Origin of the sequence: Celeribacter halophilus (assembly GCF_900114135.1) — a bacterium.
In the GTDB taxonomy this organism is placed as follows: Bacteria; Pseudomonadota; Alphaproteobacteria; order Rhodobacterales; family Rhodobacteraceae; genus Celeribacter; species Celeribacter halophilus.
This window is the reverse complement of sequence record NZ_FORY01000012.1, coordinates 55,200-99,402: the sequence shown is the minus strand read 5'-3', so window position 1 is coordinate 99,402 and position 44,203 is coordinate 55,200. Positions and strand designations below refer to the sequence as shown.

The window sequence follows — 44,203 nt, the reverse complement described above, 5'->3', positions numbered from 1 at the left end:
ACGAGGTGCCTTGGCATTACATTGACCCAGGCAAGCCACAGCAGAATGCCTTTATCGAAAGCTTCAATGGCAGTCTGCGCGACGAGTTGTTGAATGAGGAGATATTCGACACTCTGGACGAAGCGCGGCGGAAGCTGGCCCTTTGGCGATACGACTACAATGCCGTCAGGCCGCACTCATCACTTGGAAACCAAACGCCACTGCAGGCGCGCCGAGCGCTTGAGCAATTTGAGGGCTCCGCGCACGGCGCGCTTGCCCAAACCGAAATCCATGATTATCAAAATCAAACCCGCAGACTCTCATTATGAACGAGGGGCCGATGGGGGGCAGGTCACATCTTCGAACATTTCCCTCGCTCTTTGACTTGAAGCGACGATAGCTTCAGCGGATGCAAGAGACGGTTTTTTACCGCTCTTTTCCTCATTGAGCGCGAAACCTCCATCTTTCATTACATTTGCAAAATTGGACATGCTCGGTGAATTCGCCTCAACGAGGCTCTCCCAATCCTCTGCAAGCAAGGCGAAGGTTTCCCGCTCAGCATCAATGGGGTTGCTTTTTAAAAGCTCTGCCGCTTTCTCAATATCGTTTAGATAAAAATATGCTTTCGCTGCAATTTCCCGCGACTCTTCATGATCAACGTCTAGCGCATATTTCAACGCGTTTTGCATATCTCCAATGCCATAGAACGCTTCAGCTAATAATATTTTGGCATCATCACTCATCAGGCCATCAGCTTCAGGCATAAACTCCAAGGATTGTTGGAAAAACCCAAGATCCAGCAAGCGCCTTGAGACCGCAAGGCGCGCGCTATTTGAGAAGTCCGCTTGAGATATGCCATCCTTGTGCTGCCAAATAGTCTTTAAAAACAAAGTATCATCTGGGGCCTGAGCCAGCGTTTCAAGAGCGCGGGAGGTAAGATTCGTAAGGTCTAGATTATCTGACCCTTCCTCCTGCTTTAGGGCAAAAACCTTCTCAACCGCGACATCCGGTTTTCCCGAATAGATTTGAGCTAAGATCGCTGCCTCTTGTAGCTTTCCTTCGAAGGGGTCACCACGGAACTCAACCGCAAACGCTTCAACTGTTTCTGCAATACTTTCATCAATTTCCTCGCCATCCTTAGCTTTCAATTGAATTAGTTTAACAAGCGCTTCCGGAGCATATGCGCCATTTTCTGCAATAATATATTTAAGTTTATCCTCACCGGACTTTAAGTCCCCCTCCGCAAGAGCCAACTTTGCGTTCAGTAAGACAGACGCATCGCTCTGACGTTCGATTCCGCGCAGCATCGCATTTTGAATGTATTGCACGCTCTCCGTATCTCCAATTGCAAGGAAACGATCCGATAATATCGGGCCAAGATGTCGTCGCAGATGGAATGGCAATGCTGAAAATGTCGATAGAATACTATTCATGTTATAGTCTTCATCCGGATCAAGTGCCTTTTTAGACAAAACTGACCAAAGAGCCACAGATGTATCGCACTGGAACTGATGAGATAACGGACTGGAAACCTCTGTAAAGCTTTGGTCCATGATGTCCGCCATGGCCCAAAGAATGTCGTGCCCCTCCACTTTGACACCGAAATCACGCAACACAGATTTGGCTTCCGCTCCGAAAGTCAAATAAAGGTAATATCGCGCAAGATCTCTAATGCCTTTGGGATCCGGTCGATCAAACTCACCGAGAATTTTTGCTCGCAAATGAGATAAGCTTTGGCCATCTTCCACAGCCCTCCCCCACTGTGAAATTTGAACTTGGCGGTCATCCAAACAAATAGACCGACTTCCTTCAATAATCTTCAGCTCCGAGGCACCACCCCGTTCGCGGTCCATCGAAGACTGAATATGTATGTGGGATAGTTCTACAGTGTCCTCCTCCGATATTATAGTTTCGCGGTTGCCACTATCCGCTGACACTGCCTCCTCTTGAGGCTCGATTGTCCCATTTTCAGCTCGATCAGCTTGCGACACCTCCGGCTCTAACAATCCTTGCGAGACAGCGCGCCCGATCTGCTCAAGCAACCTACGCTCCAAGTCGCTTACATCATCAAGGTTCTCACTGAACGCATCCTCCGCATCCAAAAGAGCATTTGATGCTTTATTTTTCTGAAAGCGGCCTCCGTCTAAAGGAAAATTTCTATCGGCCTCCCCAATCAGTTCTTCATCGGATACCCACTCATCTGCGGCAGAAACAAAACCGTCGTCTCCTTCCCCCGAAATTATAATATCAGGAGCAACAGGCACCGACACAGCGTCCTTCCCCTCACCCCCCTCTAAGGGAGAGAGAACTGTTTCATCGCCATTTACATGGTCAATCAAAGGCTGCTCAAATTCCGACGATGCATCGGGCGCACCGTCTTTTATATCAATAACCACACGTCCCTCGCGCAGCTCGAATACATCTGCATGAACATTTTCCGGAATGACCACCTGAAGATAAGCATTGCCACCCTTTACGTTTGCAATACGTTGACGTGGAATCCTTTGAAAAACAGCACTTGTGTCGAAATATATATCTTCATCCGGCACATGAAACTCATAGCCCTGCTCTGACCGACCGAATGCCCAGTCTGTCTTTGCCGAAAACTGCATCACAAGACGCGAAAACCCTGCATGCTCGCCGGAACGCACAGTTATGACTTCCGCAAACAGAACCTGTGGCATCAGAGCAAGACCAAGAATATAACCCAGAATCCGGATCATGCCGCCTCCGATTTAACTTCTTTAAGCGCTTCTTCTAAATCCGAGAAACTTGGACGATATCGACCGGGCGTATTCTGCCGTCCGACCTCAATACAAATATTCGTTGCGTGATTGTGCAGGTTAGCCACAAGAACTTCGCGAACCAGATTGTAGAAATGCCCGTCCTCTTCAATCACATCCTTCATTTTGCGCGCAAACGGACCTACGATACCATAAGCAAGAAATACACCAAGAAAGGTGCCGACGAGAGCGCCGCCGATCATTTTTCCCAATATTTCTGGTGGTTGATCAATAGAAGCCATTGTTTTGATGACCCCCAAAACCGCAGCCACAATGCCAAGAGCCGGCAAAGCGTCACTAATTGCGGTCATCGCATGTGAGGAGTGCAGTGCATGGTGAAGGTTCGCTTCAAGCCGCTTTTCCAGCACCTCCTCAACCTGATGCGGATCATCGTAGCTCATAGAGGCCGACCGCAAAGTATCACAAATCAAAGCAATTGCCTCTTTATCTGCGAGAATTTTAGGATATTTCGAGAATATGAGCGAATTCTCAGGGGCTTCGATATGTTCCTCAAGAGCAACCGGATTCTGACGCGCCAGACGAATTAGCTCAAAAAGCAAACACAAAAGGTCTTTATAGTCTTCGGGCTTCCATTTAGGCCCCTTGAAAACTTTCCCGATATCTTTGAGCGTATGCTTGATCCCCGACAGATCATTGGAAATAACAAATGCCCCCGTGGCCGCGCCTCCGATCATCATGAATTCGAAGGGCAAAGATTTCATAATGATAGCGATTTTACCACCAGCGGCGGCATATCCACCAAACACCATGATAAAGATCAGCAAAATTCCAACGATACCGATCATTCTCTTTCCTCACGTCTGCGTAGCAACAGGGTCAACCTGTCACAAACCTCTTAAGAAAGTTTATCCACCAGATTATTCGCGCGGCGCATTTGCATTTCGTCCTGCCAAAATAACAGAAATTGTATAGGCAGTTTCCGGATCAAGTCCGGCTAGAATTGCACCAGCCGCATCAGAACGCATCCGACCCAAAAATCCCGCCGCAAACTCCGGAGACATTGCCTCAAAGAGTTCAGCAGCTTCTTTCGGTTTCATCGCCTCATAAACGGCTGTCAGTTTGGCCAGATCATCCTCTGCCGCAGTCTGAGAACGCGCCATAGTGGCCTGCAGGCGCGCCTCCGCTTCCTCAAGCGCAGACAGGTTCTCCAGAGCTTTCTCGCGGGCCAATTCAATGGTTTTCATCTTTTGGGCGAGAAAGAACTCCTGTTCTTCAACTTTTTGTTCACGCTCCAGCAAAGCAGCAATCAAATCAGCCGTTTCTTCATCAGAATAACAAGCTTCGACCTCTTGCCCCTCCGCCATATCGTCACGAGACAATTCCGACATTTCACGTGCGATTGCGGCTCCCGTTCCCGAAGCAACCCGAAGCATCGCAGAAACACCAAAGATCATTGCAATAATCCAAAGTGCACCGCGTCCGGATCGAACGTTCCGAAACATTTTCTTGCTCGGTTTTGTAACTTGCTTCATTCCGCAGCCTCAACTCGTCCTCTTTGGCTCAGAAAAAATGTCTCCTGCTCGGATTGCTCCTCTGCCTCAGGCTGGCGAGACGTCTCGACTGGCGCCGGGCCTTCAGGCAAATCGTGCATGGATGCAATAAGAAGCTCCATACGACGGGAGACATCCTCAGCCCGCTCTGTAAGGCTTCCCAACCTTCCCGCAGACCCCGCCGCAGTTTTTTGCGCCTTGGTCAACGTTTTCGTCATGTCATCCACCTGAGCGGACAAGACAGCGATGGCACCGCCAACCCCTTTTTCAAGGTCCGTGAACCGGCTCAAACGTCGGGCCAAAACCATGCAATATAAAGCAACGGCCAATGTTCCAGAAATCATAAGAATGTCTGCGATAAGCTCCATGACGAAGTCCTCAATTTATAACGAATTCCATAATGAGAACGTCATTGACACGTCCTTCACCGGCGACAATCTGCAAGCGCCTCAATATCTGGGCGCGCAAACGAACGAGTGCAGATGGACTTTCCAATTCGGAAACTTCGACAGCGCGCAAATATCCGTTCAACACATCAACCAGACGCGGAAGCAATGTCTCCACCTCCTGCTTATATTGTGTCGGCACTTCCAATTGCGCCTGAAAGCGCAGATGGCGGTTCTGCCCAGACGTATCCACCAGATTGACGATCAGCGGATCTATCGGAACAAAAGCCACATTGGGCAGAGGCGTCACACTCCCCCCATCAACAGTAGAACTGCCTTTCCCGGAGCGGCCTTCATCAGGTGGAAACAGCGCCCCCGAATACACAAGGAAAAAACCGCCTCCTCCGAGGGCGAGCATCAAAATCACCCCCAAGAGCATAGAGAGTTTCGCTTTTTTATTGGCTCCACTTTTGAGCTGTTCTTCTTCAGCCATAAGTCCATCCAGAATTTTTCTCCGAATCCGTTTTATCCTGAATCTAGCTAACCAATTATTAAGACGGATCAGGCATTTCTATGAACAGACGGGAGCAGAAGCTCACGCATTCAAGGAGTGTCGTCTTGCAACAGATTCTTTCTGTGTGGTCCAATTTAGATATCAATCGCCGCGTCATTGTCGTTGGCGCAACTGTATTGATGTTCGTCGCAATCATCGGCTTGTCTCGACTGGCGGCAAAGCCATCAATGTCTCTTCTGTATTCCGGACTTGAAACAGGAGCAGCCGGTGAGGTTGTGCAATCTCTAGAAGCACAAGGTGTCCCGCATGAGATTCGCGGCGGCGCGATCTTTGTGCCGGCCGATATGCGCGATGAATTGCGTATGACATTGGCATCCGAGGGGCTCCCCGCCAATTCCATAGGGGGATACGAGTTGCTTGATTCCCTGTCGGGGTTCGGAACAACGTCACAAATGTTTGACGCCGCATATTGGCGCGCAAAAGAAGGCGAATTGGCTCGAACGATTCTCTCGTCTCAAAAAATCAAGTTTGCACGCGTTCACATTGCAAACCCTTCGTCGCAGCCCTTTCAACGGGAAATAGCAGCCTCGGCTTCTGTCACGGTCACCGCTGTGAGCGGGTCAATATCAACCGATCAGGCAAACGCATTCCGGTATCTTGTGTCCTCCGCTGTCGCGGGTCTCGCCCCTGAAAATGTCTCAGTCATCGACGGTCGCACTGGCGTTGTGATCACGGGTGAAGACCCGACAACGGGAACTTCTGGCAACACAGATCGCGCCGAAGAAATGCGTCGAAATGTGCAACGGCTTCTTGAAGCACGTGTTGGCGCAGGCAAGGCTGTCGTCGAAGTTTCCATTGAAACGGAAACCGATAGGGAATCCATTATCGAACGTCATTTTGAACCCGAGAGCCGCGTTGCAATCAGTTCGGAAACAGAAGAACGCAGCAATTCCTCGCAAGGGAGCGGTCGCGGCGCCGTGACGGTTGCCTCCAACCTGCCGGATGATACCAGCGCTACAAATGGTGATTCGAGCACAAGCAACAGCGAAACCCGTGAACGCATCAATTACGAGGTTTCGGAGACACGTCGCGAAATTCAACGGGGGCCTGGTGCGATCAAACGCTTGACCGTGGCGGTCTTGGTCGACGGCATCAGAACAATCAACCCCGAAACACAAGAGGTTTCCTGGACGCCGAGAAGCGATGAAGAGATCTCTGCTCTACGCGATTTGGTTGCATCAGCTATTGGCTTCAACGAAGAGCGCGGCGATCAGATCACGCTAAAAACCATGGAGTTCGAGCCCTTGCTTGTTGAAGGGGCCGAAGCACAAAGCTCTCTGCTTCCCCCCATGAATATTGATCCCATGTCGATCATACAATTGGCAGTTCTGGCCATTGTGACACTCATTCTAGGTCTCTTCGTTTTGCGCCCCATTCTGGCTAAACCTGCCCCCGCACTCCCGCCTGTGGATGCCTCGGATGTGAATACGCCTGAAAGCTTGCCTGCCACGATACCAATGCCGGACTTGCCGTCCCCTTCAACACCGGCGTTGGACGGAGAGATCTCGGAAAACGGGTTTGAGTTGCCCACTATGGGTGTCGTCTCGGACTTTGATTTCGAAGACGATGACATCGGCACGCCAAGCGATCCGGTAAAGCGCCTCAAAAAGCTCATTGAAGACCGACAAGAGGAAACCGTCGAAATCTTGCGCGGCTGGATGGAAGACGCTGAGGAGAACGCCTGATGACCACGCAATTCCCCCTCGAAGACTTCAGCGTCACATCACAACCGGCGTCCCAGCTCCCTTTAACACAGCGAGATACAGACGGCGCAGCCACACCGCCAGTTCCGACTGAGGAGGAAATAGAAGCCAAGAGAATGGCCGCCTATGAGCAAGGATACAAAGCGGGGTGGGATGACGCCACGCGCGCCGAAAGCGAGCAACAGACCCGCATTGGCGCCGAGTTTGCGCGGAATTTGCAAGACCTGAGCTTCACATTCCACGAAGCCCGCGCGCATATCATGAAGGCACTTGAACCGCTGCTCAAGGAAATGACCAGCAAGGTGCTACCCCAACTGGTGAGTGAGACCCTTGGACAAAAAATTGTTGAAGAGCTTCTGCCGATGGCTGAGGTCGCATCGGATTCGCCGATAAAAATTGTGGTTTCTCCTGCATCCCGACCCGCAATTCAGCGCCTCATTGACGACTCCTTAACCATTCCATTGGACATCATGGAGGAGCCGAGCCTCGCAGATGGCCAAGTCTATCTACAGATGGGCGGGCTTGAGAAAAAGATCGATATGGATGCGACTGTAGAAAAGATCATGAAAGCCATTGATGCTGTATACGCTCTGAACGAGGAGGCCATAAATTATGGTTGAACAGACTGAAAACAATATAAAAAATACGTTTTCTCAAGTTCCGATCGAAATCACGATATCTGTCGGAAAGGCGCGGCCTCTCGTGAAGGATCTATTGAAACTGCAAAGCGACAGTGTCCTTCCTCTTGACCGGAACATCGAAGACCCTGTCGAACTCTACATCGGCGACAAACTCATCGCCCGCGGGGAGCTACAAGAAATGGAAGGTGGCCAAGCCGGGCAGCTGGCTGTGCGCCTTACCGAAGTGGCCGATCTGAAAAACGGATTGTGAAACTTGATGCGTCCTTCAATCTTTCTGTCCGTTCTGGCCCTCATCCTCTTGTTGGTCAGCGAACCGGCCAACGCGCAATCCATGACTTTGGATCTTGGGGCGGATGGATCGTTGTCGGCGCGGTCCATCCAACTTCTGCTGCTCATCACCATTCTCAGCATCGCCCCCGGCATTGCCATAACACTCACATGTTTCCCGTTCATCGTCACGGTTCTGTCGATTTTGAGACAGGCGATCGGCTTGCAACAGTCCCCGCCAAACATGTTGATGATCAGTCTGGCCCTGTTTCTGACCTATTACGTTATGGAGCCTGTGTTCACCGAGAGCTGGACGACGGGAATACAGCCATATGTGAATGGAGACATCCCTCTCGAACAGGCATTTTCTCTCTCCATTGATCCGTTCCGGGGCTTCATGTCCAACCGCATTGACCCCGACACGTTTCAGCAACTGAAAGAACTTCGTGATGATTTCAGCACCGTCAACGGCGTGTCGCGGGACGCCCCTCTCTCCTTGCTCGTGCCGTCATTTCTGCTTTCCGAAGTCGAGCGCGCGTTTCAAATCGGATTTCTCGTCTTTTTGCCGTTTCTCATCATCGACTTGGTCGTGTCCGCCATTTTGATGTCGATGGGCATGATGATGGTCCCGCCCGCGATCGTCTCTCTTCCGTTCAAACTAGCGTTTTTTGTTGTGTCCGACGGTTGGTCACTTCTGTCCAGCGCCCTTGTCCGAAGTTATTTCTAAATGCTCCGAGAAAGTGCCAAGGACATCAAGTTACCGCACAAGGTGCCTTGCCAGCATAAGACCGCACAAAATTGACATCAGGACTTCGGCGGCAACTCGAAACCGGCCTCTACCATAAGGCGATCAGACGCGGTCTCAACGACCTGCTCCAGTTCCGACATAACGTCTTTCATCTCACGGCCCGCTTTAATCCGCGGCAAGAACTCTACCACCGCCAGACCTGGCTTGCGGTAGATGCCGTGACGCGGCCAGAACACACCCACATTGGTCGCCGCTGGCACAAGGTCCTGGCCGGTTTGCTCATAGAGCACGCCCGTGCCAATTTTATAAGGCAGATGCGCACCCGCCGCGACACGGGTGCCTTGCGGGAAGATGATTAACTGACCAGGAAGCGTTGCGCCGGACTTCACACCTGAAATCATTTTTTTGATCGCCAAACCACGTTTGCCGCGATCAACAGGAACACAACCGATACGTTTGGCGAAATACCCCACGATAGGGGTCCAGACGATTTGCTTTTTCATAATGAACTTCGGACGTGGAACGGCCGAAACGATCAGGATAATGTCGAAAAAGCTCTGATGCTTGGCTCCAATCAACACCTCATCGGTGGGCACCTCGCCTCGGATCTCGGATTTCAGCCCGACCAGCCAACGCGCCGAAAACCGCACCCAATGGCAATAGGTGTGAACCGCCGTAAAGGCCCAATCGCGATTGAGCGCCGACAGCGGTGTAAAGAAAATCGCCATGACGAACATGACCAGATACATCTGGATCACGAAAACCAAAGATAAAAACCACTGGATCGGATAGGGCATCACATCAACCTTCGCAGGGTTTGGGTCGCGGCCACACGGGTCGCAACATAGGCTACAATCGCAGCGAGTAGCGGGATCAAAAGCGGCCAGAGCCATTGTGCGCCGGAGAATCCCAGCCCCGTCAGAAAACCACCCGCTTCGTCTGCCTTCGGCAAAAGCGCGATGGCGATCATACCGCAAAACGTCCCGATTACGGCGCCGGAAAGCCCGCGCAAGGTGAAACGGCGGACAAAGGCGCTGGCAATAAAACGGTCCGTTGCCCCCACAAGACGCAAGGTCCGGATCACTTGCGCCGTCGCCGCCAAGGCCGCATTGGCCGCCAGCGTGATCATACCACCAGTTACCCCCGCAATCAAAAGCAGAGAAATAACCCCCAACAGGCGCAGCCGCTCCGCCGCGCGTACCAAGGGCCGCCGCCAACGGCTATGATCGTCGAGAACGGCACCGGGGGCCTCCCCCGCCAACCTGAGACGCAGCCCTTCTGCATCAAATCCGTCAGGTGTTTCCTGAACGTCAATCAAGACCGGCAAAGACAAGGTGTCGAGCGGCAGGTCAGGGCCGAACCACGGCTCCAGAAGCGCAGTTTCCTCTTCGGCACCCAAGCGCCGCGCCTCCGCCACTCCGGGCGTTGTCTCAAGCACCTTGAGCGCCGCAGCGGTTTGGGCCTCGATCTGATCGGAAGGCGCCGAAATACGCACGGTCGAACCGCGCGCAAGCTCCGTCCCCCAGCGATCCGCCAAACGTCCGGTGGCCATCGACAGCGCCAATGCAAAAACCGCCAGAAAGGCCATCGCCGCCGCCGTTATCACGGTCAGTTGTGCCGTAAAGCCCGAAGGCGGCACAACACGTCCCGATGGGCTTTCGCGAAAACTCAGGAAGGACAAGACAATGGTTCTCACAGATCCGCCCCCGCTTGCTGAATACGCCGGTTGGAGATGCGCAACACCCGCGCCTGCACTTGCGCTTTGGCCTGACGAATCAGATGCAGGTCATGCGTGGCGATCACCACCGTTTTCCCCATCCGGTTCAATTCGATCAAAAGCTGCAAAAGACGCAGCGACATTTCCCAGTCCACGTTGCCTGTCGGCTCATCCGCAAGAATGACTTCCGGCGACATGATCACCGCACGCGCCAAAGCCGCACGCTGACGTTCCCCGCCCGACAGTTCCGGTGGATGGGCTTTGGCCTGTTCCGACAGCCCGACCCAATTCAGCAGGTCTTCCAGATCACGCTCGTCTCGCTCACGACCGGAAACGGACAGCGGCAGGGCAACGTTATCGACGAGACTGAGGTGGTCAAGGAATTGGCAATCCTGATGCACCACACCGATGCGCCGACGCAGGTTCGCCACCTCGTCCCGCTCCATCTGGCGCGTATCTTCACCAAAGATCGATACCCGACCGGCCGTGGCCTGAAGTTCGCGATAACACAGTTTGAGAAATGTTGTTTTGCCTGCCCCTGAAGGCCCCGTCAGAAAATGGAAAGACCCCGGCGCAAGCGTCAGGGACATTTCTGTCAATAGCTCCCGCCCACCGTAGCCGTAGCCTGCCTCATGAAACTCTATCACATGTCACCTCTGCGAACCCCTGTCGCTTCTTCGCGACAGTTTTGCCTCACTGGTCAAAACCTTTCAATGCAACTGTCGCAAAAATATGGACAATCTGCTAATTCACGTTAAGAATTGCAGAAAATCGCGCAGTCAGCATGGGGGAGCGTGCGCAGATAACGTGTGGCAGGGGAAGTTATGCGGCTGATATGTCCGAATTGCGGAGCTCAATACGAAGTTGATTCACGTGTCATTCCTGACACGGGGCGAGATGTTCAATGTTCAAACTGCGGGCACACATGGTTTCAGCAGCCCGCCCATCTGGACAAGGAACTGGCGGAAGAACTGGGATATGAAATTCCGGACGAAGATGCCTCTCTTACAGAAACCCCTCCTGAAACCGCCGTGGTCCAGCCTGCGGCCGAAGAGTTTCACGTAGATGTGCCTACGACCGCTCAAGAGCCGGAACCTGCCATCGAACCAGAGCTTGACCCCGAGCCGGAAATTGTTCCCGAGCCTGTAGATATCCCTGAACCGGCGTTGGAAGCGGAGCAGGACGCAATATCCATATCGGCATCCGAACCGGAATACGAGATCGAAGACAGCGAGGATCTCCCGCCTCCCGCACAAGACACCGCGCCACAGAGCAGCGTCGCGCTCAAGGACAGCGTGCGGGACATCTTGCGTGCCGAGGTCGAATTCGATCACGCGATGCGCCAGACAGAAGGCGAGACGATTGAAACCCAGCCCGACTTGGGACTGGAAGAACCCGCACAGGACTCAGCCAAGAAGAGCCTGCGTGAACGCATGGCGCGGCTGCGTGGGCTTGACCCGGCGGACCCCGGCCTTGTGGCAGGCGGAGTGGCTGCGGCCACCGGCAAACGTCGCGATCTCTTGCCTGATATCGAGGAAATCAACTCCACCCTGAGCGCCGCTTCGGAACGCGATGACGATGGCACAGTGCCCGATGAAGACACCCGCCGCGAGCGCGCGGAGCGCTCCGGTTTCCGCACCGTCTTCCTGACGCTGGTGCTGATCGCGGTCTTCCTCGTGGCGCTCTATATCCTCTCGCCTCTGATCGCGGCAAAAGTGCCCGCTCTGGCCGGAGTGATGGAAACCTACGTCCATATGGCGAACGGTTTCCGTGGCTGGCTCGACCAAACCTTGTCAGCCGCCAGCACGCGGCTGAATGCACTTTTAGGCCAGCTCAGCGGCTCCTAAATCGACAAACCTCTCAGAACTGATCCAGCAGCCGGTTGAGATAATCGCGCTCTTCCGCCGTGCGCTCCCGATCTTCGGTGCGGCGACGGATTTCGTCCAGAAGCTCCTCGGCGCGACGATAGACATCCTCGCCTTCATAAAATTCTTCATCCGTGCCAAGACGCCCCATGCCGCCCGGCGTGCGGCCCAGCGGATCGCGGCCTTGCGTCTCTGATCCGTCATTGGGCTGGCCGTCCTGATCTTGCTGCGATTGTGCTTGTTGTTCACCAAGTTGACGCATCCCGTCACGCAGGGCCTCCATCGCCTCGGCCTGCCCGTCAAGTGCGCCGGAGAGATCCCCCTCGCGCAACGCTCTTTCGGCCTCCTCCATCGCCCGATCCGCGCGATCAAGCGCACTGCCGACACTGTCTTCTCCGCCTCCGCCACCGGGGACATTGCGCCGCTGTTCGCGCAAGGCTTCCCGCAAGGCGCGCTGGCGCTCGGACAGCGATTGCTCCGCGCCTTCTCCACCAGCCTCCGCCCCGCCCTGCGCATCTCCATCCGGCTCATCGCCTTGCTGATCGCCACCTTGCGAGGGCGAATTCTGGCCAAACTGCTCCTGCAAATCAGAGAACGTATCGTCATTCAACTGCTGCTGGTCGCGCAGCGTATCTTGCAGGCCCTGCATCCCCTCGCTGCCTTGGCCCTGCCCCTCGCCTTGTGTGACCCGCATGTTTTCGAGCATTTCAGCCAGCATATCCATAAGCTGCTGTGCTTCGGCCATACGGCCCTGCTCCATCAACTCCTGAATGCGATCCATCAATTGTTGCAGCTGGTCCTGCGTGATCTCCTGCCCCTGATCCTGACCTTGGTCCGGCGTGTCCGTGTCGTCCGCGTCCGGACCTTGCTGTTCGGCCAGTTGCTGCATGTAATCACGGGTCGCCTCGCGCAATTCCTGCATCAAGTTTTCGATCTCTTCAGGCGTGGCCCCGTCACGCATGGCTTGGCTCAGACGCTCCTGCGCCCGATGCAGCCGCGCCAAAGCCTCTTTCAACTCACCATCTTCAAGCTCTAGCGCAATATCCCAAAGCGTGGCGGCAATGGTGTCGACCTGCTCATCCGTCAACCGACCGTCACGCCCCTCAAGCTGGCCGATCACTTCGCGCAAGCGGACATAGCTCGTCATCTCGTCAAACATTTCGCTCGGATTGACAGAGATTGCGCGCAAGACCTGCGCCGTGCGCGGCGCATTCTCTCGGTTCCACAGCAATTCACGCCGCTGATCCACCAAAGCTGCAGCCAGCGGGTCAAAGAACCGGCGCGTCGGCAGGATGCTTTCGCCCAACGCCTCGCTGCTTTCCTGCCCAGCCTCGTCCCAAGCGCTCAAGGACAACCGCACAGGAAGCCCCGCGAACGGATGCTGGGCAAGGTTTTCGGCAATCCGGCCTTCGATTTCGCGCCGATCTCCGGTCTGCGGTAGCATGACGGGCACGGAAATATCCTCACGCGGCTCTGGCGGCAAAACATAGCCGTAGCGTCGCTCCACCGCTTCAACGTCGCGCGAGATCGTCAATATGGCGCGACTGACCCCGAAATCATCGGACAGGCGGAAATCCTGACGCGCCTCGCCGGACGGGGCGCGGGTCATTGGCCCGACCAACTCCGCCACAGGCGGGGCATCCGGCTGAAGCGCAACCTCCCAAAGCCGGCCTGTAGGGCCATCAATCTCGATTTCCCCCGACTGCCGGATCCGGAAATCAGGACGTATCTCCGTGTCGCCCGACACGGTTTCGCGCAGCGTCAAAACACCATCGTCCCCGTAAAACCGCAGCATCACATCCGCCCCTTTGGGCACATCGAAATTCGGATCGAGGTCACCCAGATAAAGCGTGGGCTTGCCGGAATAGGCAGGCGGACGCACCCAGCCCTCCCAGATCGGGCCCGTAGCAATCTCTTCGCCACGCCCTTGGAGACTCGTGAGATATCCCACACGCTCAACCGAACCGAAGAGCAACCCCATACCAAGAGTTGTCAACGCGACAAGACGCAAAGCAAGGGGATCACGAGGAGCCAGACGGATGTTTGGGGCGACGGGGCGGACCGTCGCGAGCCGTGCAATCATACGCTGGCGATGCCGCTCCCAAAGCGTCTCCGAAGCCGCATCCCCAGCCCCGACCAGAACCGTATCGGACAGCGCCTGTAGCGGTCGCCCCGGCAAATGCGCATCAACGCGGGTCACGACCTCGGCTTTGCGTGGTAGATGTATCGCCCGCAGACCAAGAACCAGCGACAGGAGCGCGGCAATCCCGTAAAGCGCAAGCCCCGCCCGAAGGCCCCATATCGGCAGAGCGTCCTGAACGCCCAGCATCAACAGCCCCGCAGCGAAGAAAAACAGCGAGATCAGCGGCCAGAAGGCCAGCGCAATGCGTTCAAGCACCAGCCCCGCTCCGGTCAGCAGCAAAGCCACCTTCACCCTGCGGGCAAGGGGGCGATCAAGGCTGTCGGTGGGTCCGTGCTCAGGGTCCATACATCTCGCTTTACAGCTCGTTAAGCTTCTCGACTCGCCGCCACCCTGCACCACTTGGCGAGCAGGTCAGAGCCACACAGGGATGGTATCGCGGTTTATCATCTCGTCAAAGCTCGGACGTGCGCGGATGACAGCGAATTGATCGTCCTTCACCAAGACCTCGGGCACCAAAGGGCGCGAATTGTATTCAGACGCCATCACGGCCCCATAAGCGCCAGCGGACCGGAATGCGACGAGATCACCCTCTCCCAAAGCGGGCATGTTGCGTCCCTTGGCAAAGGTATCGCCCGTTTCGCAAATCGGCCCGACGACATCCACCGGAGCTTGCTCGGCCCCCGCAACGGGTTCCTCAACCGGCACAATGTCATGATAGGCATCATACATCGACGGGCGCACCAGATCGTTCATCGCAGCATCAACAATCAGGAAGTCACGCCCCTCGCCGTGTTTGAGGTAGATCACGGAAGACACGAGAATCCCCGCGTTTCCCGAAATCAGACGCCCCGGCTCGATCTCGATCTCGCAACCCAGATGGCCCACGGTGCGGCGGATCATATCGCCATATTCGACAGGCAAAGGCGGAGCTTCGTTTGAGCGCTCGTAAGGAATGCCAAGCCCGCCGCCCAGATCGAGACGACGGATATTGTGCCCGTCGGCCCGCAATGCTTCGGTCAGTTCCGCGACTTTGGTGAACGCCAGTTCAAACGGCTCAAGCTGCGTCAGTTGCGACCCGATATGCACGTCGATCCCGACAACATCGATCCCCTCCATTGCTGCGGCGCGCGCATAGACGTCGCGGCAGGTGGCAATCGGAATGCCGAATTTGTTTTCGGATTTTCCCGTTGCGATTTTCGCATGGGTCTTGGCATCCACATCCGGATTGACCCGCAGCGCAATGGGCGCTTTGACGCCGAGAGCGGTCGCAACCTCGTTCAGAGCCTCGAGTTCGGGTTCGCTTTCCACATTGAACTGACGAATCCCGCCCTCAAGCGCCTGACGCATTTCCCAGCGAGTTTTGCCAACCCCCGAAAACACGATGCGATCACCGGGCAATCCGGCAGCTTTGGCCTTGAGATATTCGCCAATGGAGACCACGTCGATCCCCGCGCCCAACTCGCCCATGAGTTTCAAAACCGCGAGGTTCGAATTCGACTTCATGGCGAAACAGACAAGGTGATCCATGCCCTCCAAAGCCTCGTCGAACAGCTTGAAATGCCGTGTCAGCGTGGCTGCGGAATAGACGTAAAACGGTGTCCCGACCTGCGCCGCAATTTCGGACACGGAGACGTCTTCGGCATGAAGCACGCCGTTTTTATAGAGAAAATGGTCCATGTGGATTGCCTTGTCGCGGCTCAGTTGAGCGGAATATGGATGTTGAGTTCGGTGTCTGTGTAGCCGCCGGAACCGGAGTTCACGCCTACAGTTGTTCTGGCGCTGATTTCAGGTTTGGAGGGTTCTCCATCGACGCCACAGGCGCTAAGGCCCAGAACAACGAACAGGGCGGCAATAACGGGTTTCATCCGAGCACCTCTTTCCAACGCTTGATTTGCGCACGCACTTGCGCGGGCGCAGTTCCCCCGTAGCTTGTCCGAGACGCGACCGAGTTTTCAACCGTTAAGACATCATAAACGCCTTCTGTGATCGCTTCGTGAACGGAATTCATGTCCTCAAGCGTCAAATCGGGCAGATCGCAGCCTTTTTTCTCCGCCATCGCCACCAATGCGCCAGTCACATGGTGCGCATCGCGGAAGGGCAGCCCCGCCTCACGCACCAGCCAATCGGCCAGATCCGTCGCCGTCGAAAAGCCGGAGGCCGCAGCCGCACGCAAATTGTCGATATTCGCCGTCATGTCAGACACCATGCCCGTCATCGCCGCGAGCGCCAGCATGAGGTTGTCAGCGGCATCGAAGACCTGTTCCTTGTCTTCCTGCATGTCTTTGGAATAGGCCAGTGGCAACCCCTTCATCACCGTCATCAACGCAACATTGGCACCGAAAATGCGGCCAATTTTGGCGCGGATCAATTCGGCTGCATCAGGGTTTTTCTTTTGCGGCATGATGGACGAACCTGTCGAGAAACGATCCGACAAGGTCACAAAGCGGAATTGCGCGGAGGACCAGATCACAAGTTCCTCTGCGAACCGAGACAGGTGCATGGCGCAGATCGAGGCACAGGACAGAAATTCGAGTGCGAAGTCCCGGTCCGCAACAGCATCCAGAGAGTTCGCGGTCGGACGGTCAAAACCCAAAGCCTCTGCCGTCATATGCCGGTCAATCGGAAAGCCTGTGCCCGCCAGAGCTGCGGAACCGAGCGGGCTTTCATTCATCCGCGCCCTCGCATCTTTGAAGCGCGACAGGTCACGCCCCAACATCTCCACATAGGCCATCATGTGATGGCCCCATGTCACGGGCTGCGCCGTTTGCAGGTGGGTGAAGCCGGGCATAACCCAATCGGCCCCCTCTTCTGCCTGAGCAATCAAAGCACGGATCAACGCCTCGACATCGGAAATCGCCGCATCGAATTGGTCGCGCGTCCAGAGTTTGAAATCCGTCGCCACCTGATCATTGCGCGAACGCGCCGTGTGCAAACGCCCTGCGGCATCACCGATGATTTCCTTGAGGCGGGCCTCGACATTCATGTGGATGTCTTCAAGAGCGGTGGAAAAGGTAAATTCTCCGGCCTCAATCTCTGACAATACCGTGAGAAGGCCTTCCCGAATGGCCTCAGCATCTGTATCGGTAATGATGCCCTGTTTTGAAAGCATCAAGGCATGGGCGCGTGAGCCTGCGATATCTTGGGAGGCCAGCCGCTTGTCGAAATCAATGGAGGCATTGATGGCTTCCATGATGGCGTCAGGTCCGGCAGCGAACCGGCCGCCCCACATCGCGTTTGATTTCTTTTCGGTCATGGACGTGTCCCACATGTTGAAAAAACTGATTGCTGCAATCCTTTATACGGCCCTGAGCCTCGGCGCAATTCCTGCGACCGCGCTTGATCTTGAAGGGGCCGAAGCGTTGCGCGAAGGCAGTATGATGAAGCTGGGTTTTCATAGTGCCCCGAAAGAGGTCAGCACTCTGAGCTTCACCGACATCGACGGCAACGAAGAAACCCTCGCGGATTATCAGGGGCAATTCGTGCTGTTGAACTTTTGGGCGACGTGGTGTGCGCCCTGCCGCAAGGAAATGCCCGCACTCGATGCGCTTTCGGGCGCATTTGGGGACCAAGGGTTGACCGTATTGCCGATTGCAACAGGACATAACCCGCTGCCTGCGATCAAAAGCTTCTTTGAAAAAGCAGGCGTCGAACACTTGCCTGTGCGTTTGGACAGCAAAGGCGCAATGGCGCGCGATATGGGGGTGCTCGGTCTGCCGGTGTCCATCCTGATTTCGCCCGAAGGTAAAGAGATCGCACGTATGACCGGAGATGCCGAATGGTTTTCCCCCTCCGCACAGGCCATCATCACGCATATACTTGAGACAGATTCCTCTCAGCTGCCGGAAGCTTATCAAGAGGGCAATTAAAACTGCGCGCCATTGACGTCTCGATCATAGCTGCAACCTTGTCCGCAAGCGTCAAAATTTGTTCCAAGGTGCTGTCAATTTCGACGTGGAATCGGTCGAGTTGATTAATCACTGGCGTCAGCGCCACAGATTGCGCACTCAGTCGCCCCGCCTCGACGCGACACAAAACGCGAATTGAGTCCAAACCTGTCACCAGTTGACGCAGATCTTTCGCAGATCTCGCCAAAGCCATCGCCTCACTGCAAACGGATTGTAATACGCTACGTGATTCCGCCATATAGCCTTCGGATAACTGGTCCAAAATATCCACTTCACCTTGAAAACCATCTGCTTCAACGCCTGACACAAGACCCTCTGCAGCAACGTTTTTCACCTCACATTGTATGGATGAAGCAGCCATCATAAAAAGTGCCCCATACACTTTCTTCGCCACCGCGGCAGGCAAGCTCTGAGAACCATCGTCTCCCTGAAAACTGCCCAGATGAGTACTGGCTTCATCAGACATCAAACGATAGTTTTGTGAAATCGCAGAAATGGGTCCACCAGCGGGTTCGAGTCGTGAGGCCACAATCCTCATGTTTGAGGGTATACCTCTCGTCTTTGCAAAAGACGCAAAAAGCGATGCGTGCTGTTCGTCGAGAGCCTCAAGAACAGGTAGAATACGTATAAGGCTTTGCAATCGCTCATCCTCAACACGGGCGAGCACATCAGCCCGCGCTATCACCTCCTGAGCAACGGCATAGGAACTGAATGCGCTATATGACGGGAAACCAAGATCACGCAATTTCGCGCGAATATTTCCCGCACTTTCCACTGGCGAAAGACCATCTTCCTGTTCACGATTAAACGACTCTGCATAAAGCGATATCACACTCTCAAAGAGCGACGACGTCGGTTTGAGCCGGACGGACACATAACCACCATCCACCGGAGAAAAGATGGCATAAACCCAATAATGCCGACCATCATTTGCGCGATTTTTAACATAGGCTCCCGTTGCGAGGCCTTTTTTGAGACGCTCCCACAGAATATAAAATACGCCCTTGGGCATATCCGGATGACGGATGATTTTATGTGGCGCGCCAACCAATTCATCCCAAGTATATCCGGAAATACGCCGGAAAACCTCGTTTCCGGATATAATAACGCCACGATCATCCGTGCGCGAAAAAAAGAGTTCATTGATGTCAAAAGGGGCTTCTTCTTTTGAAGTTACCTTACTGGACGTGAAATCTTGTCGCGACATGTCAGTTCCCGTTGTTCAATTGAAAACAGGGAACCAGAATATGCTTTCAATTTCATTAAGCCTAAGTGCGCATTGTGTTTTTTTTCAAAAACACCTTGTAGCGTCGCTGTCCGCAGACTTATCCCGCCAAATTGAAAGAAAAATTTTATATAAATCTAATGTATTTCCTAAAGACCCTTTCAACGTCAAAAAAATTATAATTGAATATCAGTGCGTTAAAAATTCATCATAAAATTACGAAAGTTTCACATCAAATCACGTCATTCACCAATCATTATCACATCCCCGCCAAAATCGACGGTGCAATCTGTAAGCGACACAAGGTGATTGGATGCACGATTCTTTCTATGATAATAACAATTTGGAAAGCCCGCTTTCCGTGGCGATTGCCGCTCGGGATCGCCATACCATGGATATGGTGAAAGAGGCCCTCGACAAAAAGCACGTGATGCTAGCCTATCAACCCATTGTGCACACTTTGCGCCCAGACCGCCCCGCCTTTTACGAAGCGCTCATTCGGGTTCTCGACCAAAACGGACGCGTCATCCCCGCGCGTGAATTTATTGAAGTCGCCGAGACCACAGAAACAGGGCGTATTCTGGACTGCCTCTCTCTGGAACTCGGTTTGCAGGCACTTCATGAACATCCCGACCTTCGCCTCGCGATCAACATGTCCGCCCGCTCCATTGGCTACCCGCGCTGGAAGCAGACCCTTACGGAGGGCCTCGCAAAAGGGCCTACCATTGCAGAGCGTCTCATCCTCGAAATCACTGAAAGCTCGGCCATGGTCATGCCCGATCTGGTTTCTGTTTTCATGTCTGATCTGCAATCAATGGGCATTTCCTTTGCTCTTGATGATTTCGGCGCAGGCTATACAGCCTTTCGCTATCTCAAGGATTTCTATTTCGACATCGTGAAAATCGACGGAGGGTTCATACGAGGGGTCGCATCCAATCCGGATAATCAGGTTCTAACTCAAGCACTTGTCTCGGTCGCGAAGCATTTTGACATGTATACGGTTGCGGAATTTGTCGAGAATACCGCTGATGCCGAATATCTTACGGAAATCGGTGTTGATTGTATGCAGGGACACTATTTTGGCGCCGCAACAATTGATCCTGTTTGGCGACGCCCGGAGACAAAACACAAGGCCGGCTAGGGGCAAGACACTTGATTGCGGTGACAAAGCGCCTCATGATCCCATTGAAGGTTGAAAATGCTGCGCCTGCAACATAGACCTTTCTCGGGGAGTCGCGCAACTTTGTTGCAAATTTTGCATCATTTGGGCAATCTCCCCGCAAACATTACGGGAGAGAGAGTATCATCATGACCAATGTCGTTATCGCATCAGCAGCACGGACAGCTGTCGGCAGCTTTTCCGGCGCCTTCGCCAACACCCCAGCCCACGAGCTCGGGGCACGCGTTCTCGAAGCGCTTGTCGAGCGTGCGGGCATAGACAAAAGCGAAGTGTCCGAAACCATCCTCGGACAAGTTCTCACCGCAGGTCAGGGACAAAACCCCGCTCGTCAGGCGCACATAAACGCAGGCCTGCCGCAAGAATCTGCTGCATGGAGCATCAATCAGGTCTGCGGTTCCGGTCTGCGCACCGTTGCCCTTGCCGCACAACACATCATGCTCGGCGATGCCGATATCGTATGTGCGGGCGGTCAAGAAAACATGTCCATGGCCCCCCATGTCGCCAACCTGCGCACAGGGCACAAAATGGGCGACATGAAATTCATCGATTCGATGATCAAAGACGGGCTCTGGGATGCCTTCAACGGCTACCACATGGGGATCACCGCCGAGAATGTTGCAGAGCAATGGCAAATTTCCCGCGAGATGCAGGACGAATTTGCCCTCGCCTCCCAAAACAAAGCCGAAGCAGCGCAGAAAGCGGGCAAATTCGCCGACGAAATCATTCCGATTACGGTTAAATCCCGCAAGAGTGAAACCATTGTCGATCAGGATGAATATATCCGTCACGGCGCGACGCTTGAAAGCATGCAGAAATTGCGTCCGGCCTTTGATCGGGAAGGCACCGTTACCGCAGGGAACGCATCTGGGATCAACGACGGGGCCGCGGGCGCTTTGTTGATGTCTGCCGAGAACGCCGAAAAACGCGGCATCCAGCCGCTTGCGCGTATCGCGTCCTATGCCACCGCGGGCCTTGACCCGTCGATCATGGGCGTGGGACCGATCTATGCGTCACGCAAAGCGCTGGAGAAAGCGGGTTGGAAGCCCGAAGATCTCGACCTCGTCGAAGCGAACGAAGCCTTTGCGGCTCAGGCCTGTGCCGTAAACAAAGACATGGGCTGGGATCCGGCCATTGTGAACGTCAACGGCGGCGCCATCGCAATCGGTCACCCGATCGGCGCATCTGGCGCACGCATCCTCAACACACTCCTGTTCGAAATGCAGCGTCGCGACGCCAAGAAAGGCCTTGCGACACTTTGCATTGGCGGCGGCATGGGCGTTGCCGTCTGTCTCGAACGCGACTGATCTAGTGAAGGGGCTGTCATGGCCCCTTCATCCGTCCCTGATAGTGGCATGACGGCTGCATAAAATATTCAGAACCCATTAAGCAATATTGTTGCGACGTCAGAATATTTTAGATAACAAGATTGCCAAGTAAAACCTACTAGGAGGAGGAGTATCATGTCCAGAGTCGCTCTTGTGACCGGAGGATCGCGCGGAATTGGCGCTGCCATTTCTATGGCGCTGAAGGACGCAGGCTATAAAGTTGCCGCTACCTATGCGGGCAACGATGAAGCCGCAGCTCACTTCACGAAAGAAACCGGCATCAAAACCTACAAATGGTCTGTGGCCGATTACGAAGCCTGCGCCGATGGCATCGCGCAGGTCGAAGCCGACCTTGGTCCCGTCGATATTCTGGTGAACAACGCAGGAATCACGCGCGACGCACCGTTTCACAAAATGAGCCGCGAACAGTGGCAGGAGGTCATGGATACCAACCTTTCCGGCGTGTTCAACATGACCCATCCGCTCTGGCCCGGCATGCGTGAACGGAAATTCGGTCGTGTGATCAACATCAGTTCGATCAACGGCCAGAAAGGCCAGTTCGGGCAGGTCAACTACTCCGCCGCCAAGGCCGGAGACATCGGCTTCACCAAGGCACTGGCCCAAGAAGGCGCACGCGCAGGCATCACCGTCAACGCAATCTGCCCGGGCTACATCGCGACCGAAATGGTTATGGCCGTGCCGGAAAAAGTCCGGGACTCGATCATTTCCACGATTCCGGTCGGACGTTTGGGCGAACCCGAAGATATTGCGCGCTGCGTGGTCTTTTTGGCCTCGGATGACGCGGGCTTCATAACCGGCTCGACCATCACCGCGAATGGCGGCCAGTATCTGACCTGACCAATCGTTAATCTCTATGACTTTCACACAAATGGGCCGCGTTTTTGCGGCCCATTTGTGATTGCACAACAGCAATGTTTTGGCCTTAGTGCTTTTATGACAAAACGCACCGCCACATTCATCGGCTTTATCGCCGTGCTGCTCTGGGCCCTTCTCGCCCTCTTCACCGTAGGTGCACGGGAAGTCCCCGCCTTACAACTCAATGCTGTGTGCTTTGCGATTGGCGGAACGATCGGGGTGATATGGACCACCGCGAGTAAACGCTGGCATGAGCTGAAAAATGTGCCGCTGTCGATCTACGCATTTGGAACAGTCGGTCTTTTCGGCTACCATTTTCTCTACTTTTCGGCCCTCAAAGCCGCCCCCCCTGCCGAAGCCGGATTGATCGCCTATCTCTGGCCTTTGCTCATCGTCCTGTTTTCTGGCCTGCTTCCAGGAGAGACCTTGCGCCCGCTGCATCTTGTCGGGGCGGGTCTGTCCTTTGTTGGCGCCGCGCTCATCGTCGCCAAAGGCGCATCCTTTTCGGGAGGGCATATGACAGGCTACCTGCTGGCCAGCGCCTGTGCGCTGACATGGTCAAGCTATTCGGTCATCTCCCGTCGGCTCGGATCGGTCTCAAGCATGGTGGTCACAGTCTATTGTCTGGCGACTGCCGTCCTGTCCCTCCTCGCGCATCTCGCGCTGGAAGAGACCGTCTGGCCCTCGTCGCAGGCGGGCTGGCTTAGCATGATCGCCCTCGGCCTCGGACCCGTAGGAGCCGCGTTTTATGTGTGGGATATCGGGGTCAAGCGCGGCAACATCCAACTCTTGGGGACGGCCTCATATGCCGCACCGTTGCTCTCGACGCTGGTTCTCGTCGGCGCGGGCATCGCAGAGCCTCGCGCAACGCTTATCTTGTCAGCAGTTCTGATTACCGCTGGTGCCGGTTTGGCCGCATTCGCCAGCCGCCAAACCGGGTCGTGACAGTTCAAGGGGCAGAGGTCGCGTCAGGTGGTGCTCAGGCGCGCAATCTCTTCTTTGATGCGGAGTTTCTGCTTCTTCAAGTCAGCGATCCGAAGGGCGTCGATACCCGGCGAACGTTGAGCAGTCTCAACGGCCTCCGAGAGGGATTGATGCTTTTTCTTCAGTTCCTCGATGTGGGACGTCAAGCTCATGTCTTCTCCTCTCTGTTTGGATACAGCTTTGTAAAAGCTATACGACAACTGCAGCATAGAATTTGAGTCGTGTCACGGCTTGTTTTTGGAACAATATGACCCATATATGCTTGCACGCGAAAGATTGCCCAAACCTTAACGCGACCACGGCAAATCTGCGCCGCTTCGCAAGATTTTCAACACATTTTCGGCATAACTTTCACCATCACGTTCATGGCGCAGCCCTTGGTGCATGATCAGCGGCGGCTCCAGAGCGAACGCCGCCCGCCCGGACTTGCGCGCCTGCACCAACACAAGCTCGGCCACGCGCCCCACCCGCGGCTGCACCGCACGCACACGCACCGACCCCAAACGCCCCTCCAGAGCACAAAGCAGGTCCGGCAGGCGGTCCGCCTTCTGGATCATGGTTAAATAACCTTTGGGAGCCAGTCTGCGCGCAGCCACATCGACCCAAGTCGACAAGGGGGTCTCGCCAGCCAAAGCAATATCGCGCCCCTCATCCTCAGAAGCCGTTGAACGCGCACGTTCGTAATAGGGTGGATTGGCAATAACATGGTCGAAACTTCGCGCCCGGATATCATGCGGCAAATCCCGCAAATCCGCGATACAGACCGTCATATCCGCGCCGTTCTCCACCGCGTTGCGTTGCGCCAGAGCGGCATAGAACGGCTGCACCTCGATACCGGTCAGGCTCAGACCCGCAACCCGCGCATGCAAGCACAAGGAGGCCACACCGGCCCCGCAGCCCAGTTCCAACACAGTCTGTCCGGAACGCGCAGGCGTCGCCGCTGCCAAAAGCACCGGATCCACCCCCGCACGATAGCCGCGCTTCGGTTGGAACACATGAATCTGCCCGTCCAGAAAAGCATCCCGGCTCAGATCATCCTCTGCGCTCACAATTCCTCCAGATCGAAGTCATTATCTTTGAGAATACGCCGCGCTTGCGGCAGGTCGTCATCGCGCACCATCAGGCGGCGCGGCAATATGCCAATCCCTCCTTCGAGGATGCTCATATGGACGTCCATTTCAAAGCAGTCTATATCCTCTCCAGACAGGAGCGCTTTGGCATAGATGATCTGGGTCGGGTCGGTTGTGCGTAGGAGTTGCTTCATTATTCAAGTTAACGACAGGCCGTGAGGTTTGTCGAGCCGGGAAAACCGCGAGGGCATCACATGGGTTTGGAAAAAGCCGTTGTCAAACCGCACGAAAGACTGGCCACCGCACTGGCGGCAGAGCTGATTGCGGTCAATGCACTGATCCGCAAGCGGATGTCCTCCGAACATGCGCCGCGCATCCCCGAGGTGACAGCGCATCTGATCGAAGCGGGCGGCAAGCGCCTGCGCCCGATGTTGACGCTGGCGGCGGCGAAAGCCTGTGGCTACCAAGGCCCCTATCACATCCACCTTGCCGCAACCGTGGAGTTCATCCACACCGCCACGCTTTTGCATGACGATGTCGTGGACGAAAGCGCGCAACGGCGAGGCCGCCCAACGGCCAACCTCCTGTGGGACAATAAATCTTCAATTCTGGTCGGCGACTATCTCTTTGCCCGCGCGTTCCAGTTGATGACAGATGCCGACAACATGCGCGTCCTGAAAATCCTGTCCAACGCGTCCGCAACGATTGCCGAGGGCGAGGTGCTGCAACTGACCGCAGCGCAGGACCTCAAGACCGACGAAAGCATCTACCTGCAAGTGGTGCGCGGCAAAACCGCCGCCTTGTTTTCCGCTGCGACCGAAGTCGGCGGCGTTCTGGCAGATGCGGATGAAACCGTCATCAAAGCCCTGTTCGATTATGGCGATGCGCTCGGCATTTCCTTCCAAATCGTGGATGATTTGCTGGATTACTGGGGGTCGGATCAAACCGGCAAGAATGTCGGCGACGATTTCCGCGAACGCAAACTCACCCTGCCCGTCATCAAGGCCGTTGCGAAAAGCGACGATGAAGAACGCGCCTTTTGGGTGCGGACGATTGAAAAGGGCAAACAGGAAGACGGCGATCTGGACCACGCCATTGCCTTGCTGAACCGTCACAACGCTTTGGAAGAAACCCGCGACGTGGCCATCGCATGGGCGGACAAGGCGAAAGACGCTTTGAAAGCCCTGCCCGAAAGCGACATCGTCGAAATGCTGTCGGACATCGCCGATTACGTCGTCGCCCGCGTGCGCTGATTCGACGCCGATATTCGCAAGGGCACGCGAGAGGGGCGTGAGGCGGGCTTGGTCCGGCACCTCACCCCGGCAAGGTGCTCGCGGATTTCACCCACCACCACGGATTGCTGTCCGCCAGTTGCAGCGCTGCGGCGTCCGCCGTGTAGCGATTTTCGAACAAAGCAAAACAGGTCGCGCCCGAGCCGGACATGCGCAACATCTGCGCCCCCGGAGCAAGCGCCAAGGCCGCCAAAGCCGCTGCCACTTCCGGCACGCGCTTTACAGCAGGCGCCTCAAGGTCATTGCGCTGGGTGCTCAGCCAGTCGATGAAAGACAAGCTATCGGGCCAGTCCGGCAAGACCTCCGGCATCGCGGCGTTTGTCTTGCTCTCCAAAGATTTGAACACCTCGGGCGTCGAAACCTCGACCCGCGGATTGACCAGAACCATGTGCAAAGCTGGCATGGAAACCGGTGTTAAGGCCTCCCCGATCCCGCTCATACGCACTGGTTTTGCGCCCAGACAGACCGGCACATCGGCGCCGAGGGACAGTGCGCCCTCTGCGATCACAGGCTTTGCCCCAAGGCGAGCGGCTGCGCGCAAAGTCGCTGCTGCGTCGGCAGACCCTCCGCCGATTCCGGAAGCGGGCGGCAGACGTTTGTCGAGAGTCAGGGACATGGGAAAGCCCGCCAGACCGGCCGCCAGCATCACCAGATTGGAACTGTCCGTCGGCACGCCTTGCGCAAACGGACCTGTCACGGAAAGCGCCGATACCGTCGCAGGCGTTGCAGTCACCTGATCGCCCTGATCAACAAAGGCCACCAGACTGTCCAGAAGATGATACCCGTCCTCGCGCTGCCCCGTGACATGAAGCGTCAGGTTGATCTTGGCCGGAGCAAAGACCTTAACCGTCATTGATCGGCCTCGTCGGTTCTTCGCCCTCGTCGATCAGAACCCGATCAAGCCCCACCTCCAGCTTGCGCCGGATGCGGTTGGCCTCGTCCTCTTCGGGATCAAAGGACAGGGCCCGTTTCCATTGGAAACGCGCTTCGCGCACACGCCCGACCGCCCAATAGACATCGCCCAGATGGTCATTGATGATCGGATCGACCGGCATCAACTCGGCGGCGCGTTCCATCGGCTCGACCGCTTCTTCATAGCGCCCCAAGCGATACAGCCCCCATGCCAGACTGTCCGTGATGTAACCGTCCTGCGGACGCATCTCTGCGGCCTTGCGGATCATCTCCATCGCCTCGTCCAGATTGGTTTTCAGCTCCAGAAACGAATACCCCAGATAGTTCAGCACCTGTGGCTGGTCGGGTTCGAGTTCCAGGGCCTGACGTAGATCGGCTTCGGATTTTTCCCATTCCTCAAGACGCTCATAAGAGGTCCCACGAGTAAAGTAGAGCGGCCAAAGCGCCCGTGTCGGGGGCTGATGGCGGTCAATGACTACGGAATAGGCCTCCGCGGCCTCGGCATAACGCTCTTCACGGCGCAAGGCATCGCCCAGCGCGATATGCACATCATCCAGCTCGGGATGGGCTTTCGCCAACTGGCGCAGCACTTCCAACGCCGCCTCACTCTTGCCCGCCGCACGCAGGGTCTCTGCACGTCCGAGGCTGGCAATCGGATAGACCGGATCCTCCGGTGAAATACTGTCAAAAGCTGCCGTCGCCAGATCATAATTGCCCAAACGCTCCAGCAGAGTGGCCACGTTCAACACATAATTGGCCTCATTCGGGCGCAACGTCTCGGCAATCCGCGCGTAGAGCAGGGTATAGCCGTCATCGAGCCCGCCATCGAGGGCCGCAGCCACAGCAAAGAACACATCCGCGATCCCGCCCCGTGCGCTGCGCACAACGGTGAAAGGAACGGTCTCGCCCGCCGCCAAAGACGCACGAAGCCCTTCAAGCACAGGGTCCAACTCCCCCTCGCCAAAATTGTCGTTCAGCACGGTCAAAGCTTCGTCATTGCGCTCAAGCTGGCTGAGAATTTCGATGCGCGCGATCACGGAAGATCGGGTTTCCCGAATGCCGGATTCGGTCAGAACCTCCAAAGCCCCTTCGAAATCACCGACGAGGCCAAGCGCCAGAGCTTTGTTGTAATACCCGAAATCCTCAAACCCTTGGCTCAGGTTCGCGCCATTGTCGAAAAGTTCCAGCGCGCCGGACATATCCCCCTGACCGACATGCGCCCAAGCGAGCATCAGGCCATCCACCACAGTGCTGATGCTTTGCCCGCCTTCGAGAGCGGCAACGAGACCGTCATAGTCCCCCTCTTTCACCAAAAGGGTCAGTTGGGACATGGCGGCGATCTGGTTGCCGGGTTCGATCTGGCTCAAAAGTGCGGCATAACCTTTGGTCGTCTCGAAGTCGCCCATGGAAATATGCGCGGAAATCACGGATTCGAGCAGAACCGGATTTTGCGGATCGGAGGCCAGCGCACGCGTGGCATAGCTCGCGAGTTCCTGAAAGCTACGGTCCATCGTGGCCTGACGTGCCGCCAGATAGGGGCCGGCATCCGCCATAAGGGGCGCAGGCGCCAGCGTTGCGGCACCTCCAAACAAAAGGCCAATGGCCGTAAGGGCAGATATCATGCGGCGCGCGCGTTGTGTCACCTGTCGTCTCCTTGGACATTTTGCCTGTATCTGTCCGAACCTATCGCCCAAACCCCGCAGCCGCAATGCAAACGGGGGCCGCTTTGGCCCCCGTTGATCAACAAGCGTAACACGTTGCCGTTACATATTCGGATAGTTCGGCCCGTCTCCGCCTTGCGGGACAGTCCATGTGATGTTCTGGCTGGTTTCCTTGATGTCACAGGTCTTGCAATGGACGCAGTTCTGGAAGTTGATCACAAATTTCGGCTCCTGGCCCTCTTCGGTCAGGTATTCATAAACACCCGCCGGACAGTAGCGCTGTGACGGACCGCCGAATTCCTTGTAATCGACATCAATCGCCACCTGCGGATCCTTGAGCTTCAAGTGGCAGGGCTGGCTTTCCTCGTGGTTCGTCGCCGCGAAGGCCACATTGGTCAGACGGTCAAACGAAATCACCCCATCGGGCTTCGGATAGTCGATCGGCTTGAACTTCGCCGCCTTGCCCGTTGCTTGAGCATCCGTCTTGCCGTGTTTCACCGTGCCGAACAGAGAGAACCCGAACAAGTGGTTGGTCCACATGTCGAAACCGCCGAGCGCCAGAGAGGCTGTCAGGCCGAATTTCGACCAGAGCGGCTTGACGTTGCGCACGCGCTTGAGGTCTTTGCCCACCGCGCCCTCGCGCAGTTCGATCTCGTAACCTTCAAGCGTATCCCCCGCGCGGCCCTCTTTGAGCGCGCCGGCAACGTGTTCGGCTGCGGCCTTGCCCGAAAGCATCGCATTGTGGTTGCCCTTGATCCGCGGCACGTTGACCAGACCGACGGAACAGCCCAGCAGAGCGCCGCCCGGAAAGGCCGCTTTCGGCATCGACTGATAGCCGCCCTCGGAAATCGCGCGCGCGCCGTAAGCGACACGTTTGCCACCTTCCAGCAAGGCTTTGACTTGCGGATGCTGTTTGAACCGCTGGAATTCCATGTAGGGGAAAAGATAGGGGTTTTCGTAGTTCAGGTGCACGACGAAGCCCAGATAAAGCTGGTTGTTTTCGGCGTGGTAAATAAACCCGCCACCCCCGGCATTTGATCCCAGAGGCCAGCCCATCGAGTGCCAGACCTTGCCCTCTTTGTGCTTGTCAGGGTCGATCTCCCAGATCTCTTTCATGCCGAGACCGAATTTTTGCACGTCGCGACCGTTTTGCAGGTCGTATTTCGCGATAATCTCTTTGGCCAAAGACCCGCGCACGCCTTCGGAAATCAGCACATATTTACCGTACAACTCCATCCCCGGCTCGGTGTTTTCGCCGATGGACCCGTCAGGCTCCAGCCCGAAGACACCGGCGACCACGCCTTTGACCTCGCCATTGTCGCCGTAAACCAGTTCCGAACATGCCATGCCGGGGAAGATTTCGACCCCCATTGCCTCGGCCTGCTCCGCCATCCAGCGGCAGACATTGCCCATAGACACGATATATTTACCGTGGTTGCTCATGAAAGGCGGCATGGGCCAATTGGGAATGCGGATTGAACCGGCCTCTCCCAACATATGGAAGTGGTCTTCCGTGACCTCGGTGTTCAGCGGTGCGCCCTTTTCTTTCCAGTCGGGAATCAGGGCATCCAGACCCACCGGATCCAGCACCGCTCCAGACAGGATATGCGCGCCCACTTCCGAGCCTTTTTCCAGAACGACGACACTCAAGTCCTCGTCCAATTGCTTCAGCCGGATCGCAGCAGACAGGCCCGCAGGCCCCGCCCCCACAATCACGACGTCATATTCCATCGCCTCACGCTCGATATTCGACATTTAATTTCTCCCTGGCTCAGGCGGTGCTCCGCCGACTACCTAACCGCGAAGCAAGGGGAGGGTCAATTTATGTTCCGGTTTTTCGTTGCGTTCTTTGAGGATTGCGGCCCGCTCTCGCTGCTGAGCCCACAAATTCCCGCGCAAAACCCCGCCGACCAAGTCACAAGACCGGCAAACAGCGGCCAGAATCGCTTTCCAAACAAAATTTGCGCCCTCATGGCCACAAAGCCCCCTTGCAATAGACTCGCATTCCGGGTCAGGTAGTTCGACAAGAATGTAATAACCAAAGCACACGGGGGCATTTACCCCTGTCGTGCTTTTTTCGTGCAGATGAGTGGGTTGATGGAAAAGATTCTCATAACGCGCGCGGGTTACACCGCGTTGAACGCCGAACTGAAACAGCTCAAGTCCGTGGAGCGCCCGGCGATCATTCAGGCGATTGCGGAAGCCCGCGAACTCGGCGATCTCTCGGAGAATGCCGAATACCATTCGGCACGCGAGAAGCAGAGCTTTATCGAAGGCCGGATCAAGGAACTTGAAGGTGTACTCTCGCTCACCGACGTTATTGATCCGAAAACGCTCTCGGGGAGCGTGAAATTTTCCGCCACCGTGACCATCGTTGATGAGGACACGGATGAGGAAAAAACCTACCAGATCGTTGGTGAGTATGAGGCCGACATCGAACGCTCCCTTTTGAACATCAAATCCCCGCTGGCGCGCGCGCTGATCGGGAAAGAGGAAGGTGACAGCGTCGAGGTTCGCACACCCGGCGGCGTTAAATCCTATGAAATCCTCAAGATAGAGTATATCTAATCGGGTAATGTGGTCGTGGAGGCCCCCTTGGCAGACGAAAGCCCGAAAAAAGTAGAACTCGGCGTCTATCAACGCCCCGAAGATGCGCCGAGAATTACAGCAACCGAGATGATCGCTGCGGTCTTGTCACTGTTGTGGCTGGCCATGACAGCGGGCTATTTCATGATTGTCGGCAAAGGTTCGAGCGAGTTCGACAGCATCCGCTTTGTGATGATGCTGATCGCGATTTTCATGCCTGTTGCGATGATCTGGGTTGGCGCACTTGCCGTGCGTGCTTCGGTCACCATGCGCGAAGAGAGCCGCCGCCTGCAAACCGCCATCTCCGCCATGCGACAGTCCTATCTGGCGCAGCAACATGGCGGCACCGCTAGCGCCTCGGTCGAGAAAAAGCTCGAAGAGATTGCCGCCGCCCAGCGCAAGACCGAAAGCACATTGGCAACCTTCACCTCGATCCGTCCGGGGCAGACACCGGCGGAAGACAAGCTCGCCATTCCGGCCCCTGCGCTTGTGGAAGAACAAGCCTCCCTCGCGCTTGGCACCCCGTCTGAAAGCCTTGCGCCGCCGCTGTCGGTTGCGGATTTCATCAAAGCACTCAACTTTCCGGAAACCGCCGATGACAAAGAAGGCTTCCGGGCGCTGCGCCGCGCTTTGTCGGATCGCAAGGTCAGCCAGCTGATCCATGCGGCCCAGGACGTGCTCACGCTTTTGTCGCAAGACGGCATCTATATGGACGACCTGCGCCCCGACCGCGCCAAACCGGAAATCTGGCGCCGCTTTGCCAAGGGCGAGCGCGGTCATTCCGTTGCTGCGCTTGGCGGTGTTCGGGACCGCTCCTCTCTGGCGCTGGCCTCGGCCCGGATGAAACAGGATGCGATTTTCCGCGATGCGGTGCACCATTTCCTGCGCAAATTCGACAAGACCTTTGCCGAGTTTGAACAGACCGCCTCGGATGAAGAAATCGCCGCCCTGTCCGACAGCCGCACCGCACGGGCCTTTATGCTGCTGGGACGCGTGACCGGCACATTCGACTAAGCGACGTTTGCAGCCTCTTCACCATTCGCAAAGCCCGTCTTCACAATTTGTCATTGGCCCCCTATCTCCGGCACACTTAAAGTGACGCGGATATTCACGCGTTTTGCGACACACCCGAACCGCGGGAATTGCGAAACGCAGCGGACGAATTGATATAAAGGGCCTTTCACACTCACCTTGCGAGACAAGGGAAATGCGACAGGCTTCAAAGCGATGGATTCTATGATTTCTTCACCTGCTGCACGGCAATTTCTTCAAGGGGCCAAGGACGGCCTGCCCTTCCACATCGTCATCTGGCCATTTGCCGCCATTTTTGGCGCGATTGCCACGCAGGCCGGTCTGAATGTCGTGGAGGTCATGGGTTTTTCCATTCTCGTGATCGCGGGCTCTGCACAGTTGGCAGCACTTCAACTCATGACGGAAAACGCCCCGACTGTGATCGTTCTCGCCACAGCGCTGGCAGTGAACCTGCGTATGGGGATGTATTCCGCATCCATCACCCCGCATCTGGGCAAAGCCTCGCTCCTGACCCGCGCCTTTGCGGCTTATATGCTCTACGATCAGCCCTATGCGCTTTCGACGATCAAGTTCGAGAAAGAGCCGGACATGAATCTGTCCGAAAAACTGGGCTACTTCTTCGGCACGGCCATTCCGATTGGCGTTGCATGGTATGCGCTCACGCTGATCGGCGCATTGCTTGGCGAGCGCATCCCCTCTGACATCGGCGTTGATTTCGCGGTGCCCATCACATTTCTGGCCGTGGTTGCGCCTATGCTTAAAACACTGGCCCATATGGCCTCCGCGCTCACCTCGGTTGTTCTTGTGCTGGTCTTGAGCTTTATGCCTTACGGCACCGGCCTGTTGGTGGCCGCATGTGTTGCACTTGTTGTGGGGGCCCAGATCGAAGTCTGGATGGAAAAAAGAAAGGATGCGGCATGATTGAAGCCAGCACGACAGAAATCTGGATCGTCATCCTCGGGATGGCAGCGGGCACTTTCCTGATCCGCTTCTCGTTTCTTGGCCTCGTCGGAGACCGCCCCCTCCCCGCATGGCTGTTGCGTCTTTTGCGCTATACGCCGGTGGCCGTTCTCCCCGCCGTTGTGGCCCCCATGCTCTTGGGCGCGAAGGCAGAGACGGACCCGCTACGCTTGTTTTGCGCGGCGGTGACGATCATTGTCGGGGTCTGGACCAAGAACGTGCTCTGGGCGATCCTGACAGGCTTGGGCCTGTTCTTTGGCCTCGGCGCGTTTCTGGGATAAGCCTCAAGCGCCCCCGTGTGCCAGCAGCAAGGGCGGGGCCTGCACCAACCGGCCATTGTCATCCGGACTGTCGTCATAAAACTTTTGCTCGGTCACGCCCTGCAATTCCCCGAACCAGTTCATCAGCTTCTTGGGGGACATCGTATGTGGCGTCGCCTCAAAGCCGGGCAGACTTCTTAAAATATCGGAGATGCTTCTGGCGCACATGGCCTTGGGCACGGCACCATAGGCTTGCACCTTGGCCAAAGCGAGCGTGGCGACTTCAGGGCTCACCTGAACCGTCTGTTCGACGACATGCCAGCTCACCCGCGCATGGTAATCAATGTAAAAGTCAACGGCGGCATCGCTCATTCCGAAATGGACATCATTCCGTTCCGGCAAATGCGGATGATAGAACGTGCCTGCCGGATCAAAAATCACCCGCTCGGAAGGCGCATTAACCATAAGCGCGCTATGGCCCCCGCCACCGTGGCGGTTGTTGATCACTGTGAACAATGTCAGCTCATAGGGGGCGCCATGCACATAATGCGAGCGCGCAACATCGGCGTCAGGCGCCCATTTGGGTTCTGCGGCCCCACATGCGGTGAGAACGACAAGCGACAGGAGCCAAAAGGCTCGATGCAAAATGTGCAAAGTTTCGGCTCCCGGCCTTAGTAGATCAACTGTTGAAAACGGCCATGATGAGCAGAACGAAAATGCTGGCTCCGGCCACACCGATCGACCACTTGATAAAGCCGTCGAAGGTCTTTTCCTGAACCGAAATATCCATTTCACCGTGTTTGTGTTCAGCCATAGTGCGTTTCCCCTGTGATATTTTCTATTGAATTAGACGATTCAGAGGCGTCTGTCACCCGTTGGCTGTCTCATCCGGCTGTTCTGCTGCCTGCTCCTGTTCCAGATCGGCCACAAGGCGAAAGCCGATCCGTGCGGGGGCTTTGTCTTCGATCTGTTTCGGCAAGGCCCGCAACATCACATTGAGCTGGCTGACATGCTGGATCAGCTGGGTTTTCGTGCCCGCAGCATCGGTTCCGTAAAAGGTCACGATATCGGGGTCGAAAAATCCGATTCCCTCAATTCGCATCACCCCAGTGTCGGAGCCGGCAAACCCCATCGCGATCTCATGTTCGCTGTCGAGCTGTTCCTCGAAATTCTGGATGTAGAGGATCAGCCGTTCATAGGCCCATTCGGCAGCGCTTTTCTCTGCCACCGGCTTGCGGGCCATAGCATCCGGCAGAGGCTTTTGTTCCGCAGAACAGGCGTCAGGGTCGGCATGGACCACCCGCGCTTGCGGCAGCGCGGTGCTTTCATGCGCCTCGGCTGTGGTGCGGATCATATCGGTCATGGTCATTCTCCTGTTTGCCACAGGATGGCACCATCTTCACGTCTACGTCCAGACACAACCCCAAGTCGCTCAAGATGGCGGCAATGGGCCATCGCCTCGACCATCGCCAAACCGTATTCGCCCTCTTTGATCGGGCGCTTGAACAGAACCTCGAAACAGTCGCAAGCCGTGCGAGGCTCCGACAGGGCCTCGGTCAAACGCGCCAGAGCATGACGGTGATTCTCGATCAGATGGGTCAGCCGCGCGGGCAGACCTGTATAGGGCAGCTTGTGGCCGGTCAGCACCAGATGCGTGTCGCGGGCATGGGGCACAAAACGCTCGCAAGACACCAGCCATTCCCCCACGGGGTCCGCCTCGGTTTCTGTGGCCGATACCCCAAGGTTGGGAGAAATCCCGCCCAGTAGCTGATCGCCGCCAATCACCAACTGCGCATCACGGCTCCAGAATGTCAGATGTTCGGGCGCATGACCGTCGCCTGTGCGAATGTCCCACAGGCGTCCGCCAATCTCGATCTCGTCACCGTCTTGCAAGCGGGTGTAGCCCAAAGGCAGGGGATGAACAGCATCAGCGGTATTAAAGGGTCGCTCGTTCAGGCGCTTTTCGTAAATCTCCGGTGCCATCCCGCAAGAGCGCCAAAAGGCCAGCATCTCTGCAGTCGGGGCCTCCTGTACATCAAGCCGAAGCATCCGAGCCATGAGGTAAGACGTGCGGCTGGTCAGAAGCTCTGCGCCATGTTCGGCGATCAACCAGCCAGCCAGCCCGATATGGTCAAGATGGTGGTGGGTCACGATCACCCGTTTGACAGGGCGGCCCCCAAGCGGTCCGGCCATGAACTCCGACCAAAGACGGCGGCTTTTGCCTGTGTCCACGCCCGTGTCCACCACGGTCCAGCCATCGCCCTCGTCAAAGGCATAAACATTCACATGCCCCAAAGGCGGCGGCAAAGGCATCCTCGTCCAGAGCACCCCCTCCGCAACCTCCACCACGCCTCCCGTTTCAGGCGGCTCGAAGGGCGTGCGGATCGGGGTAAACATCAGACTGTCAGATCCTCTGGACTCAAGGCATAAATATCTTGGGCACCGAGACGCACCTGCGCCAGCAAAGCCCTGTGTTCGGGCAGCATACGCTTGATGTAGAAAGCCGCAAGACGCGAGCGTGGCCCGTCGCCCCCTTCGGCAATCGCGGCTTTCAAATGGAAATACCCGCCCAGAACACGCGCAAAGGCCCGCAGGAACGGCACCGCCACGCCGAACCGGTCGTTCATGGGCAGGGTCAGAACAGTCTCCAACCCTTCACGCAGGGTTTCGGCGCTGTTCCAGACCGCAATGGCGCGTTTCGGAAGAATGGCCCGCGCGGCTTCGGCAAAGGTTTCGATCTCGTCGAGCAGGGCAAAGGCCGCCTCGCCCCCGTCCATCAGCTTGCGCCCGACAAGGTCCATCGCCTGAATACCGTTGGTGCCTTCATAGATCGACGTGATCCGCGCGTCGCGGGCATACTGCGCCGCACCTGTTTCCTCAATATAGCCCATGCCGCCATGCACCTGCACGCCAGTCTGGGCAACTTCATGCCCGATGTCGGTAGAGAAAGCCTTGGCAATCGGGATCAGGAACGCACCGCGCGCCTGCTGTTCCGGAACCGTGCGCCCGAGATCAAGCGCCACGCCACAGGCCAGAGCGATAGACCGCGCCACGAACGTATCCGCCCGCATGGTCGCCAGCATCCGGCGCACATCGGCGTGGTCGATAATCCCCGCCCCTTCATTACCCAGCGGAGACTTGCCCTGCACTCGGTCCTGCGCATAGGCCAACGCCTTTTGTGTCGCGGCCTCTGCAATGCCCACGCCCTGAACCCCGACGCCAAGGCGCGCGTTGTTCATCATGGTGAACATACATTTCATGCCCTGATGCTCTTCACCGACGAGCCAACCCTTGGCCCCGTCATATTCCATCACACAGGTCGGAGACCCGTGGATGCCCAGTTTATGTTCAAGGCTCACCACATGCAGGCTGTTCTTTTCGCCCAAAGACCCGTCTTCATTCGGGATCACTTTCGGCACCATGAACAGGGAAATACCCTTGGTTCCCGGCGCACCGTCCGGCAGTCGCGCCAGAACGAGGTGACAGACGTTCTCGGAGAAATCATTGTCGCCCCAAGTGATGAAAATCTTCTGACCCGTGATGCTATATGACCCGTCCCCGTTGCGCTCCGCCTTGGTGCGCAGGGCGCCCACATCCGAACCGGCCCCCGGCTCCGTCAGGTTCATCGTCCCGCACCATTCACCGGAAACGAGTTTTGGCAGATACACAGCCTTGAGATCATCAGATGCGTGATGTTCCAGCGCCTCGATCTGGCCCTGACACATAAGCGGGTAGAGCGAGAGCGCCAAACAGGCTCCCGACATCATGTCATTGACCGCCGTACCAACCGTAAGGGGCAGGCCCATGCCGCCATTGTCCGGCGAGGCCAACATGCCGATCCATCCGCCTTCGGCCACCTGCCCCAAAGCATCGGCAAAGCCCGGAGAGGTTTTCACCACGCCATCGACCAGTTGCGCGGGGTTCAAATCACCACCACGATCCAGCGGTGCGATCACGTCGCTTGCCAGTTTGCCAGCCTCTTCGAGAATGGCCAGAACCGTGTCCTGATCGACATCCGAGAAACTCTCGCTGTTCAGCACAGCAGAGAAATCGACAATGTGGTCGAAAATGAACTGATAATCCGACACCGGAGCGCGATAGGTCATAGGGATCTCCTCCTGAGCGGGTCACTGTGCCATGACGGGCCTCACCGCAGTTTCACCCAAGAGTAACGAAGCCCCGTTCATCCCCCAACCTGAACGCTGCGTCACAGACCGGATCAGGCGCGACCGGCATCTCCGGATAAAAGCGCGGGGCTCACTCCCAGAGACAGAAGTGCGGCTTCCCATTTCTGCGCATCGGGTGTCTCGAAGACAATCTCGGGGGCCGCATCACAGCTGAGCCAGCCGTTCTGGGCAATCTCGCCTTCGAGTTGCCCCGGCCCCCACCCGGCATAGCCAAGGCACAAAATCCGCTCGGAGGGTCCGGAACCAAGCGCCATATCCCGCAAAATGTCGCGCGAGGCGGTCATGGCATAGGCGTCCCCGACCTCCATAGAGGCATGATCCGCGTCATAATCCGTGCTGTGCAGGACAAACCCGCGCCCGATTTCGACCGGCCCGCCAAAGTGGACGGGCAGAGGGCGCATATCGGGGCTGGGACGAATCTCCAGCTGATCCAGCACATCTGCGACGGCGATCTCTTCGGAGCGTTTGTTGATCATCAAGCCCATCGCACCTTCCGGCGAATGGGCACACATAAAGACGACCGCATTTTCAAAACGCGGATCTCCGATGCCCGGCATCGCGATCAAAAGCTTCCCTGTCAGATCAGAAGATTGTGGTTCCATATTCCCAACACATCGCAATGTGACCCAAGGTGCAAGGCTTCGCGCCCGCGTTTTTCATGAAAGCTGGAACAAGCTGACCGAAAACCGCCACACCGGCCCATGAAACAGATGTAGGGTCCCTTTTCCGAAAGTTGAGTCCATCACGTTTTTCATATGCCCGTTTGCTCACTTTCTTGCGATAAACGGGCCGAAATTGCGCCTCAAGCGCAACAGGACAGGGTCTTCACGGCCAGATCGTCCAAATGTGAGTTTGTCTTGAAAGGGTCTGTGCCTATATCGGGCCCATGACACGCATCTTTGCCCCACTTATGACCGCGCTCACCCTCGGCCTCTCTGCTCCTGTCTATGCACAAGAGGCATCCGACATGGCCCGGGTCGACATTCTGCCCGGCTGGCAGATGGACAACGGCCACCGCATGGCCGCCATCCGCATACGCCTCGCCGACGGTTGGCATACCTATTGGCGCAGCCCCGGAGAAAGCGGCATCCCGCCCACATTCGACCTCTCGGCGTCAAAAAACCTGTCCCATATAGAATTGCACTGGCCCGTGCCGGAACTCTTCACCGACAATGGCATGTGGTATCTCGGCTATGAGGACGAATTGATCCTGCCGGTCGAGCTGATCCCCGATGCACAGGGCGAAATCCGGCTTGAGGGAACGATGGACCTTGGTGTGTGCAACGATATCTGCGTGCCGATTCAGGCGCAGTTGAATGCGGCACTCTCTTCCGATGGCACGGGTGCATTCAGCGACCAGATCAAAATTTCTTTGGCAGACCGCCCGACCGAGATCACACATGCCATCTGTGACGCCACGCCGATTTCCGACGGAATGCGCCTGACCGCGACCCTCAAAATTCCGAAGATGTCCGGCGAGGTGGTCGCCATAATCGAACATCCTGACCACTCCATCTGGATTTCCGAATCACAGATGACACGCAACGGCGACACGGTTGAGGTGCAAAGCGATCTGGTGCCCGCCAATGCGCAACCGTTTTTCATCGACCGCTCGGCCCTGACCATCTCCGTCATCGGTGGCGGTCAGGCCTATGAAGCGCGCGGATGCACCGGAAGCTGAAACGTCCGGTCACTTCCGGCGTTTGTGTTCGTCGAGCCGCGGAAGAATCTGGACGAAATTACAGGGCTTGTGGCGGTAGTCGAGCTGAAGCTTGAGAATCTCGTTCCACGCATCCTTGCACGCGCCGGTCGAACCGGGCAGCGCGAACAGATAGGTTCCGCCCGCCACACCGCCAGTCGCACGCGACTGAACGGCGGAGGTGCCGATCTTTTGCATGGAGACGATGGTGAAAACCGTGCCGAAAGCGTCGATCTCTTTCTCATAGACATCGCGATGCGCCTCGACCGTCACATCCCGCCCCGTCAGTCCGGTGCCGCCGGTGGAGATCACCACATCCACATTTTCGTCCGCGATCCAGTCCTTGAGCTGGTCACGGATCAGCGGGCGGTCGTCGGTGACAATCTTGCGATCCGCCACCACATGCCCCGCCTCTTCGATCATTTTAACCAAAGTGGCGCCGGAGCGATCCTCCTCAAAGCTGCGCGTGTCAGAAACGGTCAGAACCGCGATGCGAACAGGGATAAAGTCGAGGGTTTCGTCGATATGGCTCATAGCGGCCCCTGAGTTAGGATTTCAATTTCGCCTGAATTTCGAGAAGATCGGCCCAAGCCTCGCGTTTGGCAATCGGCGTGCGCAAGAGATACTGGGGATGGATCATCGGCATCGCGGGCTTGCCCATCACGGTTTGCCATTTGCCCCGAAGCCGCGTGATCCCCGCCCGCCCGAGCAGCGCGGTGCAGGCCCAGTTGCCCATGAGAACAATCACATCAGGATCGGCCAGTTCGATATGGCGCATGAGAAACGGTTTGAGCATGGCGATCTCTGCCGGAGACGGGTCGCGATTCTCCGGTGGCCGCCACGGAATCGGGTTGGTGATGTAAAGCGCCGTCTGCGCGTCTGGTGAGGAGCGGTCCAAGCCGATGGCCGCGAACACCCTGTCCAGAAGCTGCCCCGAGCGCCCGACGAACGGCTTGCCCTGAATATCTTCCTCGCGCCCCGGTGCCTCGCCGATGATCATCACGCGGGCTTTCGGATTGCCGTCAGAGAACACCAGATTGCGCGCACCACGTTTCAGATCACAAAGATCGAATCTCGCCATAGCCTCGTGCAGCGCCTCCAGAGAGCCTGCGGACTGCGCCAGTTTCAGCGCGACCTCGCTCGCATCATTCTCTTTCTCGGGCTGATGAGTGACGCTCGGCGCCTTTTGCGCGGCGGGTTTGGGCGCTTTTTCCGGAATTTCATAGCGATTGACCGGCGACTCGGAGATCGCCTCGGCTGCGCCGAGTTCGATCTGCCACTCCAAAAGAGCATGTGCCTGCCAATAATCGATCTGAGTCTCCATAGGCGCGAAGCTACAGGGCCGGACCGCAGAGGTAAATCTCGTAAAAGAGTATAAAGGCGCATTGCCCGCCTGCCCGTGCTTTTCTATAAGCATGGGAAAGAGCACAGGGGGCATCTCTCATGGCATTTCGGCAAAAACACCTTCTGGGGATCGAGCCGCTTCATCCCGATGAGATCACCACCGTTCTGGATGTGGCTGAACGCTACGTCGACCTGAACCGTCAGGCCAACAAACATTCGGACGCGCTCAAGGGTCTGACCCAGATCAACATGTTCTTCGAAAATTCGACGCGCACTCAATCCTCTTTCGAACTGGCGGGCAAGCGCCTCGGTGCGGATGTGATGAACATGGCGATGCAGGCCAGCTCGATCAAAAAGGGCGAAACGCTGATTGATACGGCCCTGACGCTCAACGCCATGCACCCCGATCTGCTCGTCGTGCGCCACCCGCATTCAGGGGCGGTCGATCTGTTGGCACAAAAGGTCAACTGCGCCGTGCTGAACGCGGGCGACGGCAAGCACGAACATCCGACGCAGGCTTTGCTGGACGCTTTGACGATCCGGCGAGCGAAGGGACGGTTGCACCGCCTCAACATCGCGATTTGTGGCGATATCGCCCACAGCCGCGTAGCGCGTTCGAATCTCATGCTTTTGGGCAAGATGGAAAACCGCGTGCGCCTTGTCGGCCCGCCCACGCTTGTGCCGCAGCAATTCAAAGAATTCGGCTGCGAGATCTACGACGACATGGCCGAGGGCCTCAAGGACGTCGATGTGGTGATGATGCTGCGGCTTCAGAAAGAGCGCATGGATGGCGGGTTCATCCCGTCAGAGCGCGAATATTTCTACCGTTACGGGCTGGATGCCGACAAGCTGGCCCATGCCAAACCAGATGCCATTGTGATGCACCCCGGCCCGATGAACCGGGGCGTCGAGATCGACGGCACCATTGCCGACGACATCAACCGGTCTGTCATTCAGGAACAGGTGGAAATGGGCGTTGCCGTGCGCATGGCGGCTATGGATCTGCTGGCGCGCAATCTCAAATCCGCGCGCGAAGCGGACGCAGGGGTGATGGTGTGAGCGACCCGCTCGATATTCCGCATATGGGCCGGAAACTGGTCTGGGTGCTGTCTTTCGACGGCACGCTCGACGAGCTCGAAGCCCTCACGCCCGAAGCGATTGCAGAGGCTTTGGGGCTTTGGGCCACGCCGGACATGGCCCATGTGGAACGGTTCGATATGGCAACGATGCGCGACTACGGCTTTGCGCGGTATCTTTCCGAAGCTGGCGGTTTCAACATCGGGGACGCGGCCCCTCGGCTTGACGCCCTGACAGGTCCCGTTCTTCTGATCCATGCCAAAGCCCTGAATGACGAAGACACGCGGTTTTCGCCGGAGCCACCGTTTCAACTGATCGCCCGCTTCGGCACATCGCATGACATTCCCCCCGTCATCGGCATCGACAGCGAAAGCGCCAAGGGGCAATTGCCTCAAGGCAAACCTCCGAAGTCGCCCGCCCGGATGTCAGGCATGGTCGCCACGGTTGTCCTGATTTTTCTGGCCTTTTTCGTCGCGGCCTTTGTCTGGATCGGCGGATGACAGAGGGCTGGGCGGACATCCTGCACCCCGGTGAGCGGGTGCTGTGGCAAGGGCAGCCGGATCAGAGCATTCAGTGGCGCGGTCCCGCCATTCCCTTTGCCTTTTTCGGTGTAACCTTTGCAGTGTTTGCCCTGTTGTGGATGGTGAAAACCTATCTGTCAGGCGGCTACTGGCTCTTCGGCCTGTTCCAGTTCTGCACAGGGCTTGTGATCACCGCCGCACCTTTGCTGATCGGTCCGTTCATCGCCCGACGCACATGGTATTCGCTCAGTTCACGACGGGCGTTCTTTGCCAATGACCTGCCGTTTTCTGGCAAGACCCTTTTGGCGCTTGATCTGTGCCCCTCTCTTGGCGTCGAATTTGATGGGAAAAACCCCGGAACCATACGTTTTCAGGGACGCGCGGAGCCAATCATTGGCAGACAGTTCGACAGCGCCCCCGCTTTTGCGCAACTCCCCGACGCCCGCACCGTTTACGGGCTGATACGCGACATTCAGAAAGGCTCAGTATGACCATTTTCACCAATGCCCGACTGATCGACCCCGAGGCCCAAACGGACACACTGGGCTGGCTACGACTGGACGGCAATGTCATTGCGGAGACCGGAACAGGAACCCCGCCGGAGGGCGCGCATGTGGATTGCGCAGGTAAGTGCCTCGCTCCGGGGATTGTCGATCTGGGGGTCAAAGTCTCCGAACCCGGCGAACGGCACAAGGAAAGCTTTGCCTCCGCCGGACGTGCGGCAGCGGCAGGTGGCGTGACCACCATCGTGACGCGGCCAGACACGCTCAATGCCATCGACACGCCGGAAGTGCTGGAGTTTGTCCAGCGCCGCGCGGCCAGCGATGCCATCGTCAAGGTCAAACACATGTCCGCGCTCACCAAAGGGCGCGAAGGGCGCGAGATGGTCGAGATCGGCTTTATGCGCGATGCTGGTGCGGTGGCCTTCACCGATTGCGATCATGTGGTCGCGGACACGAAAGTGCTGCAACGCGCATTGACCTATGCGAAATCCTGCGGCGCCTTGGTGATCGGGCACCCGCAAGACCCGTGCCTGTCGAAAGGTGCCTCTGCCACGTCCGGCAAATTCGCCGCGCTGCGCGGCCTGCCTGCCGTATCGCCAATGGCCGAACGCATGGGGTTGGATCGTGATCTGGCGATGATCGAGATGACCGGTGCTTCCTATCACTTTGACCAGATCACCACCTCACGCGCATTGCCCGCGCTGGAACGCGCCAAACAGAACGGGTTTGACGTAACTGCGGGCGTCTCGATCCACCACCTGACGCTCAATGAACTTGATGTCGGCGATTACCGGACCTTTTTCAAAGTGAAACCGCCGCTGCGCTCGGAAGAAGACCGCCTCGCCATGGTGGGCGCTGTCGCGTCCGGACTGGTCGATGTGATTTCATCCATGCACACGCCGCAGGACGAAGAGAGCAAGCGCCTGCCGTTCGAAGAAGCCGCCTCCGGTGCCGTGGCGCTCGAAACCCTGCTGCCCGCAGCACTAAGGCTGTATCACGCTGGACAACTCACCTTGCCCGAGCTGTTCCGAGCTATGTCCCTGAACCCCGCGAAACGGCTGGGGCTCGAAACCGGACGCCTGAGCGAAGGCGCACCAGCCGACCTCGTGCTTTTCGATGCCGATGCGCCCTTTGTGCTCGACCGCTTCACCCTGCGCTCGAAATCCAAAAATACACCTTTCGACGGCGCCCGTATGCAGGGCATAGTGAAAGGCACATGGGTTGACGGTCAGCGCGTCTTCGAGGCGTAAGCGCATCCTGCCCGCTCCGGAATGAGTATTTGAACCA

At 56.7% G+C, this 44,203-nt stretch carries 48 protein-coding genes; 21 read left to right on the top strand and 27 right to left on the bottom strand.

Going from position 1 to position 44,203, the window contains the following annotated elements; all coding sequences use genetic code 11:
* Positions 1-308: integrase core domain-containing protein (locus tag BM152_RS13215; RefSeq protein WP_139222504.1), on the top strand; the 308-nt coding region annotated here is incomplete at its 5' end.
* On the opposite strand, the gene BM152_RS13210 is transcribed toward BM152_RS13215, so the two are convergent.
* From BM152_RS13210 to BM152_RS13190, 5 genes are all read right to left on the bottom strand, one after another.
* Positions 303-2,702: a hypothetical protein gene (locus BM152_RS13210; RefSeq protein WP_066600679.1), complete on the bottom strand. Its 2,400-nt coding sequence runs from the start codon at positions 2,700-2,702 to the stop codon at positions 303-305. The genes BM152_RS13215 and BM152_RS13210 overlap by 6 nt on opposite strands.
* The gene (gene motA, locus BM152_RS13205) at positions 2,699-3,568 is read right to left on the bottom strand and encodes a flagellar motor stator protein MotA (RefSeq protein WP_066600676.1); all 870 of its coding nucleotides are present in this window, start codon (positions 3,566-3,568) and stop codon (positions 2,699-2,701) included. Before motA ends, BM152_RS13210 begins: the two co-directional genes overlap by 4 nt.
* A 72-nt stretch (positions 3,569-3,640) precedes the next feature.
* Positions 3,641-4,255 (bottom strand): MotE family protein, encoded by a 615-nt coding sequence (locus tag BM152_RS13200; protein ID WP_066600673.1) that lies wholly within the window; start codon positions 4,253-4,255, stop codon positions 3,641-3,643.
* On the bottom strand, positions 4,252-4,641 hold the full coding sequence (locus BM152_RS13195; RefSeq protein ID WP_066600671.1) for a hypothetical protein: 390 nt from the start codon (positions 4,639-4,641) through the stop codon (positions 4,252-4,254). The genes BM152_RS13200 and BM152_RS13195 overlap by 4 nt, the downstream gene beginning before the upstream one ends.
* A 10-nt stretch (positions 4,642-4,651) precedes the next feature.
* A complete protein-coding gene (locus BM152_RS13190) occupies positions 4,652-5,152 on the bottom strand; it encodes a flagellar basal body-associated FliL family protein (protein WP_066600669.1) in 501 nt (166 codons plus the stop codon).
* 80 nt (positions 5,153-5,232) lie between these two features.
* On the opposite strand from BM152_RS13190, the gene fliF reads away from it, so the two are divergent.
* Genes fliF through fliP form a run of 4 tightly spaced genes read left to right on the top strand, consistent with a single transcriptional unit; the run spans position 5,233 to position 8,571 of the window.
* On the top strand, positions 5,233-6,918 hold the full coding sequence (gene fliF, locus BM152_RS13185) for a flagellar basal-body MS-ring/collar protein FliF (protein ID WP_066600666.1): 1,686 nt from the start codon (positions 5,233-5,235) through the stop codon (positions 6,916-6,918).
* Positions 6,918-7,556 (top strand): FliH/SctL family protein, encoded by a 639-nt coding sequence (locus tag BM152_RS13180; RefSeq protein WP_066600657.1) that lies wholly within the window; start codon positions 6,918-6,920, stop codon positions 7,554-7,556. The genes fliF and BM152_RS13180 overlap by 1 nt, the downstream gene beginning before the upstream one ends.
* Positions 7,549-7,827 (top strand): FliM/FliN family flagellar motor switch protein, encoded by a 279-nt coding sequence (locus BM152_RS13175; RefSeq protein ID WP_066600654.1) that lies wholly within the window; start codon positions 7,549-7,551, stop codon positions 7,825-7,827. Before BM152_RS13180 ends, BM152_RS13175 begins: the two co-directional genes overlap by 8 nt.
* Before the next feature lie 6 nt (positions 7,828-7,833).
* On the top strand, positions 7,834-8,571 hold the full coding sequence (gene fliP / locus BM152_RS13170) for a flagellar type III secretion system pore protein FliP (protein ID WP_066600653.1): 738 nt from the start codon (positions 7,834-7,836) through the stop codon (positions 8,569-8,571).
* Positions 8,572-8,648: 77 nt separating this feature from the next.
* On the opposite strand, the gene BM152_RS13165 is transcribed toward fliP, so the two are convergent.
* The 3 genes from BM152_RS13165 to BM152_RS13155 are packed head-to-tail and all read right to left on the bottom strand — an operon-like array spanning position 8,649 to position 10,956.
* The gene (locus BM152_RS13165; protein WP_066600650.1) at positions 8,649-9,389 is read right to left on the bottom strand and encodes a lysophospholipid acyltransferase family protein; all 741 of its coding nucleotides are present in this window, start codon (positions 9,387-9,389) and stop codon (positions 8,649-8,651) included.
* Positions 9,389-10,288 carry a cell division protein FtsX gene (locus BM152_RS13160; protein WP_066600649.1) on the bottom strand — a complete coding sequence of 300 codons (900 nt, stop codon included), beginning with the start codon at positions 10,286-10,288 and terminating at the stop codon, positions 9,389-9,391. The genes BM152_RS13165 and BM152_RS13160 overlap by 1 nt, the downstream gene beginning before the upstream one ends.
* A complete protein-coding gene (locus BM152_RS13155) occupies positions 10,285-10,956 on the bottom strand; it encodes a cell division ATP-binding protein FtsE (protein ID WP_074914296.1) in 672 nt (223 codons plus the stop codon). Before BM152_RS13155 ends, BM152_RS13160 begins: the two co-directional genes overlap by 4 nt.
* Before the next feature lie 177 nt (positions 10,957-11,133).
* On the opposite strand from BM152_RS13155, the gene BM152_RS13150 reads away from it, so the two are divergent.
* On the top strand, positions 11,134-12,156 hold the full coding sequence (locus BM152_RS13150) for a zinc-ribbon domain-containing protein (RefSeq protein WP_066600641.1): 1,023 nt from the start codon (positions 11,134-11,136) through the stop codon (positions 12,154-12,156).
* Between the two features lie 13 nt (positions 12,157-12,169).
* Here the strand turns inward: BM152_RS13150 and BM152_RS13145 are convergent, their stop codons facing one another.
* From BM152_RS13145 to argH, 4 genes are all read right to left on the bottom strand, one after another.
* Positions 12,170-14,662: a DUF4175 domain-containing protein gene (locus tag BM152_RS13145; RefSeq protein ID WP_066600636.1), complete on the bottom strand. Its 2,493-nt coding sequence runs from the start codon at positions 14,660-14,662 to the stop codon at positions 12,170-12,172.
* Between the two features lie 66 nt (positions 14,663-14,728).
* Entirely contained in the window at positions 14,729-15,994 is a 1,266-nt protein-coding gene (gene lysA / locus BM152_RS13140; protein ID WP_066600623.1) for a diaminopimelate decarboxylase, read from the bottom strand.
* A gap of 20 nt (positions 15,995-16,014) precedes the next feature.
* Positions 16,015-16,182, bottom strand: a complete 168-nt coding sequence (locus BM152_RS19290; protein WP_170125653.1) for a hypothetical protein — start codon at positions 16,180-16,182, stop codon at positions 16,015-16,017.
* Positions 16,179-17,570 (bottom strand): argininosuccinate lyase, encoded by a 1,392-nt coding sequence (gene argH / locus BM152_RS13135; RefSeq protein WP_066600714.1) that lies wholly within the window; start codon positions 17,568-17,570, stop codon positions 16,179-16,181. Before argH ends, BM152_RS19290 begins: the two co-directional genes overlap by 4 nt.
* A 13-nt stretch (positions 17,571-17,583) precedes the next feature.
* Here argH and BM152_RS13130 point away from each other — a divergent pair, with 13 nt between their 5' ends.
* Positions 17,584-18,183 carry a TlpA disulfide reductase family protein gene (locus BM152_RS13130; RefSeq protein WP_066600619.1) on the top strand — a complete coding sequence of 200 codons (600 nt, stop codon included), beginning with the start codon at positions 17,584-17,586 and terminating at the stop codon, positions 18,181-18,183.
* On the opposite strand, the gene BM152_RS13125 is transcribed toward BM152_RS13130, so the two are convergent.
* Positions 18,122-19,429, bottom strand: a complete 1,308-nt coding sequence (locus tag BM152_RS13125; RefSeq protein WP_074914293.1) for a PAS domain-containing protein — start codon at positions 19,427-19,429, stop codon at positions 18,122-18,124. The genes BM152_RS13130 and BM152_RS13125 overlap by 62 nt on opposite strands.
* Before the next feature lie 331 nt (positions 19,430-19,760).
* Here BM152_RS13125 and BM152_RS13120 point away from each other — a divergent pair, with 331 nt between their 5' ends.
* The 4 genes from BM152_RS13120 to yddG all read left to right on the top strand — a co-directional run bounded on the left by BM152_RS13120 (position 19,761) and on the right by yddG (position 23,773).
* Positions 19,761-20,588 (top strand): EAL domain-containing protein, encoded by an 828-nt coding sequence (locus BM152_RS13120; RefSeq protein ID WP_066600610.1) that lies wholly within the window; start codon positions 19,761-19,763, stop codon positions 20,586-20,588.
* Positions 20,589-20,755: 167 nt separating this feature from the next.
* Entirely contained in the window at positions 20,756-21,931 is a 1,176-nt protein-coding gene (locus tag BM152_RS13115; protein WP_066600607.1) for an acetyl-CoA C-acetyltransferase, read from the top strand.
* Between the two features lie 156 nt (positions 21,932-22,087).
* Positions 22,088-22,810 carry a beta-ketoacyl-ACP reductase gene (phbB, locus tag BM152_RS13110; protein WP_066600602.1) on the top strand — a complete coding sequence of 241 codons (723 nt, stop codon included), beginning with the start codon at positions 22,088-22,090 and terminating at the stop codon, positions 22,808-22,810.
* A gap of 96 nt (positions 22,811-22,906) precedes the next feature.
* On the top strand, positions 22,907-23,773 hold the full coding sequence (gene yddG, locus BM152_RS13105; RefSeq protein ID WP_066600599.1) for an aromatic amino acid exporter YddG: 867 nt from the start codon (positions 22,907-22,909) through the stop codon (positions 23,771-23,773).
* Positions 23,774-23,796: 23 nt separating this feature from the next.
* Here yddG and BM152_RS13100 read toward each other — a convergent pair whose 3' ends face one another.
* From BM152_RS13100 to BM152_RS13090, 3 genes are all read right to left on the bottom strand, one after another.
* The gene (locus BM152_RS13100) at positions 23,797-23,964 is read right to left on the bottom strand and encodes a YdcH family protein (RefSeq protein WP_074914289.1); all 168 of its coding nucleotides are present in this window, start codon (positions 23,962-23,964) and stop codon (positions 23,797-23,799) included.
* A gap of 135 nt (positions 23,965-24,099) precedes the next feature.
* A complete protein-coding gene (locus tag BM152_RS13095; protein WP_066600596.1) occupies positions 24,100-24,861 on the bottom strand; it encodes a tRNA1(Val) (adenine(37)-N6)-methyltransferase in 762 nt (253 codons plus the stop codon).
* On the bottom strand, positions 24,858-25,076 hold the full coding sequence (locus tag BM152_RS13090) for a putative signal transducing protein (protein WP_066600593.1): 219 nt from the start codon (positions 25,074-25,076) through the stop codon (positions 24,858-24,860). The genes BM152_RS13095 and BM152_RS13090 overlap by 4 nt, the downstream gene beginning before the upstream one ends.
* 60 nt (positions 25,077-25,136) lie before the next feature.
* Between BM152_RS13090 and BM152_RS13085 the strand changes: the two genes are divergently transcribed.
* The gene (locus tag BM152_RS13085) at positions 25,137-26,135 is read left to right on the top strand and encodes a polyprenyl synthetase family protein (RefSeq protein ID WP_066600590.1); all 999 of its coding nucleotides are present in this window, start codon (positions 25,137-25,139) and stop codon (positions 26,133-26,135) included.
* A gap of 61 nt (positions 26,136-26,196) precedes the next feature.
* Here the strand turns inward: BM152_RS13085 and BM152_RS13080 are convergent, their stop codons facing one another.
* The 3 genes from BM152_RS13080 to BM152_RS13070 all read right to left on the bottom strand — a co-directional run bounded on the left by BM152_RS13080 (position 26,197) and on the right by BM152_RS13070 (position 30,502).
* On the bottom strand, positions 26,197-27,027 hold the full coding sequence (locus tag BM152_RS13080) for a 4-(cytidine 5'-diphospho)-2-C-methyl-D-erythritol kinase (protein ID WP_066600588.1): 831 nt from the start codon (positions 27,025-27,027) through the stop codon (positions 26,197-26,199).
* Positions 27,017-28,729, bottom strand: a complete 1,713-nt coding sequence (locus BM152_RS13075) for a tetratricopeptide repeat protein (protein WP_066600586.1) — start codon at positions 28,727-28,729, stop codon at positions 27,017-27,019. Before BM152_RS13075 ends, BM152_RS13080 begins: the two co-directional genes overlap by 11 nt.
* 120 nt (positions 28,730-28,849) lie before the next feature.
* On the bottom strand, positions 28,850-30,502 hold the full coding sequence (locus BM152_RS13070) for an electron transfer flavoprotein-ubiquinone oxidoreductase (protein ID WP_066600583.1): 1,653 nt from the start codon (positions 30,500-30,502) through the stop codon (positions 28,850-28,852).
* A gap of 342 nt (positions 30,503-30,844) precedes the next feature.
* Between BM152_RS13070 and greA the strand changes: the two genes are divergently transcribed.
* From greA to BM152_RS13050, 4 genes are all read left to right on the top strand, one after another.
* A complete protein-coding gene (greA, locus tag BM152_RS13065; protein WP_066600581.1) occupies positions 30,845-31,315 on the top strand; it encodes a transcription elongation factor GreA in 471 nt (156 codons plus the stop codon).
* Between the two features lie 15 nt (positions 31,316-31,330).
* Complete coding sequence (locus tag BM152_RS13060; protein ID WP_074914309.1) at positions 31,331-32,347, top strand: hypothetical protein; 1,017 nt, start codon at positions 31,331-31,333, stop codon at positions 32,345-32,347.
* A gap of 222 nt (positions 32,348-32,569) precedes the next feature.
* Positions 32,570-33,286 carry an AzlC family ABC transporter permease gene (locus tag BM152_RS13055; RefSeq protein WP_066600708.1) on the top strand — a complete coding sequence of 239 codons (717 nt, stop codon included), beginning with the start codon at positions 32,570-32,572 and terminating at the stop codon, positions 33,284-33,286.
* The gene (locus BM152_RS13050) at positions 33,283-33,606 is read left to right on the top strand and encodes an AzlD domain-containing protein (RefSeq protein WP_066600578.1); all 324 of its coding nucleotides are present in this window, start codon (positions 33,283-33,285) and stop codon (positions 33,604-33,606) included. The genes BM152_RS13055 and BM152_RS13050 overlap by 4 nt, the downstream gene beginning before the upstream one ends.
* A 3-nt stretch (positions 33,607-33,609) precedes the next feature.
* Here BM152_RS13050 and BM152_RS13045 read toward each other — a convergent pair whose 3' ends face one another.
* The 6 genes from BM152_RS13045 to BM152_RS13020 form a co-directional block, all read right to left on the bottom strand.
* Positions 33,610-34,239, bottom strand: a complete 630-nt coding sequence (locus BM152_RS13045; protein WP_231730478.1) for a hypothetical protein — start codon at positions 34,237-34,239, stop codon at positions 33,610-33,612.
* Between the two features lie 25 nt (positions 34,240-34,264).
* Positions 34,265-34,399, bottom strand: a complete 135-nt coding sequence (locus BM152_RS13040; protein ID WP_066600573.1) for an aa3-type cytochrome c oxidase subunit IV — start codon at positions 34,397-34,399, stop codon at positions 34,265-34,267.
* Between the two features lie 54 nt (positions 34,400-34,453).
* Positions 34,454-34,948, bottom strand: a complete 495-nt coding sequence (locus tag BM152_RS13035; protein WP_066600571.1) for a DUF6173 family protein — start codon at positions 34,946-34,948, stop codon at positions 34,454-34,456.
* A 2-nt stretch (positions 34,949-34,950) separates the two neighbouring features.
* Entirely contained in the window at positions 34,951-35,982 is a 1,032-nt protein-coding gene (locus tag BM152_RS13030; RefSeq protein ID WP_066600568.1) for an MBL fold metallo-hydrolase, read from the bottom strand.
* Positions 35,982-37,691, bottom strand: a complete 1,710-nt coding sequence (locus BM152_RS13025) for an acyl-CoA dehydrogenase family protein (RefSeq protein WP_066600563.1) — start codon at positions 37,689-37,691, stop codon at positions 35,982-35,984. Before BM152_RS13025 ends, BM152_RS13030 begins: the two co-directional genes overlap by 1 nt.
* Before the next feature lie 113 nt (positions 37,692-37,804).
* Positions 37,805-38,374, bottom strand: a complete 570-nt coding sequence (locus tag BM152_RS13020) for a YqgE/AlgH family protein (protein WP_066600561.1) — start codon at positions 38,372-38,374, stop codon at positions 37,805-37,807.
* Between the two features lie 284 nt (positions 38,375-38,658).
* On the opposite strand from BM152_RS13020, the gene BM152_RS13015 reads away from it, so the two are divergent.
* The gene (locus tag BM152_RS13015; protein ID WP_066600558.1) at positions 38,659-39,453 is read left to right on the top strand and encodes a protein-disulfide reductase DsbD domain-containing protein; all 795 of its coding nucleotides are present in this window, start codon (positions 38,659-38,661) and stop codon (positions 39,451-39,453) included.
* 9 nt (positions 39,454-39,462) lie between these two features.
* On the opposite strand, the gene moaB is transcribed toward BM152_RS13015, so the two are convergent.
* Both moaB and BM152_RS13005 read right to left on the bottom strand, forming a co-directional pair.
* On the bottom strand, positions 39,463-40,005 hold the full coding sequence (moaB, locus tag BM152_RS13010; RefSeq protein WP_066600556.1) for a molybdenum cofactor biosynthesis protein B: 543 nt from the start codon (positions 40,003-40,005) through the stop codon (positions 39,463-39,465).
* Between the two features lie 13 nt (positions 40,006-40,018).
* The gene (locus BM152_RS13005) at positions 40,019-40,795 is read right to left on the bottom strand and encodes a uracil-DNA glycosylase (protein WP_066600553.1); all 777 of its coding nucleotides are present in this window, start codon (positions 40,793-40,795) and stop codon (positions 40,019-40,021) included.
* A 119-nt stretch (positions 40,796-40,914) separates the two neighbouring features.
* Here BM152_RS13005 and BM152_RS13000 point away from each other — a divergent pair, with 119 nt between their 5' ends.
* The 4 genes from BM152_RS13000 to pyrC are packed head-to-tail and all read left to right on the top strand — an operon-like array spanning position 40,915 to position 44,166.
* A complete protein-coding gene (locus BM152_RS13000; RefSeq protein WP_066600544.1) occupies positions 40,915-41,874 on the top strand; it encodes an aspartate carbamoyltransferase catalytic subunit in 960 nt (319 codons plus the stop codon).
* Positions 41,871-42,392, top strand: coding sequence for a hypothetical protein (locus BM152_RS12995; protein WP_066600541.1), 522 nt, complete (start codon positions 41,871-41,873; stop codon positions 42,390-42,392). Before BM152_RS13000 ends, BM152_RS12995 begins: the two co-directional genes overlap by 4 nt.
* Complete coding sequence (locus BM152_RS12990; RefSeq protein WP_066600538.1) at positions 42,389-42,904, top strand: hypothetical protein; 516 nt, start codon at positions 42,389-42,391, stop codon at positions 42,902-42,904. Before BM152_RS12995 ends, BM152_RS12990 begins: the two co-directional genes overlap by 4 nt.
* Positions 42,901-44,166, top strand: a complete 1,266-nt coding sequence (gene pyrC, locus BM152_RS12985; RefSeq protein ID WP_066600535.1) for a dihydroorotase — start codon at positions 42,901-42,903, stop codon at positions 44,164-44,166. Before BM152_RS12990 ends, pyrC begins: the two co-directional genes overlap by 4 nt.
* The last annotated feature ends 37 nt before the right edge of the window (positions 44,167-44,203 follow it).

What these genes read in the sequence shown, in the direction of transcription:
- BM152_RS13210 (WP_066600679.1), bottom strand. Translation starts at nt 2,702, where the DNA reads ATGATCCGGATTCTGGGTTATATTCTTGGTCTTGCTCTGATGCCACAG.
- motA (WP_066600676.1), bottom strand. Translation starts at nt 3,568, where the DNA reads ATGATCGGTATCGTTGGAATTTTGCTGATCTTTATCATGGTGTTTGGT.
- BM152_RS13200 (WP_066600673.1), bottom strand. Translation starts at nt 4,255, where the DNA reads ATGAAGCAAGTTACAAAACCGAGCAAGAAAATGTTTCGGAACGTTCGA.
- BM152_RS13195 (WP_066600671.1), bottom strand. Translation starts at nt 4,641, where the DNA reads ATGGAGCTTATCGCAGACATTCTTATGATTTCTGGAACATTGGCCGTT.
- BM152_RS13190 (WP_066600669.1), bottom strand. Translation starts at nt 5,152, where the DNA reads ATGGCTGAAGAAGAACAGCTCAAAAGTGGAGCCAATAAAAAAGCGAAA.
- fliF (WP_066600666.1), top strand. Translation starts at nt 5,233, where the DNA reads ATGAACAGACGGGAGCAGAAGCTCACGCATTCAAGGAGTGTCGTCTTG.
- BM152_RS13180 (WP_066600657.1), top strand. Translation starts at nt 6,918, where the DNA reads ATGACCACGCAATTCCCCCTCGAAGACTTCAGCGTCACATCACAACCG.
- BM152_RS13175 (WP_066600654.1), top strand. Translation starts at nt 7,549, where the DNA reads ATGGTTGAACAGACTGAAAACAATATAAAAAATACGTTTTCTCAAGTT.
- fliP (WP_066600653.1), top strand. Translation starts at nt 7,834, where the DNA reads ATGCGTCCTTCAATCTTTCTGTCCGTTCTGGCCCTCATCCTCTTGTTG.
- BM152_RS13165 (WP_066600650.1), bottom strand. Translation starts at nt 9,389, where the DNA reads ATGCCCTATCCGATCCAGTGGTTTTTATCTTTGGTTTTCGTGATCCAG.
- BM152_RS13150 (WP_066600641.1), top strand. Translation starts at nt 11,134, where the DNA reads ATGCGGCTGATATGTCCGAATTGCGGAGCTCAATACGAAGTTGATTCA.
- BM152_RS13145 (WP_066600636.1), bottom strand. Translation starts at nt 14,662, where the DNA reads ATGGACCCTGAGCACGGACCCACCGACAGCCTTGATCGCCCCCTTGCC.
- lysA (WP_066600623.1), bottom strand. Translation starts at nt 15,994, where the DNA reads ATGGACCATTTTCTCTATAAAAACGGCGTGCTTCATGCCGAAGACGTC.
- BM152_RS19290 (WP_170125653.1), bottom strand. Translation starts at nt 16,182, where the DNA reads ATGAAACCCGTTATTGCCGCCCTGTTCGTTGTTCTGGGCCTTAGCGCC.
- argH (WP_066600714.1), bottom strand. Translation starts at nt 17,570, where the DNA reads ATGACCGAAAAGAAATCAAACGCGATGTGGGGCGGCCGGTTCGCTGCC.
- BM152_RS13130 (WP_066600619.1), top strand. Translation starts at nt 17,584, where the DNA reads ATGTTGAAAAAACTGATTGCTGCAATCCTTTATACGGCCCTGAGCCTC.
- BM152_RS13125 (WP_074914293.1), bottom strand. Translation starts at nt 19,429, where the DNA reads ATGTCGCGACAAGATTTCACGTCCAGTAAGGTAACTTCAAAAGAAGAA.
- BM152_RS13120 (WP_066600610.1), top strand. Translation starts at nt 19,761, where the DNA reads ATGCACGATTCTTTCTATGATAATAACAATTTGGAAAGCCCGCTTTCC.
- BM152_RS13115 (WP_066600607.1), top strand. Translation starts at nt 20,756, where the DNA reads ATGACCAATGTCGTTATCGCATCAGCAGCACGGACAGCTGTCGGCAGC.
- phbB (WP_066600602.1), top strand. Translation starts at nt 22,088, where the DNA reads ATGTCCAGAGTCGCTCTTGTGACCGGAGGATCGCGCGGAATTGGCGCT.
- yddG (WP_066600599.1), top strand. Translation starts at nt 22,907, where the DNA reads ATGACAAAACGCACCGCCACATTCATCGGCTTTATCGCCGTGCTGCTC.
- BM152_RS13100 (WP_074914289.1), bottom strand. Translation starts at nt 23,964, where the DNA reads ATGAGCTTGACGTCCCACATCGAGGAACTGAAGAAAAAGCATCAATCC.
- BM152_RS13090 (WP_066600593.1), bottom strand. Translation starts at nt 25,076, where the DNA reads ATGAAGCAACTCCTACGCACAACCGACCCGACCCAGATCATCTATGCC.
- BM152_RS13085 (WP_066600590.1), top strand. Translation starts at nt 25,137, where the DNA reads ATGGGTTTGGAAAAAGCCGTTGTCAAACCGCACGAAAGACTGGCCACC.
- BM152_RS13080 (WP_066600588.1), bottom strand. Translation starts at nt 27,027, where the DNA reads ATGACGGTTAAGGTCTTTGCTCCGGCCAAGATCAACCTGACGCTTCAT.
- BM152_RS13070 (WP_066600583.1), bottom strand. Translation starts at nt 30,502, where the DNA reads ATGTCGAATATCGAGCGTGAGGCGATGGAATATGACGTCGTGATTGTG.
- greA (WP_066600581.1), top strand. Translation starts at nt 30,845, where the DNA reads ATGGAAAAGATTCTCATAACGCGCGCGGGTTACACCGCGTTGAACGCC.
- BM152_RS13055 (WP_066600708.1), top strand. Translation starts at nt 32,570, where the DNA reads ATGATTTCTTCACCTGCTGCACGGCAATTTCTTCAAGGGGCCAAGGAC.
- BM152_RS13050 (WP_066600578.1), top strand. Translation starts at nt 33,283, where the DNA reads ATGATTGAAGCCAGCACGACAGAAATCTGGATCGTCATCCTCGGGATG.
- BM152_RS13040 (WP_066600573.1), bottom strand. Translation starts at nt 34,399, where the DNA reads ATGGCTGAACACAAACACGGTGAAATGGATATTTCGGTTCAGGAAAAG.
- BM152_RS13035 (WP_066600571.1), bottom strand. Translation starts at nt 34,948, where the DNA reads ATGACCGATATGATCCGCACCACAGCCGAGGCGCATGAAAGCACCGCG.
- BM152_RS13030 (WP_066600568.1), bottom strand. Translation starts at nt 35,982, where the DNA reads ATGTTTACCCCGATCCGCACGCCCTTCGAGCCGCCTGAAACGGGAGGC.
- BM152_RS13025 (WP_066600563.1), bottom strand. Translation starts at nt 37,691, where the DNA reads ATGACCTATCGCGCTCCGGTGTCGGATTATCAGTTCATTTTCGACCAC.
- BM152_RS13020 (WP_066600561.1), bottom strand. Translation starts at nt 38,374, where the DNA reads ATGGAACCACAATCTTCTGATCTGACAGGGAAGCTTTTGATCGCGATG.
- BM152_RS13015 (WP_066600558.1), top strand. Translation starts at nt 38,659, where the DNA reads ATGACACGCATCTTTGCCCCACTTATGACCGCGCTCACCCTCGGCCTC.
- moaB (WP_066600556.1), bottom strand. Translation starts at nt 40,005, where the DNA reads ATGAGCCATATCGACGAAACCCTCGACTTTATCCCTGTTCGCATCGCG.
- BM152_RS13005 (WP_066600553.1), bottom strand. Translation starts at nt 40,795, where the DNA reads ATGGAGACTCAGATCGATTATTGGCAGGCACATGCTCTTTTGGAGTGG.
- BM152_RS13000 (WP_066600544.1), top strand. Translation starts at nt 40,915, where the DNA reads ATGGCATTTCGGCAAAAACACCTTCTGGGGATCGAGCCGCTTCATCCC.
- BM152_RS12990 (WP_066600538.1), top strand. Translation starts at nt 42,389, where the DNA reads ATGACAGAGGGCTGGGCGGACATCCTGCACCCCGGTGAGCGGGTGCTG.
- pyrC (WP_066600535.1), top strand. Translation starts at nt 42,901, where the DNA reads ATGACCATTTTCACCAATGCCCGACTGATCGACCCCGAGGCCCAAACG.